Annotated in this window: 55 protein-coding genes (1 of these 55 only partly in view); 27 read left to right on the top strand and 28 right to left on the bottom strand. The window is 59.5% G+C overall.

What is annotated here, in order from left to right:
• The 3 genes from ISP19_RS01005 to dbpA form a co-directional block, all read left to right on the top strand.
• Positions 1-715, top strand: the end of a protein-coding gene (locus tag ISP19_RS01005) for a sugar porter family MFS transporter (RefSeq protein WP_204678660.1). It extends 749 nt beyond the left edge of the window; 715 of the gene's 1464 nt are visible here — the last part of the coding sequence; its start codon lies off the left edge, out of view; its stop codon occupies positions 713-715.
• Positions 716-749: 34 nt separating this feature from the next.
• Positions 750-2240 (top strand): APC family permease, encoded by a 1491-nt coding sequence (locus tag ISP19_RS01000; RefSeq protein ID WP_204678658.1) that lies wholly within the window; start codon positions 750-752, stop codon positions 2238-2240.
• 84 nt (positions 2241-2324) lie between these two features.
• A complete protein-coding gene (dbpA, locus tag ISP19_RS00995; RefSeq protein WP_204678656.1) occupies positions 2325-3704 on the top strand; it encodes an ATP-dependent RNA helicase DbpA in 1380 nt (459 codons plus the stop codon).
• A 137-nt stretch (positions 3705-3841) separates the two neighbouring features.
• On the opposite strand, the gene ISP19_RS00990 is transcribed toward dbpA, so the two are convergent.
• Both ISP19_RS00990 and ISP19_RS21535 read right to left on the bottom strand, forming a co-directional pair.
• The gene (locus ISP19_RS00990) at positions 3842-4600 is read right to left on the bottom strand and encodes a sulfite exporter TauE/SafE family protein (protein ID WP_204678654.1); all 759 of its coding nucleotides are present in this window, start codon (positions 4598-4600) and stop codon (positions 3842-3844) included.
• Positions 4601-4789: 189 nt separating this feature from the next.
• Positions 4790-5098, bottom strand: coding sequence for a DUF3761 domain-containing protein (locus ISP19_RS21535; RefSeq protein ID WP_204678652.1), 309 nt, complete (start codon positions 5096-5098; stop codon positions 4790-4792).
• Between the two features lie 412 nt (positions 5099-5510).
• On the opposite strand from ISP19_RS21535, the gene ISP19_RS00980 reads away from it, so the two are divergent.
• Positions 5511-6053, top strand: a complete 543-nt coding sequence (locus ISP19_RS00980; RefSeq protein ID WP_204678650.1) for a cytochrome P460 family protein — start codon at positions 5511-5513, stop codon at positions 6051-6053.
• A gap of 43 nt (positions 6054-6096) precedes the next feature.
• On the opposite strand, the gene ISP19_RS00975 is transcribed toward ISP19_RS00980, so the two are convergent.
• On the bottom strand, positions 6097-6306 hold the full coding sequence (locus tag ISP19_RS00975) for a DUF7661 family protein (protein ID WP_204678648.1): 210 nt from the start codon (positions 6304-6306) through the stop codon (positions 6097-6099).
• Positions 6307-6359: 53 nt separating this feature from the next.
• Here ISP19_RS00975 and ISP19_RS00970 point away from each other — a divergent pair, with 53 nt between their 5' ends.
• Positions 6360-7184, top strand: a complete 825-nt coding sequence (locus tag ISP19_RS00970; RefSeq protein WP_204678646.1) for a TylF/MycF/NovP-related O-methyltransferase — start codon at positions 6360-6362, stop codon at positions 7182-7184.
• A 190-nt stretch (positions 7185-7374) separates the two neighbouring features.
• Here ISP19_RS00970 and ISP19_RS00965 read toward each other — a convergent pair whose 3' ends face one another.
• Entirely contained in the window at positions 7375-7791 is a 417-nt protein-coding gene (locus ISP19_RS00965; RefSeq protein ID WP_204678644.1) for a hypothetical protein, read from the bottom strand.
• A 97-nt stretch (positions 7792-7888) separates the two neighbouring features.
• On the opposite strand from ISP19_RS00965, the gene ISP19_RS00960 reads away from it, so the two are divergent.
• Positions 7889-8914: an aldo/keto reductase gene (locus tag ISP19_RS00960; RefSeq protein ID WP_204678643.1), complete on the top strand. Its 1026-nt coding sequence runs from the start codon at positions 7889-7891 to the stop codon at positions 8912-8914.
• Positions 8915-9027: 113 nt separating this feature from the next.
• Here the strand turns inward: ISP19_RS00960 and ISP19_RS00955 are convergent, their stop codons facing one another.
• Complete coding sequence (locus ISP19_RS00955; protein WP_204678641.1) at positions 9028-9447, bottom strand: hypothetical protein; 420 nt, start codon at positions 9445-9447, stop codon at positions 9028-9030.
• A gap of 432 nt (positions 9448-9879) precedes the next feature.
• On the opposite strand from ISP19_RS00955, the gene ISP19_RS00950 reads away from it, so the two are divergent.
• On the top strand, positions 9880-12804 hold the full coding sequence (locus ISP19_RS00950) for a bifunctional diguanylate cyclase/phosphodiesterase (RefSeq protein WP_204678639.1): 2925 nt from the start codon (positions 9880-9882) through the stop codon (positions 12802-12804).
• A gap of 90 nt (positions 12805-12894) precedes the next feature.
• Here ISP19_RS00950 and ISP19_RS00945 read toward each other — a convergent pair whose 3' ends face one another.
• Positions 12895-13134: a hypothetical protein gene (locus ISP19_RS00945; RefSeq protein WP_204678632.1), complete on the bottom strand. Its 240-nt coding sequence runs from the start codon at positions 13132-13134 to the stop codon at positions 12895-12897.
• A 320-nt stretch (positions 13135-13454) separates the two neighbouring features.
• Positions 13455-14018, bottom strand: a complete 564-nt coding sequence (locus tag ISP19_RS00940; protein ID WP_204678625.1) for a hypothetical protein — start codon at positions 14016-14018, stop codon at positions 13455-13457.
• A gap of 367 nt (positions 14019-14385) precedes the next feature.
• Here ISP19_RS00940 and ISP19_RS00935 point away from each other — a divergent pair, with 367 nt between their 5' ends.
• Positions 14386-14850 carry a GNAT family N-acetyltransferase gene (locus ISP19_RS00935; RefSeq protein WP_204678623.1) on the top strand — a complete coding sequence of 155 codons (465 nt, stop codon included), beginning with the start codon at positions 14386-14388 and terminating at the stop codon, positions 14848-14850.
• A gap of 384 nt (positions 14851-15234) precedes the next feature.
• Positions 15235-16434: an FUSC family protein gene (locus ISP19_RS00930; RefSeq protein ID WP_204678621.1), complete on the top strand. Its 1200-nt coding sequence runs from the start codon at positions 15235-15237 to the stop codon at positions 16432-16434.
• A 70-nt stretch (positions 16435-16504) separates the two neighbouring features.
• Here the strand turns inward: ISP19_RS00930 and ISP19_RS00925 are convergent, their stop codons facing one another.
• The gene (locus tag ISP19_RS00925) at positions 16505-18187 is read right to left on the bottom strand and encodes a PQQ-dependent sugar dehydrogenase (protein ID WP_239556321.1); all 1683 of its coding nucleotides are present in this window, start codon (positions 18185-18187) and stop codon (positions 16505-16507) included.
• Positions 18188-18397: 210 nt separating this feature from the next.
• Positions 18398-18748, bottom strand: coding sequence for a helix-turn-helix transcriptional regulator (locus ISP19_RS00920; protein ID WP_204678619.1), 351 nt, complete (start codon positions 18746-18748; stop codon positions 18398-18400).
• Between the two features lie 186 nt (positions 18749-18934).
• Here ISP19_RS00920 and ISP19_RS00915 point away from each other — a divergent pair, with 186 nt between their 5' ends.
• On the top strand, positions 18935-19225 hold the full coding sequence (locus ISP19_RS00915; protein ID WP_204678617.1) for an XAC0095 family protein: 291 nt from the start codon (positions 18935-18937) through the stop codon (positions 19223-19225).
• Here the strand turns inward: ISP19_RS00915 and ISP19_RS00910 are convergent.
• The 6 genes from ISP19_RS00910 to ISP19_RS00885 all read right to left on the bottom strand — a co-directional run bounded on the left by ISP19_RS00910 (position 19222) and on the right by ISP19_RS00885 (position 24557).
• Positions 19222-20064, bottom strand: coding sequence for a class I SAM-dependent methyltransferase (locus tag ISP19_RS00910; protein WP_204678615.1), 843 nt, complete (start codon positions 20062-20064; stop codon positions 19222-19224). The genes ISP19_RS00915 and ISP19_RS00910 overlap by 4 nt on opposite strands.
• Before the next feature lie 124 nt (positions 20065-20188).
• Entirely contained in the window at positions 20189-21121 is a 933-nt protein-coding gene (locus tag ISP19_RS00905) for a Dyp-type peroxidase (RefSeq protein WP_204678613.1), read from the bottom strand.
• A gap of 86 nt (positions 21122-21207) precedes the next feature.
• Complete coding sequence (locus ISP19_RS00900) at positions 21208-21756, bottom strand: GNAT family N-acetyltransferase (protein WP_204678611.1); 549 nt, start codon at positions 21754-21756, stop codon at positions 21208-21210.
• A gap of 46 nt (positions 21757-21802) precedes the next feature.
• The gene (locus tag ISP19_RS00895) at positions 21803-23632 is read right to left on the bottom strand and encodes an alpha-L-fucosidase (RefSeq protein WP_239556316.1); all 1830 of its coding nucleotides are present in this window, start codon (positions 23630-23632) and stop codon (positions 21803-21805) included.
• Positions 23633-23806: 174 nt separating this feature from the next.
• Positions 23807-24184 carry a hypothetical protein gene (locus tag ISP19_RS00890; RefSeq protein ID WP_204678609.1) on the bottom strand — a complete coding sequence of 126 codons (378 nt, stop codon included), beginning with the start codon at positions 24182-24184 and terminating at the stop codon, positions 23807-23809.
• Positions 24185-24350: 166 nt separating this feature from the next.
• Positions 24351-24557, bottom strand: coding sequence for a hypothetical protein (locus tag ISP19_RS00885; RefSeq protein WP_204678607.1), 207 nt, complete (start codon positions 24555-24557; stop codon positions 24351-24353).
• Between the two features lie 629 nt (positions 24558-25186).
• On the opposite strand from ISP19_RS00885, the gene ISP19_RS00880 reads away from it, so the two are divergent.
• Positions 25187-26308, top strand: a complete 1122-nt coding sequence (locus ISP19_RS00880; RefSeq protein ID WP_204678605.1) for an HD-GYP domain-containing protein — start codon at positions 25187-25189, stop codon at positions 26306-26308.
• A 130-nt stretch (positions 26309-26438) separates the two neighbouring features.
• Complete coding sequence (locus tag ISP19_RS00875) at positions 26439-26624, top strand: hypothetical protein (RefSeq protein ID WP_204678603.1); 186 nt, start codon at positions 26439-26441, stop codon at positions 26622-26624.
• Positions 26625-26735: 111 nt separating this feature from the next.
• On the opposite strand, the gene ISP19_RS00870 is transcribed toward ISP19_RS00875, so the two are convergent.
• Genes ISP19_RS00870 through ISP19_RS00860 form a run of 3 tightly spaced genes read right to left on the bottom strand, consistent with a single transcriptional unit; the run spans position 26736 to position 30944 of the window.
• Entirely contained in the window at positions 26736-28235 is a 1500-nt protein-coding gene (locus ISP19_RS00870) for an efflux transporter outer membrane subunit (RefSeq protein WP_204678601.1), read from the bottom strand.
• A gap of 11 nt (positions 28236-28246) precedes the next feature.
• Complete coding sequence (locus tag ISP19_RS00865) at positions 28247-29827, bottom strand: MDR family MFS transporter (protein ID WP_204678599.1); 1581 nt, start codon at positions 29825-29827, stop codon at positions 28247-28249.
• On the bottom strand, positions 29820-30944 hold the full coding sequence (locus ISP19_RS00860) for an HlyD family secretion protein (RefSeq protein ID WP_204678597.1): 1125 nt from the start codon (positions 30942-30944) through the stop codon (positions 29820-29822). Before ISP19_RS00860 ends, ISP19_RS00865 begins: the two co-directional genes overlap by 8 nt.
• A 97-nt stretch (positions 30945-31041) precedes the next feature.
• On the opposite strand from ISP19_RS00860, the gene ISP19_RS00855 reads away from it, so the two are divergent.
• Positions 31042-31734, top strand: a complete 693-nt coding sequence (locus ISP19_RS00855) for a CerR family C-terminal domain-containing protein (RefSeq protein WP_204678595.1) — start codon at positions 31042-31044, stop codon at positions 31732-31734.
• A 355-nt stretch (positions 31735-32089) separates the two neighbouring features.
• Positions 32090-32398, top strand: a complete 309-nt coding sequence (locus ISP19_RS00850) for a hypothetical protein (protein ID WP_204678593.1) — start codon at positions 32090-32092, stop codon at positions 32396-32398.
• Positions 32399-32661: 263 nt separating this feature from the next.
• On the opposite strand, the gene ISP19_RS00845 is transcribed toward ISP19_RS00850, so the two are convergent.
• Positions 32662-33138 carry a GNAT family N-acetyltransferase gene (locus ISP19_RS00845; RefSeq protein ID WP_204678591.1) on the bottom strand — a complete coding sequence of 159 codons (477 nt, stop codon included), beginning with the start codon at positions 33136-33138 and terminating at the stop codon, positions 32662-32664.
• A 130-nt stretch (positions 33139-33268) separates the two neighbouring features.
• Between ISP19_RS00845 and ISP19_RS21185 the strand changes: the two genes are divergently transcribed.
• The 7 genes from ISP19_RS21185 (at position 33269) to ISP19_RS00810 (ending at position 41908) form a co-directional block, all read left to right on the top strand.
• The gene (locus ISP19_RS21185; RefSeq protein ID WP_204678582.1) at positions 33269-33712 is read left to right on the top strand and encodes a MarR family winged helix-turn-helix transcriptional regulator; all 444 of its coding nucleotides are present in this window, start codon (positions 33269-33271) and stop codon (positions 33710-33712) included.
• Positions 33713-33747: 35 nt separating this feature from the next.
• Positions 33748-34074, top strand: coding sequence for a hypothetical protein (locus ISP19_RS00835; RefSeq protein ID WP_204678574.1), 327 nt, complete (start codon positions 33748-33750; stop codon positions 34072-34074).
• 7 nt (positions 34075-34081) lie between these two features.
• Complete coding sequence (locus ISP19_RS00830) at positions 34082-35518, top strand: DHA2 family efflux MFS transporter permease subunit (protein WP_204678572.1); 1437 nt, start codon at positions 34082-34084, stop codon at positions 35516-35518.
• A 112-nt stretch (positions 35519-35630) separates the two neighbouring features.
• Complete coding sequence (locus tag ISP19_RS00825; protein WP_204678562.1) at positions 35631-36752, top strand: hypothetical protein; 1122 nt, start codon at positions 35631-35633, stop codon at positions 36750-36752.
• Positions 36753-37208: 456 nt separating this feature from the next.
• On the top strand, positions 37209-39839 hold the full coding sequence (locus ISP19_RS00820; protein ID WP_204678560.1) for a response regulator: 2631 nt from the start codon (positions 37209-37211) through the stop codon (positions 39837-39839).
• 14 nt (positions 39840-39853) lie between these two features.
• Entirely contained in the window at positions 39854-40246 is a 393-nt protein-coding gene (locus tag ISP19_RS00815; RefSeq protein ID WP_204678558.1) for a response regulator, read from the top strand.
• Positions 40247-40255: 9 nt separating this feature from the next.
• Complete coding sequence (locus tag ISP19_RS00810) at positions 40256-41908, top strand: diguanylate cyclase (protein ID WP_204678557.1); 1653 nt, start codon at positions 40256-40258, stop codon at positions 41906-41908.
• A 540-nt stretch (positions 41909-42448) separates the two neighbouring features.
• On the opposite strand, the gene ISP19_RS00805 is transcribed toward ISP19_RS00810, so the two are convergent.
• The 6 genes from ISP19_RS00805 to ISP19_RS00780 form a co-directional block, all read right to left on the bottom strand.
• A complete protein-coding gene (locus ISP19_RS00805; protein WP_204678547.1) occupies positions 42449-44452 on the bottom strand; it encodes a CocE/NonD family hydrolase in 2004 nt (667 codons plus the stop codon).
• A 260-nt stretch (positions 44453-44712) separates the two neighbouring features.
• Entirely contained in the window at positions 44713-45258 is a 546-nt protein-coding gene (locus tag ISP19_RS00800) for a hypothetical protein (RefSeq protein ID WP_204678538.1), read from the bottom strand.
• A 162-nt stretch (positions 45259-45420) separates the two neighbouring features.
• Positions 45421-45798: a hypothetical protein gene (locus ISP19_RS00795; RefSeq protein WP_204678536.1), complete on the bottom strand. Its 378-nt coding sequence runs from the start codon at positions 45796-45798 to the stop codon at positions 45421-45423.
• 83 nt (positions 45799-45881) lie between these two features.
• Complete coding sequence (locus ISP19_RS00790) at positions 45882-46616, bottom strand: hypothetical protein (protein ID WP_204678534.1); 735 nt, start codon at positions 46614-46616, stop codon at positions 45882-45884.
• Between the two features lie 75 nt (positions 46617-46691).
• Positions 46692-46988: a hypothetical protein gene (locus ISP19_RS00785; protein ID WP_204678532.1), complete on the bottom strand. Its 297-nt coding sequence runs from the start codon at positions 46986-46988 to the stop codon at positions 46692-46694.
• 235 nt (positions 46989-47223) lie between these two features.
• Positions 47224-47727: a DUF4440 domain-containing protein gene (locus ISP19_RS00780; RefSeq protein ID WP_204678530.1), complete on the bottom strand. Its 504-nt coding sequence runs from the start codon at positions 47725-47727 to the stop codon at positions 47224-47226.
• Positions 47728-47940: 213 nt separating this feature from the next.
• On the opposite strand from ISP19_RS00780, the gene ISP19_RS00775 reads away from it, so the two are divergent.
• Positions 47941-48237 (top strand): hypothetical protein, encoded by a 297-nt coding sequence (locus ISP19_RS00775; protein WP_204678528.1) that lies wholly within the window; start codon positions 47941-47943, stop codon positions 48235-48237.
• Positions 48238-48273: 36 nt separating this feature from the next.
• Here the strand turns inward: ISP19_RS00775 and ISP19_RS00770 are convergent, their stop codons facing one another.
• Both ISP19_RS00770 and ISP19_RS00765 read right to left on the bottom strand, forming a co-directional pair.
• Positions 48274-48972, bottom strand: a complete 699-nt coding sequence (locus tag ISP19_RS00770; RefSeq protein ID WP_204678526.1) for a YoaK family protein — start codon at positions 48970-48972, stop codon at positions 48274-48276.
• 125 nt (positions 48973-49097) lie between these two features.
• Positions 49098-50450: an aminotransferase-like domain-containing protein gene (locus tag ISP19_RS00765; RefSeq protein WP_204678524.1), complete on the bottom strand. Its 1353-nt coding sequence runs from the start codon at positions 50448-50450 to the stop codon at positions 49098-49100.
• Here ISP19_RS00765 and cyoA point away from each other — a divergent pair.
• From cyoA to ISP19_RS00740, 5 genes are all read left to right on the top strand, one after another.
• Positions 50449-51564, top strand: coding sequence for a ubiquinol oxidase subunit II (gene cyoA / locus ISP19_RS00760; protein WP_338082360.1), 1116 nt, complete (start codon positions 50449-50451; stop codon positions 51562-51564). The two genes, ISP19_RS00765 and cyoA, sit on opposite strands and share 2 nt — an antisense overlap.
• 5 nt (positions 51565-51569) lie before the next feature.
• The gene (cyoB, locus tag ISP19_RS00755; protein WP_204678520.1) at positions 51570-53585 is read left to right on the top strand and encodes a cytochrome o ubiquinol oxidase subunit I; all 2016 of its coding nucleotides are present in this window, start codon (positions 51570-51572) and stop codon (positions 53583-53585) included.
• Between the two features lie 2 nt (positions 53586-53587).
• Entirely contained in the window at positions 53588-54205 is a 618-nt protein-coding gene (gene cyoC, locus ISP19_RS00750; RefSeq protein WP_204678518.1) for a cytochrome o ubiquinol oxidase subunit III, read from the top strand.
• Entirely contained in the window at positions 54202-54588 is a 387-nt protein-coding gene (cyoD, locus tag ISP19_RS00745; protein ID WP_204678516.1) for a cytochrome o ubiquinol oxidase subunit IV, read from the top strand. The genes cyoC and cyoD overlap by 4 nt, the downstream gene beginning before the upstream one ends.
• A gap of 221 nt (positions 54589-54809) precedes the next feature.
• The gene (locus ISP19_RS00740) at positions 54810-55655 is read left to right on the top strand and encodes a DUF2306 domain-containing protein (RefSeq protein WP_204678514.1); all 846 of its coding nucleotides are present in this window, start codon (positions 54810-54812) and stop codon (positions 55653-55655) included.
• A gap of 174 nt (positions 55656-55829) precedes the next feature.
• Here the strand turns inward: ISP19_RS00740 and ISP19_RS00735 are convergent, their stop codons facing one another.
• Positions 55830-56762: an MBL fold metallo-hydrolase gene (locus ISP19_RS00735; protein WP_204678512.1), complete on the bottom strand. Its 933-nt coding sequence runs from the start codon at positions 56760-56762 to the stop codon at positions 55830-55832.
• Between the last annotated feature and the right edge of the window lie 409 nt (positions 56763-57171).

Below are 57171 nucleotides of genomic sequence, written 5' to 3'. Positions count from 1 at the left end.
CCGTTCGGTCGGACTCGGCATGTTGCTGCAGCTGATGCAGCAGTTCACCGGCATGAACGTGGTGATGTACTACGCACCGCGCATCTTCCAGAACATGGGCTACGACACGCACGCGCAATTGTGGTTCACCGCCATCGTAGGGCTGACCAACGTGCTCGCCACCTTTATCGCGATTGGACTGGTCGACAAGCTCGGCCGCAAGCCCATCCTCTACATCGGCTTTGCCGTGATGGCGATCGGGCTGGGCGTGGTCGGCAGCATGATGCGTGCTGGCATTGCTTCGCACGCCGAGCAGATGTTTACCGTAGCGATGCTGCTGATCTTCATTGTCGGCTTTGCGATGTCGGCCGGTCCGCTGATCTGGACGCTGTGCTCGGAAGTGCAACCGCTGAAAGGACGCGATTTCGGCATCGGCTGCTCGACCGTAACGAACTGGGTTGCCAACATGATCGTCGGCGCCACCTTCCTCAGTCTGCTCAACAGCGTCGGCAACGCAGCCACGTTCTGGCTCTACGCGGTGCTCAACCTGCTGTTCATTGCGCTCACCCTCTGGCTGGTGCCGGAAACCAAGGGCGCGACGCTCGAGCAGATCGAGCGTAATCTGATGGCGGGCCTTCCCTTGCGCCGGATTGGCGATCATCCTGCGCAGGCGCACACCCATGGCTCCCGTGAACTCGGCGCGCGGAACATTCGCCAGGAAGATGCCGTGTCCTGATCGCGCAATCACCTCGCCCAGGGAAGCGTAGACGATGGCAACGACATCCACCGCAGAACACTCCACGACCTTGCGTCGCGTGCTCGGCACGTGGGACCTGGTGCTCTTCAACATCGCTGCGATCGTCGCGTTGCGCTGGCTGTCGGTGGCAGCCCAGGTCGGCCCTTCCAGCATGGTGCTGTGGCTGCTCGGCCTGCTCGGCTTCTTTCTTCCGCTGGCTTTGGCGGTACTCGACCTGAGTTCGCGCGTGCCTGGCGAAGGGGGTCTTTATCTCTGGTCCAAAACGGCCTTCGGTGGCGTGCACGGGTTTATCACCGGGTGGACATACTGGGTTTCCAATCTGACCTACTTCCCGTCCATGCTGCTCTTCAGCGCGGGGATCTTTTTGCATGTCGGTGGTCCGCACTGGCTGTCGCACGCAAGTGATGGCCGCTACAACCTGAGCTATTCCCTGCTGGTGTTGTGGGCGGCGACCTTACTCAGCATTCTCGGCCTGCAGCGAGCGAAGTGGCTGCAGAACATCGGCGGCGCCGCCACCTGGTCGGCGGGTGCACTGATCCTGATCGCCGGTGCGGTCGCCCTGTACCGCTTCGGCCCGGCCACACGCATCACCACCGCCAACGTGATGCCTGATTTCAGCAAGCTCGCCACGTTTTCCACCTTTGCAACGATCGCACTGGCTTTCCAGGGACTGGAGCTGGGACCGATCCTCGGCGGAGAGATCCGTGATCCGAAGCGGCAGATTCCACGCGCGACACTGATTTCATGCGTGGTGATTGCGGCGATCTACATCGCCGGTACCGCGTCGCTGCTGATCGCCTTGCCCGCCTCGACGATCGACGTCATCGGTGGTATTCCACAGGCGCTGGCGGCCATCGGCGACCGCATCGGTTTGCCCGCCTTCGGCCCCTTGACCGCTGCGCTGGTGACGCTGGGTTCCATCGGTACCGTGGCCGCGTGGGTCACGGGCACGGCGCGCCTTCCCTTCGTCGTGGGCGTGGACCGCTACCTGCCCGCGGCGCTGGGGCGATTGCATCCGCGCTACGGCACGCCGCATGTCGCACTGATGATCCAGGGCGTGCTGACGTCCTTGATGCTGATGGCCGCGCTATCCGGTTCGACCATCCATGAGGCCTATATCATCCTCATCGACATGACGGTGATCATGTCGCTGCTGCCACTGCTCTACATCATGCTGGCATTCCCCGTGCTGCGCCGTCGCGGCGCGGGCCCCGGCGAAGGCGCCAAGCGGTCGCAGATCGGCATGATCGGATGCTGGATCACCGGACTCACCGGCTTCGCAGTCACGCTGCTGGCCATCGTCACCTCCATGATTCCACCCGAGGGTGACAACCATCCAGGATTATTCCTGCTGAAGGTGGTAGGTGGCTCTGCATTGCTTATCGGCATCGGGCTCACGCTCTACCGTTTCCAGTCATCTGCGCACTCGGAAACCTTTCAAACCGAACGCCGCAAGCATCCCCTCCCTGACGGTCAAGGGTCTTCGACGAAAGGATCTTCCTGACCGCGGAAACACGCATGAGGGGGTTGAGGATATGCCTCATCCATCCCACATCGCGCGCGCGAGGCCCGCATGCGATCATACGGCATGACTGCCTTCAACACGCTTGACTTAAAACCCCCTTTGCTCGCGAGCCTCGAAACGCTCGGCTATAGCGAGATGACGCCCATCCAGGCGCAAAGCCTTCCAGCCATGCTGGAGGGACGCGACGTGATCGCCCAGGCGCAGACCGGCAGCGGCAAGACCGCAGCATTCGGGCTGAGCCTGCTGCAATCGCTGAGCGTGGAAACGATCCGCCTGCAGGTACTGGTGCTTTGCCCGACGCGCGAGCTGGCCGATCAGGTAAGCAAAGCCATCCGCAAGCTCGCCGCGAACATCCCCAACGTCAAGCTGCTGACCTTGTGCGGCGGCATGCCCTTGGGGCCGCAATTGGCCTCGCTGACGCATGATCCGCACATCGTCGTCGGCACACCCGGCCGCGTGCAGGAGCATTTGAAGCGTGGCAGCCTGCATGGCGGCGGCATCAAGGTGCTGGTGCTGGACGAGGCCGACCGCATGCTGGACATGGGTTTCAGCGAGGCCATCGATGACATCGTCGGGCGCATCGCCAAGCATCATCAAACACTGCTGTTTTCGGCGACCTATCCGGACGATATCCGCGAAGTGAGCAAGCGCGTGCAGCGCAACCCGGTCGAGATCATCGTGGAAGCGCCGGCCGATACAAAGCCCGCGATCGAACAGCAGTTCATCGAGGTTGATCCGGCCCACAAACTCGACGCGCTGGCCCAACTCCTTACCGGCGAGCGCGGCCAGCACGCGCTGGTGTTCTGCAATATGCGACGCGACGTGGACGCCGTAGCGGACGAATTGGATCGCCGTGGCTTTTCCGCGCTGGCCTTGCATGGCGACATGGAACAACGCGATCGCGATGAAGTGCTGGTGCAGTTTGCAAACCGCAGTTGCGCCGTACTGGTGGCGACCGACGTGGCAGCACGCGGGCTAGACATCACCGCCCTGCCGCTGGTGATCAGCTACGACATCGCCCACGATCCCGATACACATGTCCATCGCGTCGGCCGCACCGGACGCGCCGGGCAAACCGGGCTTGCGATCGCGCTATGCACCCCGCGCGAAAAGCCGAAAGCCGGGAACATCGAAGAGGCGCTGGGCAGACCGCTGCCCTGGCACCCGCTGAAACTTTCGCCGCCGCGTGGCAAAACACTGAATCTGGCGCCGATGAAAACGCTGGTGATCGACGCCGGTCGCCAGGACAAGCTGCGACCCGGAGACATTCTCGGTGCATTGACCGGCGATGCCGGCCTCAAGGCGGACGACGTCGGCAAGATCGACGTCTTCGCTACACGTGCCTACGTCGCAGTCAGCCGGGCGCTGGCGAACAAAGCACTGGAACGCCTGCGTGCCGGCAAGATCAAAGGGCGTAATTTTCGAGTCCGCCCCCTGCACTAACGCAGATGCCACCCAACCAACAAAACAAACGCCCGGCAGAAAATGCCGGGCTTTTTTTTGTATTGGCGAGAGTTCATCTATTGCACTCGGCCGACATGCTTGCCCGGCCAAAATCAAGTCAACCCGGCAAAGGACCACTAACTGGTCACAAACAGGCCTATTGTCAGCGCAACACCAATACAGACGATGGCGATGCGCAGCACATTCTCGTTGATTCGGTGCAATAAATGCGCACCAATCTGGCCGCCAAAGATTGCAGGGACCGCCACACATGCGATCTGCAACCACGGAAGAACACGTGCCTCAACCAGGAAGATCAATACCGCCGAGGCATTCATCACGGCCGCCAACACGTTCTTGGTCGCGCCGGCCGTGCGCACGCCAAGACCCGCCGCGGTAAGAGCCGCCAGCATAAGAATGCCGATGCCGCCGCCAAAGTAACCGCCATAAATGGCGATGCAGAACTGCATAAACACGGCAACACGTCGGTCTAGAGATGGGTTCGTGCCGTTATCAGCTGGTTTCCTAAAAAAGCTGCCCCAGGCAAATACAACCGTCGCGAACAGCACCAGAAACGGCACAAGCCGGGTAAATACGCTAACCGGCGTCACAAGCAGCAAAACGGCCCCTAATGCACCACCGATCAGGCTGATCCAAAACAGCATGCGGAACGATAGGCCTTCTGCACCGGCAACATTTTTTCGGCCGGCCAGCCCAGTAGTCACCTGGCCGGGGAACAACGCGATGGTGGAAGCAATATTCGCCGCGCGGGGGTCAAGGCCAGCGACCAGCAGTGCAGGGAAAGTAAGGAAGGATCCCCCACCGGCCAGCGCGTTTTGCACTCCCGCAGCGAACGACGCAAGCACCAGTATCATCCAGGACCATGTCAGGTGCATAGGAGCCATCTACTCAGGGCACATCAGTGCCACATGTTGCACGCGATCTTGATGGGTCGCAAGGAGGCTCTAATGTCTATCGATAAACAATTCCACATTACGGCGGCGCATCGCGTTATAGCGATAAGAGTCGGACCATAGGTTGACAACTGGTCGCAGCCATACATCCCTTTTGGCTAAAGGATCAGCTTATTTGAGCCACTCCGACACACCGCCGTGATGCGAGCAGGTGCCGCTATGGTGCAGACTAAAACTGTAACTTCCATCCCGGCATCGCGCAGAAGCACCAGATGGAGCGGCTCCGGAGACGGTATGGGCCGGACTGTGCACCACCACGCCATCTCGATTCACGTAACTCCCCTGTTCGATTAACTGGGTTGAGCCATTAGTGACGCTCTGCGTCCCTTGTGGCGAGCCTCCAGGTTGGGCCTGCTGGCCTGCAGCCGTAGCGCCAACCCCTAGCGCCAACAATAAAAATAGGCAAATCCACGTCCGCATAATTCCCCCGATGTCATTCGTATCGAGGAAACTTGAAGCAAGAGATTTGCCATCCTTCCTATCCCGGCAATCTGATTGACGACGCCACCCTATATCCCCTTTCCCATGAAGTCTTAGCTATCCCGTCATGGACTCGAACGCGCTGCCCATGCCTGTGATACGTCGATAATGTGCTGAAACGCAGCCGCACGCTTATGCAATATCCGGCGCAACCGCCACGTGATACCTACATAGCCGCTATATAATCGAAAGCTTAAACAACCTCACATACTTGATCGCCGCTGCTAGCAAATGACTAACGCGCATTTCACCGACTTCATGTCATAACCCAATACTCAAGCATCGCTGCCGCCTCGCTGCGAACCATTCGTCGTTCGATCGATCGTCTCGAACCAGAGAAGAGGGGCCGGATATGAAACGCAAGAGCGTCACGATTATCGTCACGGCTGCCGCATCATTTGCCGTCCTCGGAAGCATCGGGGGCATCGCGCTTGCGCAACAGGACAGATACAGCTTGACCGTCCCGAACGGACTCGCCTTCTCCGAGTTCAAAGGCTACGACGCCTGGCAAGATGTCGCGGTCAGTGAAACAAAGACCAGCGTGAAGGCGATTCTGGCAAACGATACGATGATCCAGGCTTACAAGGATGGCATTCCTGGCAATGGCAAGCCGTTTCCCGAAGGCTCCAAGATTGTAAAGATCGAATGGATCAAGAAGGTAAATACGAAGTCTCCGTACTTTGTTGAAGTACCCGACACCCTGAAGTCGGTCTCATTTATCGAGAAGGACTCGAAGCGCTTCCCCAACACGCACGGATGGGCTTACGCCCAATTCACCTATAACACCGCATCAAAGACGTTCAAGCCGTCGGTGACCGGTGCCGAGTGTGGATATAAGTGCCATACGACGGTGGCCTCGCAGGATTACATCTTCACCGCGTATCCGCCGAGGTAAGCGGCTGATTCGATAATCGGAACGGCTCGTTGGCGACAGACACTCAGGGCACCACATCGACACGGTCATCCGGGCCGGAAAGTTCATGGAAGACATCATCAAGAAATTGTGGAATCTCAGCTTCCTCCAGGTCTGAAGGAATGACGAAGTCATTGCTCAGCACCCGCTTCCCATCGGCGATGCGATAGATAACCCAGGCGCCTCCTTCACGCTTGATGTCTAAAAGGAATCGGCCGTAGACGTTAAATCGCATCGCTCCCCCTAAAGTCCTCAATCAAAACAGAGCCGGCCTATGTCGTGGTGGCTATGGCCATCGGCGGCGCTAAGAACAACTTAACATTTCAAACACGTGCCACCGCATGCTTCTCAGTATGCTTCGACCGCTGTGGGCCAAGCGAGCATACGGTCTTGCAAATGCGAGGCCACCTGAAAGTGAGCTTCTTCGCAACGGGAGGCAAAGCGATGAATCCACGGATCGCGAAAATTCTTAAAGAAACCCAATTCAACTCACCATTGCGGAGGTATTTCTTTCCGCGATACGCATACAACTTCACCCCACCGCAGCTTGGCTTCCTTTGTCAGTGCATCGAAGACACCAGGGATGTGGATGGAGCCATTGCCGAAGTTGGATGCTTCGATGGATCGGCCACGGTTTTCCTCAATAAATACATGGACGCGAAAGGCATCGAGAAAGATTATTTCGCGATCGATACGTTCGCCGGTTTCGTTGCCGAGGACGTCCGGGTCGAGGTGGATGACCGCGGCAAAAACAGAAGCATGTACAACGGCTTTCAATCCAACAAGCAAAAATGGTTTGATGGAACCATGGCGCAGAATGGCATCACGCGAGTCAGATCCATCCAGGCCGACGTCAATGAGTATGACCTGACCTCCCTCAAAAAACTTTCATTTTGCCTGCTGGATGTCGACCTGTATCGGCCCATCAAGAAAAGCCTGCATGAGCTGTACGAAATACTCTCTCCAGGTGGAATCATCGTGATCGATGATTGCGACCCTTCCAATGCATTCTGGGACGGCGCCGACCAAGCGTACAAAGAGTTCATGGACGAAAAAAATGAATCGCGACGCATTGTGCATAACAAGCTGGGAGTTATTCGAAAGATTCATTAGCGATATTCGAAACCCCTTGCTTACTGGACGCTCCTTTAAAGGTGACACGATATTTTTCAATGCTTTTGAGCCAGGTGGTGTCTGGGTTCGCATTCTTGTTCCGCATCAAACGGAATATCCGCTTTTGATGGCGGACTTGATCAGCCAAACCCATCCACTGCGTGACTTGCTTTCACATCACCATCACAGATTACCGCAGTTCGAAAACTGTGAACTTCTGCGCGAAAAAATGTCCGTTCCTTTTCGTCATCATCACATTTGATATGCGAAAAAAAGCGCGGTCGGTGACATGCCTTCTGGGGTTCCCCTGCTCCGGGAGTCTGCCGATCCAAGCCGCCGCAATGGCGGCTTTCTTTTTTGCCGGAACGGCAACACTTTGGTTCGCGCCCACGACCCATCCGGCGGACAGGCACATCTTTGCCGCATCGACAAATACGGCCGGGACGGGCATCGGTTGTTTTTCGGCGATAACGGCTACGGACTCCAGGGGCCGTTGGTCGCCAATTACCTGGCCAGCATCAAGCCTGCATCGGGCAAGCAGTAACCGGCCCTTGCACGGATAGCGAGGCCATCCGGCACGCTGCCTGGATGGCTTCATTTTTTGCATGATCCTCCAAAACCACCATAGGCTTACTTGAATTCAACTCTCACGCCGCTATGAGTGTTTGGTTATTGGCGCTCCCCATCATCGAGAGGATATTGCAATGGAATATCGGCGTTTAGGCGCATCGGGCTTCAAGGTGCCGGTGCTGAGTTTTGGTACGGGTACCTTTGGCGGCAAGGGTGACTTTTTCAAAGAATGGGGCAGCACCGATGTGGCCGAAGCGCGCCGCCTCGTGGATATCTGCCTTGAGGCCGGCCTCACCATGTTCGATAGCGCGGACATCTATTCGTCCGGTGCGGCCGAATCGGTACTGGGCGAAGCGATCAAGGGTCGTCGCGATCAGGTGCTGATTTCGACCAAGGCCACCTTCCGCTTCGACGATGCGCCCAACAACGTGGGTTCATCGCGCTACCACCTGATCAATACCGTCGACGCATCGCTGAAGCGTCTGGGCACCGATTACATCGACCTGTTCCAGTTGCATGGTTTTGATGCGATGACACCGGTGGAGGAAACGCTTTCCACGCTGGATGACCTGGTGCGCGCGGGCAAGATCCGTTACCTGGGCGTATCGAATTTCTCCGGCTGGCATCTGATGAAATCGCTCGCCGTCGCCGATCGCTATGGCTATTCGCGCTACGTCGCCAACCAGGCGTATTACTCGCTGATCGGCCGCGATTACGAATGGGAATTGATGCCATTGGGCCTGGACCAGGGCCTCGGCGCGGTGGTGTGGAGCCCGCTGGGCTGGGGCCGCCTGACCGGCAAGATCCGCCGCGGCCAGCCGCTGCCCGCCGTCAGCCGCTTGCACAAGACGGCCGACATGGGACCGCAGGTGGATGACGAATACCTGTATCGCGTGATCGATGCGCTGGATGACATCGCCAGGGAAACCGGCAAGTCGATCCCGCAGATTGCGCTGAACTGGCTGCTGCAGCGTCCTACCGTTGCAACGGTGGTGATCGGTGCGCGCAACGAGGAACAGCTGCGGCAGAACCTGGGCGCGGTGGGCTGGAACCTCACGCCTGAGCAAGTGGCGAAGCTCGATGCGGCCAGTGATGTGACGCCGGTGTATCCGTACTGGCACCAGCGTGGTTTTGCGGAGCGTAATCCGCCGCCGGTTTGATGTGGCTTGCGGCCTGGGCCTGATCACTCTTCCCATCCAAAAGGGAGGGGCTTTTCGCGAGTGTGGCCCCTCACCCCAACCCTCTCCCCGAAGGGGAGAGGGAGCACTGCGGGCTAGAAACCGTGGCTATACATCGAGCCCCTGGTTATATCACTGGACTGCAACGACCCCATATTGCCCGGCACGTTTTCATCGACGGTCTTGTCGGCCTCCCAGGCATGCAGAAAGTGGCCGCTCTTGTCGAAAACCAACAGGGAAGAGACGTTTTTCTCGATCGTCCTGGGGATGTTGGAGCCGACGGAAGGCACCCTGTCATCCGGCACCTTGATCCTGCTTATGTACTGCAATTGCTCAGTGCCGTCCGGTTCCTTGCTGTCCTGAAACGGCGCCCCGAAGGTCGCTTTGACCTCGGCGATGGTCGTAACGCCCGGCTTCAAGGTGGACAGGGCTTCCTGATCGACCCGTTTGCTACCCGTTGTAGCGCAACCTGCAAAAACCACCACGGCAAGCGCCGTTGCCAAACCCTTTTTCATTGTTGTTCCCTCCTGTAGTCCCTACATAAGGCCCGCCCGAGCAGGCCATCTCCTCCGCGCATCATCACTACTCGCAGCATTCCGGGCACATGCCTGAAGTCATGCTGCAAGGCGCAATGCCTTTTCGATGGTTATGCAAAAGCGCACGGGAACCAAGTGCCATTGGCCCTGAAAAAGAATCGAATTGGCCGCTTACGGCACCCCTGCCATGCCGGCCAAGCCTCACCTCTTCAACCCGGCGCAATTCACGCTATGCTGATGCCGCAATACAGGGGCGGCGTTTACGCCATTCACATCAAAAGGCTTAAGGCCCGGCGGGCAGCGACCGATACATCAGTAATGTGTCGACGGATTCAGCCTCATTCGCGCCTTTTCACATTTTCTACACAACAGGTACTCGTTGATAGGTGGCATTCCGATAGTTAGGTGGCCATGAGCCGGACTCTTCCTATCCAAGCAAGACCCGCCAGTGAGCCGGAACATGCGGCTTGGCTCGGCCGCCTTATCGAAGCCACCACCCCCGAAGAAGTGGGGGCGCTTATCGAAGCGCTGGCTCGAGAGGAGGCCGGTTGTGCCCGTGCACAAGTGCTGTGGCTGAATCCCTATGGCAGCCACCAGCATGCCACCGGTTCCAGGCCGCCCTATATCGAAGAGGAACTGGCCGGGGATGCGCTGCGTACGGGTGAAGGCCTCCATTCGCCGGATGGCCGGCAATTTGCCCTGCCCTTGCTCACCCAGGAGCAGGTGGTCCTGCTGCTTGAGCTCAACGGCGAAGCCACCGCCAGGAACATGCTGGCGAACATAGGCCCATGTCTGCGGCTGGGCATACGGCAGCTCTATCACGCGATGAAGCTTGCCGACCTCTACGATTCGCATACCCAGCTGGAGCACTCCGAAAACCTGCAACGCGCGTTGTTCGCAATCTCCGATCTGTCCGGTTCGAATCTCGACATGCCCGACATGCTGCGCGAGATCCATCGCATCGTCAGCGGGCTGATGTACGCCGAGAACTTTTTCATCGTGCGCTACAACCCCGAACGCGACACCATGCGTTTTCTGTATTACGCGGACATCAAGGACGAAAACCAGCCCAGTTCATCCGAAATCCCGCTTGAGGAACGCCGCTACACGCTCACTTGGTATCTGCTCACCCAGGGCAAGCCGATCATGGGCAATGACGAGCAGCTCACCCAGCAGGTCAACGGTCCGCTGGTCCTGTCCGGTCCGGCCAGCGACGACTGGCTGGGCGTACCCATGCAGCACAACGGCAAAGTGCATGGCGCACTGGTGGTGCAAAGCTACGCTACCGGCCTGGTTTATTCGCGGGACGATTCCACCCTGCTCGAATTTGTCGGCAACCACATCCTTACCGCGCTGGAACGCAAGGAAAGCAAGGACGAACTCGAGCGGCGCGTGCGCCAGCGCACCGAGGAACTGGCCGAAGTCAATCGCGGCCTGCGTCAGGAAGTGTACGAGCGGCAACGCGCCGAACACCTGCAGGAGGCCCTGTTCCAGGTCGCCCAGCTCGCCACCGCCGACATTGACGAAAACACCTTCTATGAGCGCGTGCATACCGTCGTCGGCCGCTTGCTGGACGCCAAGAATTTCTTCATCGCCCTGCTTAGTGACGATCGCACCAAGCTGGATTTTCCCTATTACATGGACACCGGCGTACGCCACACCCTGAGCCGCCCGCTTGGACGCGGCTTGAGCGAATACGTACTGCGGCTGGGTGAGGCCTGGTCGGGTACTCGCGACGACATCCTGGTGCTGACAGAACGCGGCGAAGTCGTGCCGCACAGCATTGGCGACCCCTGCGCCTGCTGGCTGGGCGTACCGCTCAAGGTGGACGAGGCCACCATCGGCGTGGTCGTCGTGCAGAGCTACGACATCAATGCCAGCTACGGTGCTGCCGAAAAGGAACTGCTAGGTTTCGTGGCCTTGCAGATCGCCAACAGCATCTATCGGCGACGCTCCGCCGCAGCCCTGCACATGGCCAATCTCCGGCTGGAGCACCGGGTGGAAGAACGCACGCGTGAACTGCGCGCCGAAATCGCCCGCCGCGAACAAATGCAGCAACAGCTGCATCACCAGGTGATGCACGACCCGCTTACCGGCCTGCCCAATCGTGGTTATTTACGCGAGCGCCTGGACACCGTGCTCAGCACGATCCAGCAAGAGCCAAATCGCCGTTGTGCCCTGCTGTATCTGGATATCGATCGCTTCAAGGTCATCAACGACAGCCTTGGCCATCTGGCGGGCGATGAATTTCTGAAAGCCATCGCCATGCGATTGCTGACTCACGTGCGCGAGCCGGACATGGTGGCGCGCCTGTCCGGCGACGAGTTCGCCATCCTGCTTGAAGATATCGAAGTCACCACCACCGCGACGACCATCGCCAGCCGCGTACTGCAAGCCGTGAGCGCGCCGCTGCGTATTTCCGGCAAGGAACTGGAGCCCTCGATCAGCGTGGGTATCGCTTGCGGCGATCCCAGCTATCTGGACGCCGACGAACTGATCCGCGATGCGGATCTGGCGCTGTATCAGGCCAAGCAACTCGGCCGCAAACGCTTCGCCGTGTTCGATGAGGCGCTGGCCAAGGACATGGTCGATGTGCTGACGATGGAAAGCGAACTGCGCAAGGCACTGCGCCAGAATGAGTTCGAGCCCCACTTCCAGCCCATCTTCCGGCTTGGAGACAGCACGATCGTCGGCTATGAAGCACTGATCCGCTGGAACCATCCGCAACGCGGCTTGCTGAAGCCTTCGGATTTCGTGCGGATTGCCGAAGACAGCGGCCTGATCGAGGCGATCGACTGGCGCATGTTCGAATTGAGCTGTCGCCTGCTGGCGGAAAAAGGTCCGGCCGAGCCGTTCATTACCTTCAACGTTTCGGCGCTGCATTTGCGCCACGTCGATTTCGACACCCGCATCCTGAAAATGCTTGAACGCACCGGCCTGCAACCCTCCCGGCTGGTCACCGAGGTCACCGAGGGGGCCTTGCTGGATAACCCGGAAAGCGTGCGCGCCACGCTTGAGCGGCTACGCATCTCCGGCGTCGGCGCTGCGCTCGATGACTTCGGCACCGGCTACTCATCGCTCAGCTACCTGCATTCGCTGCCTTTGCGCATGCTGAAAATCGACCGTGCCTTTGTGCACGAACTCGACAAAGACGGCAGCACCAACAGCACCACCGTCGTCGCCGCCATCTTGGCGTTGGCGCATGCGCTGAACATCCAGGTAATCGCCGAAGGCATCGAAACCCAGGAGCAGTTCGACACCCTGCTTCGCATGGGATGCGAGATGGGACAAGGCTATCTGCTCGGGCGCCCCTGCCCGGTCGATCATTGGCTATAAGAGAAGCGCCAGCCCTTGGACACGGGGCCGTTCATCGATAACTCCTTTACTGCTTGCGGGCGCTGTTTTCGCAAGTAATGGCCGATGCTTTTACGGCCCCTTCGGATGCATCGCGGCGTGGTGATTCTTTTCCTTCACTTCACGCAGTAACTCCAGCACATGAGCCCGCTGTTCCTGCCGCTTCTTGTCCTGCGCTGCCAGCAGCTCCTGCCGCCGGGTCATGTGCACCGGCACCTGTTGGCGACCTGGGCGCATGACGCGCATCAAATAGTCGGACCAGGTGCTCAGATGCCATGGTGAGCGAGCATGTGGTGTGGCTTGAATATTCATGGATGGCCTCGACCGCATCGCAGGTTGGGGGCAGCTGCCTTTTTGCTGCCTGGACAATTAATGTGCGCTCCGGGTTGTTAGCCGACCGTAACGAAAGCGACTGTAGAGTAGTTAAAAGCTGCCGGTTTGATGGAACGGCATCGGCTGAATGGCGCAAACCCGTTGCCCCGGCAAAGGTGGATAGCCAAATGGCTGCTACCGAATGAGACAACAGGGCGCGACCACGGATACATTTACCTGCCGACAGCGCCCAGCCCCGGCACCGAAGGCAAACCGCCGTCCGGATGCTTCACACTCCACTCACATCAACACCTGCCGCATCAATCCCAGATACCCAACTGATGCGGGCTGGCATCAGGCGATTGCACCCGCACCAATCCGTAATAGGTGCCCCATTCGGCACTGTTGTAGTAAACCGTGGTGCCATCGGGTAACAACCAGTTCGCCGTCAGCGAGTAGAACCCATTAGGTTGCGTGTTGATTTGCACCGGTGGCTGCTGCGGCTTTCCGAATGCTTCTTTCAACCAATGGGTGTCATCTCCGCCGCCAGCCGTGCCATGTGTCTTGGCCGACACGCTCACCACCACGCCGTCCTTCAAGCCCACCACCACATCCGTGCCGCTCATGTAGCTGGGGCGATCTTCCAGCGGCACATTGACGATGACCTCTCCATGCGCCGGCAAGGCGCCGGAAGGTGTTACGCCTTCCGGCCACTTGAAGCATTGCTCGTGGTCATCGGAAAGATAAGCATCCTGCCGTTTAAGGCACTCGGGCATATTCAAAGGCTGATGCAAGGTAATGCCGAATACTTCGGCGGCTGAGCCGCGCGAACTCCAGCCGAGCACGACGACGGCAACCATCAGGCAGCAGTGGTAACGGCGCATGACATGACTCCTTCGCCTCGCGGCACGTACACGCTAACAAGCCGATACCCGCTCCGGCAGGGCCGAAAGTACTAGGCAGACAAAGCTGCTATCGCACTTCCGCAAGCGATGAAATCAACATCGCAAGTTCTGCGCAATGACCATCTCTTTCGCAAAATGGTGCGTGCTGCATGCCGATCCAGCGCAGCAGCCCGGCGTTGGCGTGACGCCTGACGTTGGCTTCCATCCACGCTACGCTATCCAGGCATTTCACCCTGCCCCGGATACCTTTGCATGATGTATCCCGCCTATCCCCGGAAGGACCGCCGCCAGGCGCTGAAAGGCCCCAGCGCGTTATTCCTGAGCAACCTGGTGCTATGGAGCCCCCATGCGCATTATCCCCGGTGACCTGCATGATCCACGCGTCATCGAGCTGCTGAATATCCACGCGACCAGCGCCCGCGCACAAACCGCACGCGGAAGTGCGCACGCCCTGGATATCTCCGGCCTGCAAACCCCGGATATCAGCTTCTGGGCAGCATGGCAGGAAGAGCAGTTGCTGGCGGTCGGCGCCCTGCGGCAACTCAGCGCAGAAGACGGCGAAGTGAAATCGATGCATACGGCGCAGTTCGCACGCCGTCTTGGCGCCGGTAGCGCGATGTTGCGCCATATCATCGACGTGGCCCGCGCGCGCGGATTTTCCAGGCTCAATCTCGAAACCGGTGCCTGGGATTACTTCATACCGGCCCGTGCGTTCTACCAACGCCACGGCTTTATCGCCTGCCCGCCATTTGGCGACTATGCGGCCGACTCGAACAGCGTATTCATGTCACTGGATCTGCGCGCATCCTGAGCCGGCCCGCTTCGGCCTATCATCAGCAAACCCCTAAGGATGCTCTGATCAATTCTGCGCAGGCGGCATGATGTCCAGAAGGCTCGCAGGCTGTGTTGCGCGGCGCCGGGAAGACTGGCTGTCTTGCCAAGACGCGCGGCACAGCCTGCGAGCCTTCTGGACATCACCCCGTCATTATTTAAATTCAATACGTTGGGGCCGGCTCTGTCCGCCCACATGCCTTCCTCGCTCCTCAAAGCCGAGTACATCCATGTACTCTCTCCGCGTACGGCCCGTCGTCTCGACAGACAGCCGGTCTGCCCTCGCCGACGGTCCTGCGGCCTGCGAACGGACAGAGCCGGTGACGCCTACGCAGAATTGATCAGAGCATCCTTAGGCCCGGCCATGACATCCAACGCGGCGGTAAGTGCACGCATAACCCGCTTCTTTCGCCAGAGCGCCAGCGGCCTGGGCGATGAACTGTCGCAGTTGCGGCCGACGGGGCCACGCGCACTGCTCTGTGCCCAGACCGTCTGCGCGGTAGTACTGGCGGTGTGGCTGGCCGACCTGTTCAACCTGAAGGACCGCTGGTGGGTCGCGATCAGCGCTTATGTGGTGGTTCGCGGCAGCCTGCATGTTTCCTGGTGGCGTGCCATTGACCGTATCGCCGGAACGTTGGCCGGCGCCGGCTTGAGTGCGCTATCGATAAGCCTGCTGCCACAATCCCAGCTGTTGTTTGCGCTGTTGCTGGCGCTGTTTGCAGGATTGGGCCTGTATCGCGCGATCGGTTCGCCACGCAGCTACGCGTGGATTCTCGGCACGGTGACAGCGCTGCTGGTGCTGAGCGAAGCGCATCAGCTGACCGGATTGAAAATCTATGAACTGGCCTTGCTCCGGGTGTGTGATGTCGCCACCGGCATCAGCGCATCGATGCTGATTCTCACCACGACGCACTTCGCCCACCGTGCGTGGCGCCATTTGCAAGCACACGATGACGAAGACGAATCAAGCGCCGCATCCCTTGTGCTTACGCCACCCGCCCAGACCGCCACCGCACTCGACCGGCACGACTGGAAGATGCGCAGGCTCCGCGCCCTGCAGGCCTTGCAAGGCGCGATCACCATCGGCGTGCTGGGCTTGTTTGCCTACCACCGCGATCTGCCTTCCTTTCCGCAGACACTGATCTCGGTTACGGCAGTGCTGCTGGTTCCGCTTCCGGCGCTGCTGCGCAAAAAGGGTGAGGACGATCTGGTCAGCCTGCGCATGGCCAATCGTGCGCTGGGCTGCATGACTGCTGCTTTGTTCGCACTGATGCTGCTGCCGATCATCGGCAATATGCCGTGGCTGTGCATGCTTACCTTGGCTGCGGGCGTGTGGCTGGCCGCGCATGTGCAAGCGGGTTCATCCGCCACCAGTTATCTGGGCACCCAGTTCGGCATCGGCTTCATCATGACTTTCGTGCAGGACCAGCGTTGGTCCACCGATGCATCGCCGCCAGCCGTGCGCTTGCTGGGGATTCTTATCGGCCTATCGGCGCTTACGCTGGTGATGTTTGTGACGCATCGGATCAGGCTGTGGATGATCGATAGATCGAGCGATGCTTAGATGCCTCAGCCCCGGCTCGCTCTTCCCTTTGGGAAGAGCGAGCACGCGTTGCAGGCACTAACTCGACCCCTTACTGTTTCGCTCCAACGTAATCAACGCGCCAGATCGAATTGGACCCATCGTCTGTCACCAACAGTGAACCATCCGGCGCTGCCGTAACGCTGACCGGCCGTCCCCACACGCGTCCATCCGGCAATACGAAACCGGTCAGGAAATCCTCGTATTCACCGGTCGCCTTGCTGGTGTGATGCCGCGGAATACGGATCACTTCATACCCCACACGCGTGGACCGATTCCACGAGCCGTGCTCGGCCGCGAACAGATCGCCCTTGTATTCAGCGGGGAAGTTATTGGCTTCGTAGAACGTGATCTGCAACGACGCATTATGTGGCTGCAAGATCACATCGGGCGTAATCACCTTGTCCTTCAACTCCGGATGCTTGCCCGCATGACGGGGATCCTGGTGCGAGCCCATATACCACCACGGCCAGCCATAGAAACCACCCTCGCGTACCGAGGTGATGTAATCGGGGACCAGGTTATCGCCCAGGCCATCGCGCTCATTCACCGTGGTCCAGAGCTGCCCATTGCCGGGATCGATGGCAATGCCGGAGGGATTGCGGATGCCCCAGGCGTAGATGCGCATGTGCGATCCATCCGGATCGAAAGCCAGGATATCCGCGCGATCCTTTTCGGCTGGCGTGGTGTCCGGATCGTCCACATTGGAGCCGGAGCCTACCGCGACATACATGGTCTTGTTGTCGCGCGAGAAAGCCACGTCACGCGTCCAGTGCCCTTCGCCGTGCGGCAAATCCACGATGTGCTGGGCTTCGCCACGCGCATGCAGGTCGCCGTTACGGTACGGGAAGCGGACAACGGCATCGGTATCGCCCACGTACACCCATTGTGGATTCGGCCCGAGCGGATAAAACGCGATGCCGTAAGGCCGGTTCAGGCCGGTGGCAAACACGGTGGTTTGTTGTGGCTTGCCATCGGCCGTCATGCCGCGAAAGATGCGAATCTGCCCATTGCCGCTTTCGGCCAGAAAAATATCGCCATTCGGTGCCACACGAATGACCCGCGGTGTATCCAGCCCATGGGCATACAAGTTGACCTTGAAACCCTTCGGCGCCAGCGGCAACACGCCGGCCGGACGTGGCGCCATGGTCGGCGCATTACCGGCAGACTGGGTCGCGTACGGCGCCGGCAGATCACTCAGCGTAATCTTGCGCACATTGCCGGGTGATTCGTAGCGGAAATCGGTAAACGGCGGCTGCGGTGGCGGTGTTGTGATCGCCGATCCAGCGCTGGTGTTTTGCAACGTGGGCGCCGCCTTTACGGTCGGCAAGGCCTTCAGATAAGCGACGATCTGCCAGCGTTGTTGTTCCGGCAACGCGGCCCACGACGGCATGCCGTTGTTGACTGCCCCCTTGGTGATAAACCAGAACAACGCGCCGTCACTCGCTTGCTGGGTGGCGCCATGTGCCAAGGCGGGAATATTGCCCGTGCCCTGGCCGGTGCCGCCGTGGCAGCTGGCGCAATTCTTTGCGTAGAGCTGCCCGCCTGCGCTGATCGCTGCGGGCTGGCCGCCATAAGGATTCGCAACGGCAGCTGCCGCACTCGGTACGTCATGAAATGCGGTGGTATCGGCTGCGCCACACACAGGACTCGCCAGCCAACCGAGAAAACCACTCAAGAGCACCAGACCGAGTGGACGGGACGACAAAAACAGCACGACAGAATGCTTAGCCATGACCCTTCTCTGATTACCGCGACGAAAGATGAGATGCCGTTTCCCCGTCATCGATCCCTGAAACAGGAGCAAGCATAGCGCCGTTGGATTGTCGGCCCGTGAAGATGGCAGGACGATGCCCAATGCTGCGGGAAAATTGCCTGATCGCCTGAATTGCCGGGCAATCGGATGAAAGGCTCAATCGCGCGGCGATCGAAAATAATTTCGCACTTATTTCGCTTTCGACGCGCCCTTGCCCGTTTTCAGCTTGGCGGTCTTCTTGCTCGCGCCCCGCTTGCGCGTGGAAAGCCTTGGCGGCCGTTCCTTGCTGGCCGACGACTTCAGGCGTTTCTCGTAGTTCACGGCAAAATCGGAAAAGGCCACGTCATAAACGGCGCAAAACTCGCGGACCTGCACCACGTCCACACCCCGGCGCCCCACTTCCACCGCCGACACATAGGTCTGTGGCCGGCCCAACGCGTCAGCAACCTCCGCTTGCGTCATGTCAGCCGCGCGACGCATATCAAAAAGCAGGTTCACCAGCTCCCTGTGCTCTGCTGAATGGATACCCTTCCGCTTCATAACCGTCCCTTGTTAGGCCGGCGACGACGTTATTACTCGTCCAACGGTTACGCGAAAATCAGCTTTTTACCTATTTTACGACTAAAGGAAAAACAACAAACTGTTGGCAGGCGACCGGCACGACAAGCCCGCGCCGGCAACCCCGAAAGCGGTCAAAAACACCCTTTACATCAAGGAGATATGATCATGGACAAGCGATCCAAGACACCCGTTGGCAAACTTCCTCGCGAGCGCTATACGCTGTCAGAAGACGCCTACGAAACCCTGTGCCTCGTGCGCGACGAACTTCGTCTATTCGCCTCCGTCGCCGCCCGGCGAAGCAAAGGCAATCCGGATGTCATCATCGGCCGCAACCGGCTCGCCTATTGTTTTGATTATCTGGCCCAACGCGTGGAGGGTGCCGTGAGCCGGATAGGAGATACCCTGGCGAAGAAGACTCCAGATCGAAGCGCCGAGGGAAAGGTGCGCAAGGACTAGCGCCGTATCGCCAACACACCATCCAGCGCCGGCTGTGCCTTGAAGCCGGCTTTCTCCAAGCGCTTTGCCACTTCACGCGGCACGTCGCGGTCGCTGGTCAGCTTGTTGGGGCTGCCGGTGTAGTGAAACAGGCGTCCACCGCGGCGAAGCACACGCGCAAGTTGATCATAGAACACTTGCGAATAAAGCTCGCCCGCGATGCCAAAGCGCGGCGGATCGTGCAGCAGCGCATCGACGGAAGCGTCGGCAATCTGCATGACCGCCTGCGACACATCCGCATGGGTGAGTTGCAGGCGGCCGCCGTTGCTGGGCACATCCGGATCCGGTGACCACGGATTGAGGGTGCGCAGCCACAACACGCCGGGGTTCTTCTCAAACGAGTGAATGCGCGCCACGCCAGCCTCCAGACAACAAGCGGCGAAATAGCCCAGACCGCCGCAGGTATCCAGCAACACCTTGCCGCGCGGCTCGACCAGGGCGACCTTGCGGCGCGCATCCTCGAGCGGGGAATCTTTCGCCGTAGGCAACATTTTGATGCCGTCGATTTCGAAGGTGGGCGCGCCCCATTCGGTGGGCACCAGCTTGATCAGCGAGCCGGAAAAACGCGACACCGGCGCAAACTCGTCACCATCCCAATAATAGATCGTGCGGTCTTTCAGCTTGTGCGGATACGGGTAAAGCTGGCCCTGCCAAAGCCAGGCGTCTTTCTGCAACGGCGCACTGCCACTTGATCGTCCCAAATCGAGCGAACCGTTCCACTCGCTTGCACCAGCATCGCGCGCAGCCAACAACATCTCCGCGGTTGGGCGCGTAAGCAGAGGACCGGAATAATGCGACACGACAACAATCTCCTGGTGTGGATGACGAATCCCAGAAACGACATAGTCCGCCCTGGATCGAGGGCGAACCACCGCAGCCGGCTATCGTAACGCGCCAGCTTCCGGCGCGCGGCAAAGCCGCGCCTCAACTCGCCACGACATTTTCCAGGAACGTTGCCGAAGGTACAAAAAACAAAGTGCCGGTAACGGCCTTGCTGTAATCGAGCAGACGGTCGTAATTACCCGGCGGCCGGCCAACGAACATGTTGTGCAGCATCTGTTCGATTCTGTGCGGAGATCGCGCATAGCCGATGAAGTAAGTACCAAACTCCCCTTTGCCCGCATCGCCGAACGGCATGTTGTCGCGCACGATCTCCAGCTGCTTGCCATCCTCGACGATGGTCGTCAGGGCATTGTGGGCATAAGCAGGTTTGACGGCATCGTCCAGTTCGATATCCGAGAGCTTGGCCCGGCCGACGATCTTTTCCTGTTGCTCGGTAGGAACGGCATTCCAGGCACGCAAGTCATGCAGATATTTTTGTACGATCACATAGCTTCCACCGGCAAAGCCGGGATCTTCGTCGGCAATGATCGCCGCATCGATCGCGGCCTGATCCACCGGATTTTCCGTACCATCGACAAAACCGATCAGATCGCGGTCATCGAAGTAGTGAAACCCGTGCACTTCATCCGTCGTGGCAACCGCATCGCCGAGCCGCGACATGATCTGCGTGGCCAGTTCAAAACATAAATCCATGCGCTTGGCGCGAATATGGAAAAGGATATCCCCCGCCGTCGACACCGCGTGATGCTGGCCCTGGATCTCGCGAAACGGATGCAGATCCTTCGGCCGCGGCTCACCGAACAGCCGATCCCAGGCCTCCGAGCCAAAACCCATCACGCATGACAGAAGTCCCTCGATGTCGTGAAAACCCACCGCGCGAAGCAGACCCGCCAGATCGCCACAAAGCGCCCGCACCGTCTGGCGATGCTGCGGCTCCGGCTTCAAGGTCACGACGAGGAAAATGGCCGAACGGGTTAATTTCGCCACAACTGGCTGCGAAATGGTGGAAGACACACTCCTCTCCTCGTGCGCTGTTTCCGGGAGTTTAGTCGCGGCCTTGGAGATTTCCAAACGGCATTGGTAACCAGGCTTGCCGCACACTAACGCAACTGCTTAACCATGATAGAAATCATTTCTCCAGCCGATTCCCTGGTGTGCAGGATTTCATAGCCAAGCTTCCGGTAGTACGCCTCGTGGTCATGCGTACACAGATGCAGCACTGAAAAGTCCATATCCAAGGCAATCTGCTCGACATGGCTGACCAGCATGGCGGCGATCCCGCGTGACCGGTATTGCGCCTTTACGTACACGCCCATCAACCAAGGTGTCAGATCCAGATCAGGTAACAGAGCGTCCGTGGCCTTGATCCCGGCGGAGCCGATCAACGTCCCCGCATCGAGGGCGATAAAAATCCTGGGCATGTGCGATGCGCGGCACATCTGGGTCATGCGCGCCATGCGCTGGTCCAGATCCTCTTCCGGCTGTAAATAGCCCCAAGCATCGAAGTGAAGTTTGACCAGTTCCGGCACATAGTCGAGGCGATCTTTCAGATTGACTATTTCCATGAGAACGAGCAGCTCCAAGGGTGCCGATGTCTGTATGGCCTGGACTTTCTTGACTAACTCCGCGACTTCACTTTGCGCCGCCAATACCCACTCCCGCACAGGAGAGTGGGTTCCCACATGCTAGCCGCATTCAGGGCCGTGGCGACAATGCCACCGACTGCACCGCAACCGGAAGCACACTGCCCTTCACGAATGGGGCATGCGGGGTAAGTTCCACTTGCATGGCATAAGGGTGGGCAGTGCGATCTCGATGCACAAGCACCGTTTGGCTGGCAGCCTGCGGCGTGCCCGCTGCAACACCCTCCAGATTCAAGGGATAGCGCTGTCCGTCGACCCACAGATCCATCTGCGCCGATTTAGGTGAAGGCATGTAGCTGATCGTCAGCGCGTAATCCTTTGCTTTTGCGTCGAGCTGCCAGCTCAACTTGTACAAGGTATCCGGGGCTTCATAGCCTTCACCGTTGTAGTTGAGATAGTGCTCGGCTTGCGCAGATTGCAAATGAAAACTGCCATCCGCCGCTGCAGCCAGCGATGGCGGTCGAACATGCAGCGGTCCTTCGAGCGGCAGTACGACGACGGGCATGAACGTATCGACGTTGGCGCCACCGGCACCCGTCATCGGCCAGTGAGCCAGATGATCCAGGGAAACAAGGACGTCCGCGCCATCGCGTTGAATGGTCACCTTGTCCGCTGGCGCGCCAAGCCGATAGGCGGAACCTAACGCAGTATCGGCAAGCCCGGGCAAACGCAGCTGATGATCCGGCGGCAGCTTGGCAACAAACAGGTAGATCGCTTTGGGTCCCACCGTCGCATAGCCGAAATCCAGTGCGCGGAACGGCTGCTTGCGCGTGCCATAAATCGCCTCACCGTTACGCTTCAGCCATGTGCCCATGCCGCGCAGCACCTGCGCTTCGTAGGGCACGACCGAGCCGTCGCCTTCCGGACCGATATTGAGAATGTAGTTGCCGCCCTGACTGACGACACGCACCAGCTGCGTGATTTTTTCGCGGATCTTGCCCGGAAGATCGGTGCGCTGCTCCCATGAGCGGTATCCCCAGGTATCCGGAAACATGGACGCCGGCGCTTGCCAGGGCAGTTCCATCGCCACGTCGGGTTCGGCGTTATCGCCCATCACCGCGAAGTCGCCGTAATAGTTCCACACGCGTCCGGAGATCATGGTTTGCGGCTGCAAGGCGTGCACGGTTTGCGCGAAGTCTGCGCTTTGCGCGGGCGTCGGCTTGCCCATGTCGAACCAGATTTCGGAGATGGGGCCGTAGTGGCTCATCAGTTCCTTGAGCTGGGCCACATTGAAGGCTTCCTGGGCGGATGTAATCGGATTGCTGTTGCCATCGATATAGGTGTTTCCACCCGGGTGATGCCAGTCGATGGTCGAATAATAGACACCGAATTTCAGACCCGCGCGTGCGCACGCATCGGCCAGCTGCTTGACGACGTCCTTGTGATAGGGCGTGCCATCGACGGTGTTGTAGGTCGTCTGCGCCGTCTGGAACAGATTGAAGCCGTCGTGATGCTTGGCGGTGATCACGATGAACTTCATGCCGGCTGCCTTGGCCAGCGCCACGATGGCATCCGCATCGAAATGCACGGGATCGAAACGCGACGCCAGCGCTTCATACGCCGTGGGCGGTATCGGCCCATTCGCGAGGATCTGCTCGCTATAGCCGTTGTCGATGCGCCGCCCGTCCCACATGCCGCCTGCGATGGAATACAGGCCGAAGTGGATGAACATCCCGAACTTGCGATCCTGCCAGGCCTTGATGGTTTGCGCGCTCGGCCCGGGACCTGGCGGCAACTGGGGCTGATCAAGCGGACGCTGCGTTTCAACCGTGGCTGCCGCTGCCTGCGCTGGCGACGATCCGGCCAGCAGACTTGGCGACCACCACACCATGCTCGCAGCCAGCCAGAACATGGCCCGCCTTCCCCCGACAACCTTCACCATGCGCCACTCACCCTTGGATAACGGAGCGGCCGACTTTACACATTTGGCTGTTTTATGGGGTCAGGGGTGGCAGGCACGAGGTCCACGCGTTTACCGCTTGCCGGTTCGAAGTGGCGCGCCATGGTGAGGGACGCAACCGCATGGAGGCCTGACCCTGGCCTGTTCGTCAACGCATCAAAAAGATGCCGCAGTTTGTGACTTTGTGACCCTGGGCGCCTCGGGCCGGCGGTCGCAGACCGACACATTCAGTACCGCGCAGATCGTGCCCAGCAAAACCAGCGCCAGACTGGAAGGCAGCTCGGAAAGGACCAGCGCCACCTTGGCGGCCCCATACCAGGAGTGCGGATTGTTCAAAAAAGTGCACCAGCCCGGGCAGAATTCGCGTAGCCAGAACATGACGGTGGGCTGTTTCGTCCAATAACCGTCGTGCAGCCACTTCAACCCCTGAAAGCCGAACCAAAGCATCGCCGCCATGTTCAGCGTTACGGCACTCAGCCAAAGGAAAAGCGCCAGCGCGCTTCGGCCTACATCATCAATGCGTGCGAATGTCATATCCCGCCCCAAGCTTTAGATCCGCTGCACAGGGCATGCATATCCCATGCCTTTCGGTTGAACGCGAGGGCTTGTAGCAGACGCCTTGCTGCGGCGCATGAAAAGGATGTGGCGTCAGGCCGATCAGCCCGGCACGGCCTGACGCCATCACGATCACAGCCGTATGTCAGTCCTGATTGCAGCGCCTGATCGCTTCGGCGCGCGCCCGAGCATACTCATCCTGGGTCATGGCGCCCGAGTTCAGCGCCGTCTGCAAATCGGTGAGCTGTTTGCCGCACGTTTCATTGTTCTGGGCAATTGCCCGTGAGCCGCCGCAGCCAGTGAGCGAGATACAACAAGTGATCATCATCGTTGCCAGCAAGAGCTTGGTCATGTCGTGGCTCCCTTTCAGCCTATGAAGAAGAGATGGTGCCGGTGATTTACCAAGGATCCTGGATATCGATGGTATTGCGCCGATACGAATCGACGCTGACTGAGCACGCCATCCACACCATCGTTCACGTCACGACGACATGATTCTGTACAGAGAACGTACAGCGGCTCTTCATGTATTTGCGGTGGATCGCATGCATCACGTTATCGGTGCGTGTTGATTTGCAGCACAGCATCAGCGATTACTTCAGGAACTACAGCGAAAAAAAAGCGCGGCGGCCGCTTCCAAAAAATCATCGCTGGTTTTCCACACCATGCTGTCTATTTCTGACGGAGCGCGCTTTTAGGCGCACCGACAAAGCAACTGGGCGACAACGAAGCGGACACGACGAATACCCGGCTTTGTCATGCAGGTGCATTTACACTCCGCCGCTTGCGCATCGTCCATCCCGTATCACCATCACCGGCGACGTTTTGTCGGCGGCCCCTGGGCTGCCGACCCTCAAGTTATTACTAGGCCAGCCGATAATCTTGCGAAGAGCCAAGCGACCAGGTGAACCCTGGCCAAGGCTTTGAAATGCGGCATGCCAACGCCGATCACATGTTGCTGGCGCTAGGGGGCTGCCATCCATGCGACCGATCCAATCGGGCGAAATAGAGATCGGCCAACCGCTGCCCTACGATGCCTACGATGAGCGCGGCAAGCTTATGCTGCGTGCCGGCCATGTGCTCACCACCGCCTCGTCGGTGGAACGGCTGGTCCGCGTGGCCTACTTCAATGATGGCGTTGCCGCTAACGCTCGCACAGGCGTGGTCGACGACAGCCCTGCGTCAGGTCGCCCGCTGGCTTCGATCCTTTCAGCAAGGCACCGCCTGCATGCGTTGCTGAGCGATGCGCGATATAGGGATTTCTCCGGCGAGATAAAGCGCATCAGCGAGCTGCTGCAACACGCCTGCGTTGCCAATGCGGACCTGTCGCTCGCCTCCATCGTCCTGCAACGGGAAGGCGCTTACGCCACGCGCCACATGGTCAATACCGCCATCGCCTGCGAGCTGGTCGGCACCGCGCTGGAAGTGGGCGCTACGGAACGAAGTTCGATCATGGCCGCGGCGCTGACCATGAACATCGGCATGCTTGAGCTGCAACAGGAACTACTCTCCGTGGACGGCCCCTTGAGCAACACGCAGCATGCCGAGGTCCGCCAGCACTGCGAACGCGGCGTCACGATACTGAAGGAGCGCGGCGTCACTGACACGCTCTGGCTGCAAGCAGTGCTGGACCATCATGAACGGTCCGATGGCAGTGGCTATCCCGGGGGCAAGCGCGGCGAGGCGATTGGCCTGCCGGCACGCCTGCTGGCCTCGGCAGACGTGTATTGCGCCCGCGTGGTCGGCCGCGGTTACCGGCCACCCTTGCAGGCCAACGTCGCGTTGCGCTGGCTTTATCTCAATGAAGGCGCGCGGCTGGACGAAAAAATTGCCACCAGCTTTATCAAGACCCTGGGCATCTACCCGCCCGGCACCGGCGTGCGGCTTCGCAATGGCAGCATCGCGGTGGTCACGCATCGCGGCACCGACAGCCTTACGCCACAGGTGTCCTCCCTCACCACCCACGACGGCTTTCGCGTCACCACGCCCATCCGCCGCCGCAGCGATGTCGGCGCACATGCGATCAGCGAAGTGGTCGATCTGGACGAACTCGACATGAGCGTGAGCATGGAAGCGCTGTGGGGAACGGACGCGGTGATCTGAGCCACCCTGGCACGAAACATGCTCCGGAAATCATGCTCAAGTAAACCGGCCGGCAGCCGATAAGGCTGGTGACCGAGCCGTATACCGGCATCCGGCCGTCCATGCCGGCCCATCCATGGGGGAATCAGCCATGATCGAATCGGTAGTCGAAGAACTGAAGTTGCACAACCAGACCTGCTCACAATGCCGCGCGGGCGAACCTTGCCTGGTCGCCGAACATATCCAGGACAGCTGGCCCAAGCGCGTGGCCTCCGAGGCCGCCGCGAGCCTGCTGGAAATCACCAAAGCGGCTGAAGAGCAGCAAGCCGCTGCGTAACCGCGCAGCATGCATCGGGACTTTGGCCGTCATTTCCGTGCCAGCGGGAATGACGGCCCAAAAGGTGATGCGAACAACGCTCCAGTGCATCGCACGGAGTGCTTGACCGCGTTACTGCTGTGAAACCCAGCCCAGCCCCAGGCTCTTTTGCAGGGACACAAAGTCCTTCAGCAGATCCGCCCTGCCCTGCACCAGATTCTGTTGCGCGGTGAATTGCACGCGCTGCGTATCCAGCAGATCGATCAGTGACGATGCGCCGGCCTGGTAGCGTTGACGCATCAAGGTCGACGAACGGTCAGCCGACGCTTCGATCTGCTGCAGACGCTCGACGCTGTCACGCTGATGGCCGTAGCGCGAGAGCGCATTGTTGGCGTCCTGCAAGGCAGCCAGCACGGCCTGCGTGTAGTTGGCGGCCGCCTCATCGCGACCGGCCTGCGCCTGACGGATAGCGCCGCGGGTACGCCCGAAATCCAGCAGGTCCCATTGCAGGTAAGGCGCACCCAGCCAGGTGAAAGCGCTTTTGCCGGTCAAGTGCCCAGGGTTGGCCGCGCTGGAGCCAATAAAGCCCAGCATGGTCACCTTGGGAAACAGATCCGCCGTGTGTTGGCCGATCTGCGCATTGCTGGCCGCCAGACGGCGTTCGGCTGCACGGATATCCGGACGCTGTTGCAGCAGCGCGGCCGGATCATTCACCGGCACGGACGCAGGCAAACCTGGCAAAGGCGCTGTGGTTGAAAGCATTTGATCCAGCGCACCGGGCGCCTGTCCCGTCAACACGGCAAGTTGATCGAGCGATTCGGTGATTTGCTCGTCCAACGGAATCAGCGTGGCCTTGGTAGTTTCCACCTGCGTGGTTTGCCGTTCGACATCCGTATCGGTCACGACGCCACGCGCGCGCTGCTGCCGGATCAGCGACAGCGTCTTCTGCTCGAGTTCGGCGGACTGGTTGGCCAAGGCCAGACGCTGTTGCTGACTGCGCAAATCGATATAGGCCTGCGCCACTTCGGTCGCGAGCGAGACCTGGGTGTCGGCAAGATCCGCATCGACCGCCTGCGCTTGCGCGGAGGCGGCTTCGATGGCGCGGCGCGTTCCGCCGAACAGATCGATTTCCCAGGAAGCATCGAAACCGGCGCTATACAACTGCAAGGGGCCGCGCCCTTCCGACGTGCTCGACGGCTGCGTGGCCTGCCCCGTCGATGTGCTGGTCGACTGCTGCTGGATCAGACCCGACAGGTCCGGCTCGCGCGTGCGGAAAGCCGCAGCATCGGCCGACACGGTCGGCATCTCTGCCGCACGCTGCTGTTGCAACTGTGCACGTGATTCGCGCAGACGCGCTTGCGCGGCATGCAGATCCGGATTGTTCGCCAGCGCCGCCGCAATCAAGGCATTCAATTGCGGATCGCCAAGCTCCTCCCACCAACGGCTGGGCGCGTGGGTCGTGGTCACGCCGCTGACCGGCGCACGCACAAACGCGCCGGCATGTACCGCGCCGTTGGCCACCTCCGGCGCTCCGCGATAATCGGGGCCGACCGTGCACCCGGGCAACGCCGCAACCGCAGTGAGCAAGGCAAACAGCGACAGGTTTGGATAACGCAACAAGCGGGTGGTCATCACAGGCATCCTCAATGGCCACCGCTGGCCGGCGCGTGGTAACTCGGGGTCTTCAACAGCAAGGCGAGCGGTATGCAGCACAACAGGGCAATCCCTAGCAGGTAAAAAACTTCCGAGAAGGTCATGACCATCGCCTGCTGCTGGATCTGTGCGGCCAATTGACCTAGCGCGCGCATCCGCGAATACGCCATATCGCCTGTACGTGCGAACCAGCTGGCCGCATTGGCGGCGATACGATCCTGGCCCAGCACTGAATTCGCGCTCAGCGATTCGCGGATCGCCGCCACGTGGAAGGTATTGCGACGATCGATCACCGTGCCGATGATCGCCAGGCCGATCGAACCGCCGAGGTTGCGGGCCATGTTGTAGATACCGGCCGCGTCGCCGGATTCCTCGCGTGACACCGCTGCCATCGACGCCTGGTTCAACGGCATCATCGCCAGCATCTGTCCCGCACCACGAATCAGCTGCGACCAGAAGAAGTCATAACCGACGCTCTGCGCCGTCAAGTGAATATCCAGCATGCAACTGAACACGAAACACGCCAGGCCGGTAATGACCAGGATGCGAAAATCCACCCTGCCGAGCATGCGCGGCAAGATCGGCATCATCAGGAACGCCGGCACGCCCGACACCAGCATCACCCAGCCGGATTGCTCCGCGTTATAACCGGCGATCAGTCCAAGGAACTGCGGGATCAGGTAGATCACGCCATACAACGCCGCGCCCACCACCAGCACGATGAAAATGACGCTGGCATAACGCGGATTGCTCAGCAGGCTCAGGCGCATCACCGGCTTCTTCGCAGTGAACTGCGAGATGGCGATCAGCACCATGCCAAACAGCGAAAGCACGCTGAGCCAGACAATCATGTTGGATTCGAACCAACGCTCGCGCTGCCCTTCTTCCAGCACCACCGTCAGCGAGCTCAGTCCCACCGACAAACCGATAATGCCCAGCCAGTCGGCATTGCGCCATGCTTCCAGGTGCGGTGGTGCCGACGGTAAACCCGCCAGCAACAACGTAATCAAGCCGATACACACCGGCAGATTGATAAAGAAGCACCAGCTCCAGCTGATGTTTTCCGTCAGCCAGCCACCCAGCACCGGACCCATCAGCGGGCCGAGCAACACGATCAAACCGAACGCCGTCATGCCGATCGGCAACTGCCACAGCGGCAGCCGCGTGCGGATGATGGTCTGCGCGGTCGGAATCATCGCGCCGCCCGTCAGCCCCTGCCCGATGCGGCCGATCACCATCGCCATCAGCGTGTGCGACAGTCCGCACATCATCGAAAACAGGATGAACAACACCGCGCAGCCGAGCAGGAAATTGCGCAGGCCGAACACCCGCGTCAGCCACGCCGCGAGTGGAATGATCACGATTTCCGACATCAGGTAGCCGGTCGAGATCCAGGTGCCTTCCGTGCCCGTCGCGCCGATTTCACCCTGGATCTGCGGCAACGCGGAATTGGTGATCGAGATGTCGAGCGTCGCCATCAACGCGCCCAGCGAACCCGCCGCCACGGCGATCCAGTCCGCAACGGTGGCGCGCTCCGGATGATGCGCCGGCATGGCGGCCGTCTCAGCCATGGTTATCGTTCGCCGAGGTGTTGCCCGCCGCGCGCGTATCCACGTCCACCGTCACCGACAGACCCGGCAGCAGCAGCTTGCGGGTTTGTTCGTCCGTATCGATACGGATCCGCACCGGCACGCGCTGCACGATCTTGGTGAAGTTGCCGGTTGCGTTCTCCGGCGGCAGCAAGGCGAACTCCGAACCGGTGCCCGGCGCGAAACTGTCGACCACGCCGTGCAGATCCGCATCCGGCAAAGCATCCACATGCAAGGTCGCCGGCTGGCCGGCGCGCATGCGGCCGATCTGGGTTTCCTTGAAGTTGGCGGTGAGATACACGCTGTGCACCGGCACCACCGTCATCAGGCGCGTGCCCGGCTGCGCATACTGGCCCACGCGAACCGTGCGATCGCCGACGCGACCGTTCAGCGAACTGCGGATCAACGTATCCTGCAAATCGAGCTGCGACTGCTTGGCCGAAGCCTGTGCGGCCTCCAGTTGCGCATGCGCCTGGGCAATCTGTGCATCCAGATCGGCGATTTTGGCCTGTGCCTGATCGAGTGCCGCCTGGTCGGCAGTCAGCGTGGCCTTGGCCTGATCGCGGTTGGTGATCAGGATCGACAGCTGATCGCCACTCTCCGCGCCGGTCGTCGCCAGCGGACTGTAACGGCTCACTTCGTCCTGCGTATGCCAGGCATTGATCTGCGCGGCCTGCAACTGTGCCCTGGCCTGTTCGATCGCCCCCTTCTGTTGCTGGATATCGGCCTGCGCGCGCTGGATATCCGCCTTGCGCGCATCGATTGTCGCCGTGGCCTGATCCAGCGCGGCCTGATACTGGCGGCTGTCGAGCCGTACCAGCGGATCGCCCGCCTTCACCTCCGCGTTGTCACCCACGTAGACATCGGTGACATAGCCGTTGACCTTGGGCGCCACGGTCACGCTGTCCGCCTGCAGGTAGGCATCGTCGGTGCTCTGGATAAAGCGGCCCACGATCCACCAATAAGCCAGGGCGGCCACGGCCACCAGCCCCAGCACGATGCCGACGGGCAGCAAAAACCCCGGCACCTTGCGGCGTTCCGGTGGTGTGGCAGAAGCAGTCGCCGCATCGGCCGATGCGGTTCCGGTAGGAGCAGGCATGCCATTAACCCTGAAATTATTCCAAGTGGAATATTTATTCCGATTGGAATAATTTTGTCAAATGCTATCTTGGTGGGGTACGCATGGAGACTCACGCATGACTGAAACCAAGCGCCCGCGCCGTCCGGCGGCCGGCGGATATGCCCGCGGCGACGAAACACGCCAGCGCATCATCGACGCCGCCATTCAACGATTTGGCGAGCATGGCTTCGACCGCGCCTCCACGCGCGATATCGCCACCGCGGCCGGTGTCAACGCGCCGGCGCTGCAGTACTACTTCGAAAACAAGGAAGGGCTTTACAAAGCCTGCGCCGAATACCTCACCAACGACCTCAAGACCCGCTACGCGCCGGCCATGCGCAAGGCCAGCGCTGATTTGAAGAACGGCGCCGGGGCCGAAAGCCTGATCGACACCTACCTCAGCTTCCAGAGCCTCACGCTGGACATGGTGCTGACGCCGGCGCACGTTTCCCGATCGCGCTTCATTGGCCGTGAGCTGGCCGGCGAAGCCCCCAACATCGCTTCCACCTTGCTGCATCGGCAGATGAAGCAGCCGATCAACAAACTGCTGCTTGCGCTGCTCGCCAGCATCATGGGCACCAGCCCCAACGACTCGATCACACGGATCCGGCTGCTCACGCTGAAAGGCCAGGTGCTGGCCTTCTATTACCCGCCGGGCGCGTGCCTGGAGATGTTGAAGTGGAAGGAAATCGACGACGCCAAAGCTGAGCTGATCAAGTCAGCGGTGCTGGAGCAGACGCGCATCCTGCTGGAGCACTGGCGGGCTTGATCCCAGGCACTTCATCAAGACACGACAGCGCCGCATAAGCGCTTAGGGCCTGTTCGCACTATTTGCGTGGCCCGCGCCGGGAGCTGTTTGCGCGTCAGCCAAGGAAGAGCGAGGGAGTGTACGTCGGTACACGACTGAGCGATGACGCCGGATGGTGGGCAAACAGACCCGGCCCTTCGGGTTGCCGTGGAGTAGCCGCCATGCGGCAGCGCGCGGCTTGACTTGGCAGCCAGCCAAGCCGGTGCCACGCACTACCACCTGACGGCTACTCCACGGCAACGCGGGCTACGCAAATAGTGCGAACAGGCCCTAAAATCGCCAGCTTTGCCTCCCCCATCCCCCCAAGGAACAGCTTATGCAGCGTCACCACGAGATCGAATTTGCGCAGTTCATCGAATCCATCTTCCTCAACGGCTCGGCAAACGTGCGCTGGGATCGCATCAGCATGTGGTTCGGCGTTGATCAGATCGGCAATCCCGAATGGCAGCAGATCCACGCCAAATGGCTGGACGTGTGCAAAACCTATGGCTATGCCGACGATATCGCGCCCATCTTCTGCTACACCAACCCGAACGCGCTGCTGATCGTGCGCGAAGGCTTTGCCGATGAGGACGTCATCGAGATTACGGCCGAAGGCGCGGAAGAAGTCGAAGAAGCCGAGTAATGCACTGAGGCATGGTGATCGGAGTGCCGGTCAGCGCACTCCGATCGTGCAGTGAGTCATCGAAGCCCGAATCCCTCATTAAAAAAAGACTTCCCTGTCCGGGGTTCCATCAGCAAAAGAATAGTCCCGGTAAACCGCCAGCAGACGAGCATGGAGTCTTGGCGGCTCCAGCAATACTCCCTAGCTAAGACGGAATCGGCAGGCGAATCCCTACCTCGATGCTCAGCCGGTGCAAAAAATTCACCGGCGACCCCACCCATCTGTCATTCCGCAAGATCCAACGACAGGAACCTGGTACCCGGCAGCGGGTTGTACACATACGGATCGGTGGATTTGAAACCCATCGACTCGTACAACCGCTGCGCTGACGCCATCGAGGCGAGGGTATCCAGGCAAATGCGCGCATAACCGGCGCGGCGTGCTTCGTCGCAAAGACGCTCCACCAGCCTTCGGCCTAACGATTCACCACGCGCCTGTGGACGCACGTACAAACGTTTCATCTCGCACAACTCGCCATCGATACGCCGCATGGCGATGCAACCCACCGCTTCGTCACCGTGCCATGCCAGCAACAGACGACCGCCGGGAGCGGCATATTTGCCCGGCAGCTCGGCCACCTCGGCATCGAAACCCTGAAAGCCCAGATCGACGCCCAGACCATCGGCGTATTCCTGAAAAAGTGCGCGCACCTCGCCTGTGTCGCGCGGAAATTCCGCGTGGCGAATATCTGCCGTAGCCATACGGGAACTCGTGCTGTGGTGGGGTGTGTTTTTTCTAGCACATCACCAACGGGCGCTTCACCGGCCGATTGGCATAGCACTTTTGACAGTTTAACTTGCAAGTTAAACTTCTAATCTATAGGATGCCCACGTGAACAAAGCCCCCGCATCCCTTCCCGCCCTGGAAACTGCCGTCAGTGACCTGACCGTAGCGATCGGCCAGCTGCTACGCCGCGTGCGTTCGGAAGCCAACCCCACCGAACTCGGTCTCTCGCAATTAAGCGTGTTGGCGCGCCTGGATCAACTCGGCGCGATGACTACCGCGGATCTGGCACGCGCCGAATCCATGAAGCCGCAATCGATGGGCACCATCCTGGCCGGCCTGGAACAGGAAGGACTGGTGCAGCGGCAACCCCACCCCACCGACGGGCGACAGATTCTTTTTGCACTGACCGTCGCCGGCATCGACATGCGGAAAAAGCGTGGCATCGCCAAGCGCGAATGGCTGACGGCCGAGATGGCGAAGCTGGATTCCAACGAACTGCAAACCCTGATCGCGGCGATTCCGCTGATCAAGCGCCTCAGCAAACCGTAACGTACGCACCCACATCCATCCAAAGGGGAAACACCATGGTGGCTTGGCTTCAGGATGTTTCGTATTTCTTCGGCGGCGCTTTTCTGGCCAACGCCGTTCCGCATGTCGTCAGCGGTCTGATGGGACGCGCTTTCCAGACGCCCTTCGCGCATCCGCCCGGTGAGGGGCTGTCGTCGTCATCGCTCAACGTGATCTGGGGTTTCATCAATCTGGTGGCCGCGTATCTGCTGATCCTGCGCGTCGGCAACTTCGATCTGCGCAGCGCGGAATCGGCGATCGCGCTGGGGCTGGGCGCCTTGTTGCTGAGCCTGCCGCTGTCAAAACGATTTGGCCGCTTCAACGGCGGCAATCTTCAGGGCTAAGCCGGGCATGCATGTCAAAGCCAAGTCCGATGGGTTAGATGCCGCCAACCAGCTCGATCCCTTGATCTGGAAAATCACGGCGGTAGCGGTGCTTGGCGCGTTTCTCGCTCAGTTGGACGCAACCATCGCCAACGTCTCGCTTTCCAATCTCGCCACGGATTTGCACACCGGCCTGTCGACCATTCAATGGGTCACCAGTGGTTACTTGCTGGCGTTGACACTGGCACTGCCGATGAGCGGCTGGCTGGTGGACCGCATGGGCGCCAAAGCGGTTTATCTATGGTGCTTTGTCGCGTTCACGCTTTCGTCCGCCTTGTGCGGGCTGGCATGGTCGGCGCATTCCCTGATTGCATTTCGCGTCATCCAGGGCATCAGCGGCGGATTGCTGGCGCCGATGGCGCAAATGATGATGGCGCGCGCCGCAGGCAGGCACATGGCGCGTATCGTCGGTTATTCGGCCGTGCCGGTGCTGTTGGCGCCGATTCTGGGACCGGTCGCAGCCGGTCTGATTCTGCAATACGGTTCGTGGCGCTGGTTGTTCCTGGTCAATCTTCCATTCGGCGTATTGGCGTTGGTTCTGGCCGCCGTGTTTCTGCCTGACGATCGCGAACACACCCGGCCGCGGCAATTGGACTGGATCGGACTAGCTTTGCTATCGCCCAGTCTGGTGATCTTTCTTTACGGCGCCGACCGTATCGGCGATCACCTGGGACAGCTGGCTGTGCTGGTTTCCGCGATGTTGCTTACGCTGTTTTTATGGAACGCCAAGCGCAAGGGCGATCATGCGCTGGTCGATCTTCAGCTGTTCCAAGGCAAGGTATTTCCCGCCGCTGCCGTTACCCAGTTCCTGTCCAACGGCGCGCTATTCGCCGGGCAAATGCTGATTCCCATCTACCTGATCCAGGCCTGCGGCCGTTCGCCGAGTGAAATGGGCTGGCTATTGGCGCCGCTGGGCCTGGGCATGCTGTGCACCTATCCGTCCATGGGCGCGCTGACCCGGCGATTCGGCATTCGCCATATTGCTGCGGGCGGTGCATCGTTGGCACTGCTCGGCACCCTGCCCTTTCTTTATCTGGCGGATCATTCGCTCAATCTGATCGTGCTGTCCATTGCACTATTTATTCGCGGCGCCGGCCAAAGCGCGGTGGGTATCCCGTCGATATCCGCCGCTTATGCGTCCGTCAGCAAGAAAGAACTGCCGATGGCGAGTACTTCTCTCAATATCGTGCAGCGCCTGGGCGGCCCGACCTTCACCACGCTTTGCGCCACGTTTCTTGGCTGGAGCCTGGCTACCCAACAAACACATCAGCTATCGCTTACGCCCTACGCCTGGACCTTCGTGCTGCTGTGCGTATTGCACGCAGCCACCGCCACCGCCGCGCTGCGGCTGCCCCGTTCCATGGATGAAGTGCTTGCGCAACGCTCCACAGCAGCTAACGCGTAGTGCCGACCAGCAAAAAACATATCGCTATGATCTAATGAGCGCCGTGAAGCGAGAAGCACCAGGCTATCTCGCTCCCGTAGCTCATTGAGTATTCGCCACAGGCGCTATGTTCATGCCGTACGAGCAACCCACAGTCCAGTCGGCTGTCGTGATTGCCATGCATCTTGTCGATATCGCCGACGCCATCGACCTGGCCAACGTTGAAACGCTGTGGGCGGAGCAAAGCCGTCCCGCCAGCGTGCGCAGCAAACTCAGCAGTACACCACCCAAGGCGGTGGCCTTCGGTGTGCCGCCCGTGCGACTTACGTTGGATATGCTGGAGCTGTCCTTGCTCGGGCAGACCTACCGCGCCTATGTCACCGTGCGCCTGTATGACTTCGGCGCGGCGGCGTTTTCCGTGCTGGTGCCTGTGACGTCCTGCAACTGGGCCACTTACAGCCAATTGGTCAACGCGGTTGATGCGCTGTTGGGCCCCAGTGCAGACAGCCCCATCTGGACGGAACTGCTGGAACACGTGCGCGGGGTATTACGGCCCGCATTGACACGACCAAGCCCTGCCTCGCTGCATGAGGACTACCTACTCGGCATCGTGCACGCCTTCGACGAACCCGTGCCCGTAAGCACGATGCACGAACGTATCGATCTCGTTCCCTTGCTATCCGGCGAACAGCGGTCGTTATCCGAACAAGCGCGCCGGGATTTGTTGCAACAGCGCTTCTCCTACTACGCCGACGATCTGGTGGTGCTCACCTGGGATCGCGCCTTTATCTACGAACCGCGCAGCGATTCCGACGTAGTGGATATTCTGGAAGTCGCCAACGCCCAGTTGCTGGAAATGCGCTTCTACGACGAAGTACTCGACGCCGAGCTACCGCGCATGTACGACATGGTGGAAGCTGCTCACCACGCCGGCAATCCACTCGCGGCGCGCCACTTCGCCGATCTGGCGCGCAAGCTCTATACGCTGGTGGCGGAAGTCACCGAAATCACCGAAAAAGTCGATAACGCCCTGCAGGTAACCGAAGACGTCTACCTTGCGCGCGTTTACACATCAGCCCTGGACCTGTTCCGCGTGCGCCACGTCAGTGCGGCAGTGGATCGCAAACTCTCGATCATCCGCGACACTTATGCGGCGCTTTATGAAGAAGCCTCCGGCAAGCGCGCCGAGCTGCTTGAAATGGCTATTATCGTGCTGATCGTGGTGGAGATCGTTATCGCGGTCTTGCGGATCTAGATGGCGGGTAGCCGCCCGGCTCTGAGGCATCCACACTCTTTTCGCTCGTCATTTCACCCGTCGTTCCGGCGAAGGCCGCAGTCGGCTTGGATGGCCTCCTAACTTTGCTGGTGTTGCGCAAAATATGGGTATGCCTCCAGGGCGGACCGCGCTGGGAAAACTCGATAGTGTCCGTACCCTGGACCCGCAGGCACTCCGGATATTCGGAAAGTTTTCCGCGAGATATCGCAACTAATACCCCAAAACGATGAATACCCTTCACGCGAATTACACCTGAACCATGCAAGAAAAGCGCACCGCAGGGGGCGCCATTAGAACGGGTCAACCTCACACGAGGCAGCACATTGAGGCGGCGACAAGTTCGCCGGCGGTGCGTTAGGCCTGGGTTTCCAGGCGACGGAATCATTGCAGACGAGCAGTCAGGCTGACGGTTTTCCTTCCACCGAGGAGGGCAAATTGAACGCAGTAACGCACTATCTGTCCGCCGCAAGCAATGCCATCACGCGATTCGTCTTCGAACATATCGTGCTGGTATTGATCGTGCTGGTAGTCACCGCTACCGGAGTGACGTTCTGGTACATGAGCCATCTGCAGGAAAGGCTGGTCGCAACCCTGGCCGAGCAGGGGGCGCAGCTTCAGGCCCGCACGATGTCGGAAATGCGCGCGCTCTACACCTCCGATGTAGTGGAACGCGTGCGCGGCCACGGCATCGAAGTGACGCCCGATTATTTCAACAAAGACGCCGCCATTCCCCTGCCCGCCACGTTTACGATCGAGCTTGGCCAGCAACTCGGCCAGAACGGCACAGGCTTGAAGGTCCGCCTTTACAGCGACTATCCCTTCCCGTGGCGCAAGAACGGCGGCCCCCACGATGATTTCGAACGCGAGGCGCTCAGTTCACTGCGAAAGAATCCAGACAAGCCACTGGGTCGCTTTGACATGTATCAAGGCCAGTACGTGTTTCGATACGCCGTGGCCGACCGCATGTTGCCGCAGTGCATCGGTTGCCACAATTCCCGCCCGGACAGCCCAAAGAAAGATTGGAAGGTGGGCGACGTGCGCGGCGTACTCGAAGTCATTCGCCCCGTTACTTCGCTTGCCACCGCGTCGCGCCAATCGCTGCAGCAAGCGTTCGGCTCACTGTCGCTGGTGGCTGTTTCAGGCCTCGCCGCCATCGGCCTGGTGCTTGGCAAACAACGCCGCTATGCCCGCGGGCTTGCCGAAGAAATCAACGAACGACAGCGAGTTCAAGCCGATCTGATTGAGAGCACGGCGCGCTTTTCGGCCATGAACGAAGCGTCTCCACTGGGCACCTTCGTCACGGACGCGAATGGATTGTGCCTGCACGTCAATCAGATGTACCAGGAGATAACCGGCTATTCCGACGAGGAAATACATGGCAAGCCGTGGAATTTCGGCATTCACCCTGGCGATCAGGAGCACGTGCTGTCCGCGTGGAACGAGATGCTGAAAAGCAACGGCAACCTTACCGTCGACTGTCATTTGCTTCGTCACGACGGTTCGACCACGTGGGTAACTTGCAAAGCCGCTGCCATGCGCAACGGCGAACAGCTTCTGGGTTACGTAGGCACGCTGGAGGACATCAGCGAACGCAAGCAAGTGGAACGCATGAAGAACGAATTCATTTCTACCGTAAGCCACGAATTGCGAACGCCGCTAACGTCCATCATGGGCTCTCTCGGCCTGCTTGCGGGAGGCGTCGGCGGCGCACTTTCTGGCCAGACGAAGACGCTGGTCGACATGGCCAGCAAGAACAGCGAGCGGCTGGTACGGCTCATCAACGACATTCTCGACATTGAGAAGATCGAAGCAGGACACATGCAGTTCGACCTCAGGCCGCACGAGTTGCAGCCGCTGGTCGAGCAGGCCATGGCCGTCAATCGGGCGTATGCGGAGCAGCTTGGCGTCACGTTCAGGCTAACGGCCTCCATGCCCGGCACCTGGGTCCTGGTCGATGCAGATCGCCTGATGCAGGTCATGACCAACCTGATGGGCAACGCCGCGAAGTTCTCCCCCAAGGGCGCCAGCGTGGATCTGCAGATCACACGTCACGGTGACCTGATCCGCGTAGCAGTGAGCGACAGGGGGCCTGGCATTCCCGAATCGTTCCGGCACAAGGTATTCGAAAAGTTCTCCCAGGCCGACTCCTCCGACACTCGCCCGAAGGGTGGCACCGGCCTTGGATTGTCTATTTCGAAAGCCATCATGGAAGCCATGGGCGGCAGTATCGGATTCGACACCGAGGAAGGAACCGGCACAACCTTCCATTTTGATTTGCCTGAGTGGACCGAGACCATTCCGGCCTCCCTTCCCGAGCTTCCCACGCTGGTGTCGCACCGTCAAAAAGTCCTCGTCTGCGAAGACGATCACGACGTATCCACCTTGCTCTGCATGATGCTCGAGCAAGCTGGCTATGAGGCGATCACCGCCTATGACGGCGCCACGGTCCGACAATTGCTGGCCGAAGAAAAATTTGCAGCCATGACGCTGGACATCCAGATGCCTGGCCTCGACGGCAGGGCGTTTCTGCACGAGATGCGAAGCAACCCTGCGCTGGAGGATCTTTGTGTCGTGGTAGTGTCCGGCCATCTACGCAGCTCCCCCCGCGCCTACGAGGGAGACGGCCTTGGCGTGGTCGACTGGATTTCCAAACCGATCGACCAAGGGCGCTTGCTCCATGCCGTTCGTGCCGGCATCACCGGCAAAGCCGATGGGAAGAGCCGCGTGCTGCATGTCGAAGACGATTCTGACCTTCGTCAGATTGTCGCGTCGCTCTGCACAGATATCGCCGACTTCTCCAGCGCGGCCACATTCCAGGAAGCCACCGTATTGCTGTCGACCGCTCAGTACGATCTGGTGGTGCTCGACCTCACACTGCCGGACCGTTCCGGCTGGGATCTGATTCCCTTCATCGAGCAGTTGGTACCCCGGCCACCGGTGCTGGTTTTCTCCGCGAGCGAGTTGTCCATTGCCGAATCCGGCCGGGTCGCGGCGGCTCTCGTGAAATCGCACGTAACAAATCCCGAATTGCTGGACGCCATCCAGTCCCTTACCCGCAAGATCTAGAGGGGAGACAAGACGTGACCGTCAAATCCCTGCAGCGCATCCTCTACGTGGAGGACGAGCCCGATATACAAGCCGTAGCCCGCCTCGCACTCGAGACCGTTGGTGGCTTCACCCTTTGCACGTGTGACTCGGGGAAAGCCGCGCTCGACGCCGTCCAGTCGTTCAATCCCGACATGATCCTGCTGGATGTGATGATGCCAGGCATGGATGGTCCTTCCACGCTCAGCGCGTTGCGCGAATTGCCTGCGCTGAAGGAAACCCCGATCGTGTTCATGACTGCCAAAGTGCAGGCAGCCGAGATAGCACGCTACCGGCAGCAAGGAGCGCTTGACGTCATTGCCAAACCGTTCGATCCGATGACCTTATCCAACACGGTGCGTGACATCTGGAACAAACACGTTAGTTGAGATGCCGCCATGACAAACCCGCCAAACATTGCGGAACAGCTGTGCCTGCTTCGGGAGAACTATGCGCAGCAGCTACCCGCAAAACTTGCCCAGTTGGAGGGCGCGTTCCGTCGGCACGACAACGTGGTCGAGCTGCCGCAACTGCGCCACCTCGCGCACAGTCTCGCCGGATCCGGCGCCACATTCGGCTACCCCGCTCTCTCGATTGCCGCGCGACAACTTGAAACGATCGTGGATGGCGCCCTGAACGATGGGCGCCCCCTCAGCCTGGAAGAAAGCGACTCCATCGCCCGGCTGATCGAGGCCCTTGACCGAGGAGCACGAACTCCCATAGCGCCCTCGTCTGTTCCCGCGCTACCTCCAAGCACCGTGCCGGAGGCAGAAAGAAAGCTTATCTATCTGGTCGAAGATGACGCGTCGCTGGCAACCGATCTCATGCTGCAGCTCGGTCACTTTGGCTACACCGTCAAAATCTTTGAGACGCCAAAACAGCTTCTTGAAACGCCGGTCGATCCGTTGCTGGCCGTGGTGTTGATGGACATCGTGTTCCCGCAAGGCGATCTGGCCGGCCCCGAGGCCATCATCCAGCTATCGATAGCCAAACAGCTGCGCACGCCCGTTATCTTCTTCTCGTTCCGCAACGATCTCACGGCGAGGCTGGCCGCCGCCCGCGCCGGGGGCGCCGCATACCTGGTGAAACCGATAGACGTCGGCACACTGATCGGCAGGCTCGATGATCTGATCAGTGACCTGCCGCCGGAGCCCTATCGAGTATTGATCGTCGACGACAACGGCCCGTTGGCCACCCATCACGCCTTCACCTTGCAGTCGGCCGGCATCAGTACCGATATCGTGACGGATCCCATGACCATCCTTGCGCATCTGGACGATTTCAAGCCGGATCTCGTGCTGATGGACATGTATATGCCCAAATGCACCGGTTCGGAACTCGCGGCCGTGATCCGTCAATTGGACAACTACGTCCTAGTACCGATCGTGTATCTGTCGACGGAGAGCGATACCGACCGCCGCTTGATTGCCATGCAATTGGGCGCCGACGACTTCCTTACCAAGCCCATCATGCCGGAACATCTGATCTCCGCCGTCTCTACTCGGCTGCGGCGCTACCGCGTACTGCGCTCCCACATCGAGCAAGACAGCCTTACCGGCCTGCTCAACCATGCCGCGACCAAGGATCGCCTCACCACGGAAACGGCAAGAGCGACGCGGCAGCAGCGCGTCTTCTGCCTTGCCGCGCTCGACCTGGATAACTTCAAGAACGTCAACGACACCTACGGCCATTTGATCGGCGACAGCGTGCTGAAGAACCTCGCCGAACTCCTCAAGCGACGCCTGCGGCGAACCGATATCGTTGGCCGCATCGGTGGCGAGGAGTTCGTCGTGATCCTGCCGGATACCAACGCAAAACAGGCCTTTGGCCTATTGAACGAGCTGCGCGAAGCCTTCTCCCTGGTGCACCAGCGCGCCAGCCGCGGCCTCACATTCACCACGACCTTCAGTTGTGGCATTGCGCAATACCAACTAGGCGCCAGTGCGAACGACGTCCACCTACATGCGGATGAAGCGCTCTATCGAGCCAAACAGGCAGGCCGCAACCAAGTGACACTGGCAGACGACGACGAGCGGCAAGACAGTTATTGAAAGGGCTTGATTACCTGCGCTCCAATATGCGGCGCTTTATGAAGAAGCTTCCGGCAACCACGCCGAGCTGCTGGAAATGGTCATCATGGTGGAGATCGTTATCGCGGTGTTGCGGATCTAGCGCGCCTCAGGCCTTACCGCTTTGCTCCCTCTCCCCTTCGGGGAGAGGGTTGGGGTGAGGGGCCGGGCTTGCCTCGAACTTCATGGCAACAGCGTCAAGTCTTCTTCATTCACTCACGCTGCGTATCTACTTCATCGCGAGATTGACCCCTCACCTCGGCCCTCTCCCCGGAGGGGAGAGGAAGAAAAGCCTTGACGCTGTGATTCTTTCACTCATGCCGTAACAACTCCCTCTCCCCTTCGGGGAGAGGGTTGGGGTGAGGGGTTGCGCTTGCGGGGAAATTCAGAGCCTCGCTGATATTTCATTTGGTGATTCACCGCGAGGTTGGTCCCTCACCTCAATCCTCTCCTCGCTCCTCATAGCCGAGCACATCCATGTGCTCTCCCCGCGTACCCCAGAGGGGAGAGAAAGAAAAGCATCTACTTGCGAGCTCCCCCATCAACCACCGCCTCAGCATTAGGCACGACCGTAAGCGTGATCTCCGACGGATGCTGGCTATCGTGATGAATCACATTATGCGCAATCACACCCTCAACCTCATCGTAGTTATTGCCGCCAGTATTGAGATTGCGGTCAAAGCGCGGAAAGTTGCTGCTTGAAATATCCACCCGCAACTTGTGACCAGGACGGAAGTAGTAGCTGGTATCAATCGGCTGGAAGGTCACCTTGTACACCTGCCCCGGCGACATCCACGCCAGCGGCTTGTCGTAGCCATTGCGGTAGCGCATGCGCTGGATGTTCTCGGTGACATTGAAGGCGCGACCATCGGGGTACACGTCGCTGACCTTGAAGGTAAAGTCGGTGTCCTTCGCACTGGAGGACACATACAAAGTCACCGTGATCGGTCCGCTGACCTCCATACCTTGCTTGAAGGGTTCGGAGTCGTAGACCAGGATGTCGTTGCGGGCTTCCTGCGGACGCTGGTCGTAGGAACCGAACTTCACCGCGCTACCCATGCAGCAACCACCACCGCCGAACGTGGGCACCGGGTTGGCCGGATCGTAGACAAACTGATCGGGGTGGTCCGTCTCGGGTGCTGCGGCAACGAGCTTGCCGTTACCGTAAAGCGTATTGGCCTGCCCGTCGCTGTTGAAATAGAGACTTTGCGTGACAGCTCCGGCCGGCGGCCAGGTATCGGCGCTCTTCCAGCGATTGGCGCCCATCACGTAGTACATGACCTTGGGCTGCTTATCCAGCATCGGGCTGTCTTCACCCTTGAGATAATGATCGAACCAGCCGTAGACCAGATCGTCGTAGTCGAAGCGCGCATCACCCACATCAAGATCGCCGATCATCGTGTGCTCGGTCGCACGCGTATACGCGCAATGCAACACCGGCGCGATCACCGCGTATTGCTGATCAGCAATGGCCTTCGGTGCCGTGCGGCGAACTTCGTTATAGGCGGCCAGATTGGGCGACACCGACACGTCGAACCAGCTCATGAACCACAGCCCCGGCTTGCTGATCTTCATGTTCTCGTGCCAGAGGCCGCCCTTGTACCAGGCCGGATCGTTGGGCGCGCGGGCGATCATGTCGCCGCCGGTAGCAACCGGCATGTGCGTTTCGAAGATACCCGGCGGACCGCCGACAGCCTTGATGATGTCCTGCTCCGGCAGATGCCAGAACGCCTTGTCCCAATCGACCGGCGGCATCTGCGTCGCCAGGTCGAAGAAATGCGAGGCGTTGATCAGCTCCGCCTGCGTAGTGTCGCCCGGAAACATCGGTCGCACCTGATTCTGGATGCCGTAGTCGTAGATCCAGGAAATAAACAGCATCTGCACCGCGCCACCGCGATACCAGTTGCCTTGCTCATAGTAGGGACCGACGTGACCGACACCGGCGCCGAAACCCTGCACATTGAACGTAGTCAGCGAAGGATCGCTCTGCGCCACCACCGCCAACTGCCATTCCGCCGTCGACGAACAGCCGGTCGTGCCGACCTTGCCGTTCGACCAGGGCTGCGAAGACATCCACTTCAGCTCGTCGCTGCCATCGCTCAGCGGCATGCCGAGAATGTCGTAATTACCCTGCGAGAAGAAATGCCCGCGCTCCTGCATCTCGACCAGGGCGTAACCACGCTTTACCGCCTCAAGCTCGCGCGTCATATCGCGCGGCGCGCCGAGTTTCACATCCCAGAAATTAAAGTTGTACGGCGTGCGCACAAAGATGATCGGCACCTTGTCCGCGCCCTTGGGACGGTAGATATCCGCCGCCATCAGCTTGCCGTCGCGCATCTTCACCATCACCTTGCGGTCGATGATCGCAACCTGTTCAAGCTCTTTCTCGATCGCATTGCGCTTGGCGATCAACTCCGCCTGAGGATCGGGTTTCTGTTGTGCGGCGGCCGGGTTGGCCACCAGCAGCGACAGTCCGAACAAAGCCAACGCACCGGCGAAGGCAGAAGCCAGCTGGGTGAGGCGCATGCTTGTATCCCCTAGGGTTTGTTCCCCGAGTGTCAGGCAGGCGACAGTCTGGGGGAAGCATGACTAAGGGCATATGCCTGGTTTGCTTCTCAAGGGCTTAACGAGTCAGGCTCGCTGGGCTTTTCTGTTTGTTGGTGGCCCGCTCTTGGTGTCTAGTTTGAGCGGCGACCTCAACCGGTCGATGCAACACACCAGTCACTACGCATGCAGCAGGAATGTTGCGTCGACCGGTTGAGGCTGCAGTCGGAAGCGAACATTCGTCACATGTGATGCTCCACTGATCGTCGATCAACGGATGCCTTCTTTGACTTGGAATTTGGTTTGTTGTCGATATGCATGCCTCGTGACTTGCGAATCGCCCAAATTGGCCAATAGAGAGCACCGATCAGTTGTCCTGCGGCGAAGATCACTAAGACAACGTTGAGCCATATCGGCATGTCTTGCGATGTTTTGTACCTCGGCCACCATCCTAATCGACTAAGCAGAAACATGATCAACAAAGGCGCAAACATCAGGAGCGGAAGCACGATGAAGGTTTTTGTATATGTCATCAATATTTCGGGCCAATGGAGAGAAGTTTTCCCAAGAATTTCAAAACGATTCTGCTGAGAAGCCACCACCCCGACCAGAGTGGAGCGAATTTGCGTACTTTCACGGGCAAAATTCGTGTGGACAATCAGCTCATAGCGTCCCAAAGGAATGATCGGGATATAGAACGCAGTTAGCCACTTGGTAGCCGTCGAGGGCTGGTTAGCGAGATGCTTCCAACCATAAAACATGGTTCCGAAACCATTGAGCGTCGACATGTCTTACCCCTGATAATTGTCGTCGAGTACTTTGGGCCAACAGAACGTTTTGTATGCGTGATGTAACAGCGCACAATCCGCTTTTGGTTGCGGACGTCTTCGCCAAAATGTCGTCCAGCGCGCCCCAACGTGTGCGCCTTTACGCCGCCGCAACAAAGCACATCACTTTTCGTTTTTGGCGGCCTCATCCAGATAATGGATTCCTGTCGCCGACAAATTATAAATGCGTGTTTCGAGGTAACTCGAATTCGTCTCTTCGATGTCGATGACACCATCTGCGCCGGAGAGGCACGCTTGACGCTGGAGTTCGCCATGGGCAGAGGCGAAATCTGATGGCACGAAAAACGTTTTTTCCAAATGGACGTTCAACCGCGAAATGGCCATGTAAGGCCTCGCTGGTGGTTGGTTTTTGAAGATGTCGACCCGGCAATCGGCGGGCCGCGGTGGATAGTACCCATTGAGCGGCCGATAGTTGCCAATCGTTGACGCGCAACCAGACAGAATGGATGCAAGAAGAATCGCGCACGTCACTCTTTTCATGACTCCTTGCATCCTTGTTCCCGGTTCATCGATCTCCAGACTCCGACACGAACGTCCTCTAAGGCCGCGCCCAAGCAGACCGATTAATCGTTGCTTTTGACACTCACGGCATGCATCGCGTGGCATTGGTCGTCATAACAGTCGATCAATACACTATAGCTGCCGCAAGGCGCGACAAAGGTCGAATCACCCTGCGCTTGAATCGCCCCGCATCCCAATTGATTGGCAACGTTTTGGGCTTGTGCCGTGACCGCCGTGTTGGCGAGGGGAGCTGGCGAGGAGGCTGTAGCTGGCGGTGTAGCTACCGCAGCCGTTTCGACCGGCGGTTGCGGCCTTGCGGATGAGGCAACATCGGCTGCAGGCACGGGCTTGGGTGTGGCCTCGGGTGTGTCGGGAACAACCACTGTCGTCGCGGGGGCCTGGGTGCCGTTTTCATGGGGGCCTACGCTCTTATCCATCTCGGCAATGATCTCGGTATCCCAGTTCTTTTGGCCGACGATACCAAGCAGGGATTTTGCCGTACTGACTTCGACGGCCGTCTTGCTACTTCCCATCGGAGACAGCCAGACACCGGCTGACTCACCACCCGAACCCACGACCAGCCCTACTTTGTGCGGCCGCGAGCCGCCCACGTAATCCGTATCGGACTTCTCGATTTCGAAGCCATTCGCCAGCAACGCATCAACAGCTGCCTTCTGCACCACCGCCTCGCTCTTGTCGTAGATGATGCTTGGAGCGTTACTAGGCCTCGTTGGGGTTGCGGAACACCCAGCCAGGGCCACTAAACCCACCACGATCAGGCATTTCATACTTTTCATCACAAATCACCCCTGTTGATCAGATGAAACAACCTGCGGCATCAATGTCTTCAGTGCTTTCGAGATATACCCGCCTCAGCAAACTGGCCAAGTTGCCTGCAAATCCAGCGACGCGCGATGTATCCGGCGCCGTGTTTGACGCGCGGCGTATCCGCGATCAATCGCGCTCCATTGCCGATAAGAAAAAATGCCGAGCCCTGGGATGGCCCAGGCCAGCCAGGCGGCGCCCAGCCATGGCGTGATGCCGATGGCGGCCGGTCTGAGCTTGGAGAACAGGCTGATCAAACCTAGGACAAAGGTCAAAACCCCGACCGGGCGCACCGCAAGATCATGCGGTGGTAGCGACGCCTTCATGCGCTTCTTCGGTTCCATCCCATTCCCCTGTATCGCCTTCGCTCTTCAGACGACGGCACCAAACTACCCGAACCTGTTCGCTATATACAAGCGACAGGAAGCGGGTCCGATTCGGCTTTTGTTCTGGTCATTGCGAGGTGCGCTTCGGGTTGCGGATTCGGCCGGTCGATGCAACACACTTAAAGATCAAAAAATGGACCGGATGTAGTTAAACGCCCTTAACTACATCCGGTCCATTTTCACGCAGACAGTCTCAATCGATTGCCTTGTGCCCATAACTAAAGATCCGGGTTATTTCCCACCCCTCGGAAGAATGGTGCCAAACAATCAAGAATTTGCCCTCACCGAAGCATTTGCCCGATTTAATCTCGCAGAACGTATGGTGCCCCTCTTCGATGGCTCCATAGCCTTCGATAGGAAAAACCTGCAAGCTTCCCGCCGTAAGCGCGCGCCGAAAATTGCCACACACATTCTCGCGAGTTTTCTCGATATAGTCTTTTCTCGTCCAGGTGACACCACCTTTGTCGTGGTAAAACTCAACGTTTGGATTCAAATAACTTGCATGCTTTTTTAGCTGATCGGGTGAGCCGCAATTATTGAAGGCACCAAAGAATTGAGCATCCAAATTTGAGATGGTGCTAAACAAGGACTCGCGACTCGTTGAATCCTCCGAGCTGGAAGTCGCAGGTGTCGCAGCTCCCGCATTGGATGCGGCAAAGGCAAAGAAAAAGCTCGCCAATAAGACATTCCTATTCATTTCCATCTCCATTGTCTGAGGAAGATCGAAAGCCCCCGCCCTGGGTTGCGACTTCAGCAGGTCGACGCCCCTATGGCAACAGTACCCGATGCCGGGAGAGGGGCATGCACATAACGCCCCTATTTAGCCCACACCCCGCCAAACATGGATAATAGCGGCCGATTCAAGGGCTACCCGGCCATTAACGGAACATGATCTGGGAAGGGCTTTGAGATGACCTACAAGCAACCTCCGCTCAATCGCGGCGTCGACCCTATGAGGATGAACTGGCTGTGGCGACTGACCTGTGAGGTCGGCTACGTCACCGTCAAGGACGCCGTCGCCGCGCTGGAACAAGCCGGCATTCAAGTGAGTCACGAACGCGCGCTTGGTTGGCTTAAAGGCGACGGTGAGGAAGGCTACTATCCGCTCACGATCGCAGAGCTGGAACAAAACCTGCGCGCGCTCCGATCTGTTCGGCTGGATCTATTTCATAAAGGGCTGAACGATAGCCCGAACAAACGGCCATAAGAATGCCCTGCCCATTCTGCATAAGGATCGCCGCGCTTATTGCACTGAAAAAGGATTCACCGGCGCACGAGAACGCAGGATGGCCTGACCAGCCATCATGAAAAGCAGCGCGGCGGTTGCAAATAGCAGCCGGGTGCCAATGGCTTGATAAACCACCACGCCTGCAATGCCGCCAGCCAGAAAAGACAGCACGGTTTGCACATGCAGGCGAAGTTTTGACCGATAGGGTGCAGCCTCGGCCTGGCGTTCGCGCCCGCGAGCGATGTCAAACAACATGCTCAACTCGATGCCAATATCCGTGGACATGCCGGAGATATGCGTGGTGCGCACCCTGGCGTCGGAAATCCGCGTCACGACCGCGTTCTGAATACCCATCAGAAAACTCAGGCCGAGAATAAGCACAGGGCCACGCGCCATCGATGGAATAAGCAGTTCGGCACCACCCAGCAAAACCATGAGGGTGGCTTCGGCGAGAATGCTGATGGCGTAGATGCTGCGGATGTTTCGCCGGCGCCCCGCATTAATCAGCAGCGTCGATACCGAGGCGCCCAGGACAAACGCCAGGACGATGGACAGATAAAAAAGACTGACCCACCAGTCACCCAAGGCAGCGTGATCGGATAACGAGGAAACATTGCCGGTCATGTTGGCGGAGAAGAACCCGACCGCGTGGAACGCAGCGGTGTTCAGTGCGCCGGCAATCGCCGCCAGGATGCAGGCAAGGCGGCGATCCACCTCCTGACTGCGAGCTTCCCCTTGTCGTAGCAACATAAATAAAGGCGCTTGGCGGTTTCGGTAGTGAAAAGGGTGTGGCTATGGCCTGGTGCAAGATATCAAAAATCGTTCATAACGCTCGCGTTTTAAATGATGGGCTGAACGGACATCTCCACCTGGCCACCCCGCGCCAGGATACCCGCCAGCTTCTGCAACCCTTGCGCAAGCCGCGCTTGCTCCCTGGCGGCGCCAAGCGATACACGAATGGTGCGAATGTCTTCGCCATGGGTCGAAAAGGCATCTGACGCGGTAACTGCCAGTCCTTCAGCGCGCGCAGCGCGCGCCAGGGTTTTCGCGGTCCATGGTTCCGGCAAGGTGTACCAGACATGGATACCGGCGTCCGGCCATGCCTGCTCGCGTTGGGCGAGTACGCGTTCGGCCAGCTTCAACCTGATCTGCGCAGTGGTTTTCACACCTTCCAGTACACGCATTGCGGTGCCATCGTGCATCCATTGCGTACTCACTGCCGTCGTCAGCGGTGCAGGCATCAATACGATGGCGCCCATCGCCGCGAGAAAACGTGCGTGGCTGCGTTCATTGGGCGCGGCGACATAAGCCGTGCGCAAGCCGGGCGACAGGCATTTGGAAAGTGTCGCGATGTAATGCACATGCTCAGGCGCGCACTGGGCGATAGGCGGTGGCGGACGATTGGCAAGCCGCCAATAAGGATCGTCTTCGATCAGCGGCACGTTGCATTCGCGCACAACGCGGGCAATGTCGCGCCGCCGCTGCTCGGGCATGGTGTGGGTGGTTGGATTCTGCAACGTGGGATTGAGATAGACCGCCCTGACGTCCTGCTCCCGGCACGCGCGCGTCAATGCATCGGGCAACATGCCATGTTCATCGCATTCCAGCGTAACGATGCGGCGGCCTAGTTGCTGCGCGAGACTGAGGATGCCCGGATACACCAGGGACTCCATTGCCACGCCATCGCCCGGTTGCGTCAACGCGATGATCAAACCGGCCAAGGCAGCCTGTGCACCGGAGCAAACCGTAATGCGCGATGGGTCTACCTTGCCAAGCATCGGTGCCAGCCATAACGCGCCGGCGGCGCGGTCCGCCTTGCCACCACCACTGGCGTGATAGGTCATCAGCAGATTGGCATCGACGCGAGTAAGCACCTGCTCCACGCCGCGCTTGATCAGCTCGCCCAAATCCAGACCCGCCGGCGGCGGTGGAATATTCATGCCCAGGTCGACGATGGGCGCCAATTCCACCTTGGGTGACGAGATGAACGTGCCGTACGCGCCGCGCGCATCAATGAATTGGCGCGTCCGCGCCTCCGCATAGGCGCGTGTCACGGTGGTGAGGTCCAGACCAAGCAAAGCCGCCAGTTGCCGCTGCGGTGGCAGGCGGTCGCCGGGCCTCAGTTTGCCGTCCGCCATCGCCCGCTCGATAAATCCGACGATGCGTAGATAGCGAGGCCCTTGCCCATCCATGGCATCCCGCCACAGCGCCAGCAAGGAATCCTCTTGTATGGATTTTGTCCGCGTCACTTTGCCATCGATGTATGGATTTTGTTGCTGGTTAGTATGCGCGCAACCCCGACAACAATCCATGCATATAGCGCCAAATCAGCACATGCGTGGACTCCCCCCTTCTAACGCAGCCTGCCCTATGCGCCAACATCCTTCACATCATGTACGGATTTCGGGGGATCAATCCCACCGGGTCCGGCTGCCCCCGCTCCGCTGGGCAACCCTGGGGGTAACCTCCCTGCTGGCCGGCTGCCACCTGGTACTGTTTGATCCGCGCGGCGATATCGGCATGCAGGAACGTCACCTGATCGTGCTGGCGCTGGTGATCATGTTGTCAGTGGTGATTCCGGTCATCGCGCTGACCTTGTTCTTCTTCTGGCGCTACCGCGACACCAACAAGAACGCCACGTACGCGCCGAACTGGGCGCACTCCACCGCCATCGAAGTGGTGGTGTGGGGCATTCCTTGTGTGATCGTGCTGTTCCTGTCGGTGTTGATCTGGGGCACCACGCACAAGCTCGACCCATATCGCCCGCTGACGTCGAACACATCACCGGTGAAAGTGCAGGTGGTCGCGCTCAACTGGAAGTGGCTGTTCATCTATCCGGACTACGGCATCGCCACGGTCAATCAACTGGAAATACCCGCGAATACGCCGATCAATTTCCAGCTGACGGCGGATTCGATCATGAACTCATTCTTTATTCCGCGCCTTGGCAGCCAGGTGTACACGATGGCCGGCATGCAGACGCAATTGCATCTGATCGCCGATGAGCCGGGTGTGTATCGCGGCATGTCGTCGGCCTTCAGCGGCCCTGGTTTCTCGGACATGCACTTCCAGGTCAAGGCGACCTCGGATGCGGATTTCCGCGCCTGGGTCGCCAGTGTTCGTCACGGCCAGGGTGACCTCACCCACGACGCCTACCTCGCGCTTGCCCGCCCGAGCAGCAACAACCCTCCCACCGCCTATGCACAAGTGGACAACGGCCTGTTCGAGCAAGTGGTGAATCAATACCCCTCCTCCATGTCCGGTATGCCCGGCATGCACAGCGCCATGAACCGGGCCAAGGAGTAACCGTCATGTTTGGAAAACTCAGCCTCGACGCCATCCCCTTCAACGAGCCCATCATCATGGGCACGCTGCTGGTGGTATCCATTCTCGCCGCAGCCTTGCTCGGCGCGATCACTTACTTCCGCCAGTGGGGCTACCTGTGGCGTGAATGGTTGACCTCGGTCGATCACAAGCGCATCGGCACGATGTACATCATCCTCGCGCTGGTCATGCTGCTGCGCGGCTTCTCCGACGCCATCATGATGCGCGCGCAGCAAGCCATCGCCGCCAGCGGCAACGCCGGCTATTTGCCGCCGCATCACTACGACCAGATCTTCACCGCGCACGGCGTGATCATGATCTTCTTCGTGGCCACGCCGCTGATACTCGGACTGATGAACGTAGTCGTGCCGCTGCAGATCGGTGCGCGCGACGTGGCGTTCCCGTTCCTCAACCAGTTGAGCTTCTGGCTTTCGGTAGTCGGCGCGGTGCTGGTGATGTTGTCCATGTTCGTCGGCGACTTTGCCGCGACCGGCTGGGTCGCCTATCCGCCGCTGTCCGAGCTTGGCTATAGCCCGACGGTCGGGGTCGACTACTACATATGGTCGTTACAGGTATCCGGCTTGGGTACGCTGCTTACCGGCATCAATCTGCTGGTCACCATTCTGCGCATGCGCGCGCCCGGCATGAACCTGATGAAGATGCCGGTGTTCACCTGGACCGCGCTGATCACCAACGTCCTCATCATCGCTGTTTTCCCGGTACTTACCGCCACGCTCGCGCTGCTCACCGCCGACCGCTACCTCGGCATGCACTTCTTCACCAACGAGGCGGGCGGCAACGCGATGATGTACATCAACCTGATCTGGGTATGGGGCCATCCGGAGGTGTACATCCTGATCCTGCCCTGCTTCGGCGCGTTCTCGGAAATCATCGCCACCTTCTCCGGCAAGCCGCTGTTTGGCTACAAGTCGATGGTGTACGCGACCGCGTCGATCGGCATCCTGTCGTTCTTCGTGTGGCTGCACCACTTCTTCACCATGGGTTCGGGCGCCAACGTCAATGCCTTCTTCGGCATCATGACCTCGATCATTTCCATTCCCACGGGCGTGAAGCTGTTCAACTGGCTGTTCACCATGTTTCGCGGGCGCGTCCGCTACCACCAGTCCACCCTCTGGACGATCGGCTTCATGTGCACCTTCGCCATTGGCGGCATGACCGGCGTACTGCTGGCTGTGCCGGGCGCGGACTTCGTGCTGCACAACAGCCTGTTCCTGGTCGCGCACTTCCATAACGTGATCATCGGTGGCGTGGTGTTCGGCTCCCTGGCCGCAATCAGCTTCTGGTTCCCGAAAGTGTTCGGTTTCACGCTGCATGAAGGCTGGGGCAAGGCTTCGTTCTGGTGCTGGCTGATCGGCTTCTATCTCGCCTTCATGCCGCTTTACATCCTGGGCTTCGATGGCATGACCCGCCGCATGAACCATTACGACAACCCTGACTGGCATCCGTGGCTGGTGGTTGCCTTCGTCGGCGCGGTGGTGATTTTCATGGGCATTCTTTCGACCCTCATCATGTTCTTCGTCAGCGTCCGTCAACGGCATGAGAACCGCGACCTCACCGGCGATCCGTGGAATGCGCGCAGCCTGGAGTGGGCCACCTCTTCGCCCGCGCCGTTCTACAACTTCGCGGTGATCCCGACGATCACCTCGCTGGAGCAACACTGGGAAAACAAGGTCACCGGTCACGCCTACGAGAAGCCGGATCACTATGAGCCGATCCACATGCCGCGCAACACCGGCGACGGATTCATCATCGCGGCATTTTCGCTGGGGCTGAGCTTCGCGCTGGTCTGGCACATCTGGGCGTTGGCGCTGGTGTCGCTGGCCGCCATCCTCGTGACCTTCGTCGCCCGTACCTATAACCGCAACACGGACTACTACGTACCTGCCAGTGAAGTGGCGCGTATCGAGAACGAGCGCTTCGCGCGTCTCGCCACCATCACGCAGGTAGTCCCGCCGTCACTCCGTCAGCACGAGGCCGCCTGATCATGAGCAGCACAACTCTTTCCATGACGCCCGATCACGCAACGCATGATCACGCGTCACATGACGCCTCGTCCACGACCAAGCTTGGGTTCTGGGTCTATGTGATGAGCGATTGCCTGATCTTCGCCGTGCTGTTTGCCACATTCGGCGTCCTGGCCGGCAACACGGCGAACGGTCCGGCCGGGCATGACATTTTCAGCCTGCCGTATGTGGCGACCGAAACGATGCTGTTGCTGCTCAGCAGCTTCACGTTTGGCGCCGGCATGCTAAGTGCCCGCTCGGGCCGTCGCGCTCCGGTATTGGGCTGGTTGATCGTGACCCTGCTGCTCGGCGCCACCTTCGTCGGTATGGAGATACATGAATTCGCCGCGCTTATCCACGACGGCACCGGCCCGGACGTCAGCGCATTCCTGTCGGCGTATTTCACCCTGGTCGGCACGCATGGCCTGCACGTCAGCCTCGGCATCCTCTGGCTTGGCGTGATGCTGCACCAGATTTACCACTACGGCCTGGATGAGGTGGTGATGCGCCGGCTCAGCTGCCTCAGCCTGTTCTGGCATTTCCTCGACCTGGTCTGGATCTGCGTATTTACCTTTGTCTATCTGCGGGAGTTTGTATGAGCACTTCCCTCTCCCATCACGCCACAGCGCATGCGCACGCGGATGCCGAAGCACATGGCGACATGAAGTCCTACTTCATCGGCTTCGTGCTTTCCCTGGCACTGACCGCAGCTTCTTTCGGCACCGTGATGTCTCCCATCGTGCCTCACGCATGGCGGCTCGGCAGCATCGTGGCGCTGTGCGTAGCCCAATTGCTGGTGCAGCTGTCGTACTTCCTGCACCTGGGCACCGCCAAGAGTCAGGCGCAAAACACTGCGATCTTCGTTTGCACCGGCTTTCTGATCGCCGTCGTCGTGGCGGGTTCGCTGTGGGTCATGCATAACGCTGACGTCAACATGATGCCGGACTCGATGTCCGTTCAAGCCGCTCTGCATCATGTTTAAAGGGTCGCCCGTGGTGCGGCAGGCAGATCACAGTTAGGGCTGTGCTTCGTCTGCTTGGGGCTTTATGGCCGCGCCACGGGCACATTCATTTCGGCGAGAAGGAACCTGCCGCTCATCCGATCAGTTAAGGGCTGAGACAAGAGTATTTGGGCCACATTGAGCCTTGGCCCCCGGAATCCCGAAGGTTAGAATTTTCGGAACATCGATATCCGGGGGCCGCAATGCCACACGGCAGCGCTACGACCATTGGGACAACGTCTCCGCTGGGCGATCGTGTATCACGCGTGTTTCACTTCAGCAGTCGCGCGCTGGCCACCGTCGTGTGGCTGAGTTGCGGCTTGTTTGGCTTGTATATCCTGATTTTCTACGCCGGCTCGCTGGTCTCCGGCCACGCCGCACGCTGGAACAATGTCTTGCCAGGTCTTTATAGCGATGCGCGGCCGACCTCCATGGCTGGCATCGGCATGCATTTCGCGGCCGGCGGCACCATTCTTGCGCTCGGCTTCGTACAGCTGCTAGGCACTGTTCGTCAACGAATTCCCGCGCTGCATCACTGGTTTGGTCGCATCTACGTCACGGCAGCCCTGTGTGCGGGCGCCGGTGGACTTATTTTCATCGCGGACACCGGCACGCTCGGCGGTCTTGTCATGAACACCGGCTTTGGCCTTTACGGTGTTCTAACCATGCTTGCGGCGGTTCAAACCTATCGCTACGCCCGGCGTCGCCAAATCGATACGCACCGGATGTGGGCCATCCGCCTGTTTGCCCTGGCGATCGGTTCGTGGCTCTATCGGATGGAATATGGCTTGTGGTTTCTGGTGACCCATAAACTGGGGCACACCTCCGACTTCCACGGACCCTTCGACGCTGTGATGGCGTTTTTCTTCTATGTGCCGAACCTGTTGATCGCCGAAGCCTATCTTCGCGGCAGCTCCGAACGGACCGGTACTGCCGGACGCCTCACCATGGCCTCGCTCATGATCATCGCCGCAGGCCTGCTCGGTGTCGCCACCTACTTCTTCGCTACCCAATATTGGTGGCCGATGGTCGCGCGCACCATCGCGTAGGTTGGGTAGGTTGGGTAGGTTGGGTAGGTTGGGTAGGTTGGGTAGGTTGGGTAGGTTGGGTAGGTTGGGTTAGCGCAGCGTAACCCAACGGAATTCCATCGAAGCGACAAACATCGTTGGGTTACGCTGCGCTAACCCAACCTACGGGCGCCTGATGGGATATCCACTTCGATATCAAGGTTGCAAGCGCATACCGTCTTCGGCAAACACGATAGGCCCCTTGTAGTGCGCGCGAATGGATGCCTCGACGTTAGCCTGTTGTTGATCAATCGTGGGCGACAAATGACTCAGCAGAAGTTTTTTCGCTCCGCTATCGGCAGCGACCACGCCAATTGTCTTGGGCGGGGTATGCAAGGTGTAGAGCACGGGCCGGGAACCTGGTGGATCGAGCACGACGCAATTGAAAACCAGTAGCTCCGTGTGTTGCGCAATGCGGCGCAGATTATCGATTCCCTTGGCATCGATATCGCCGCTGAAGGTGATGCTTTGATTATGGTAGTCGATGCGATAGATCACCGCGGGTGCATCACCATGATGACCAGCGATCGCGCTGATATTTAAGCCACCCTCTGAATAAATGACTTTCGGTGTTTTGGAGGCGGTCGCGGACGCATCGATATCCGTAGCATTGATCGTCACCGGCGCGGCGAAGTCGTGCAGATAGCTGTACGCGCCATCGGGGCCGAACAATAGATCGATAAAGTGGCTGGTGGATGGGAACGTCGCCTCGTCTCCCTCGCCACGATGCCCGGTGGGGCCAAAGAGCCGGATATTGACCGGGCCGTCACCCGCAACCGCACGTGCTTTGAACAGCCCGGGCAATTCGCCCGTGTGATCGATATGCAAATGCGTCAGCAGGACGATGTCGAGGTTGGCCAAGGGGAGCTTCGCCTGGCCTAGCCTTACAAAGGTACCGGGCCCTGCATCAACCTCGATGCGCGGCTGGCCATCCACCAAAACGATATATCCCGCCCCCGCCCTCCCGGTGGCCCCGGGGCCACCGGACCCCAGCACCAGCAGCTCCAGAGGCGACGCAACGGGCGCAGCGATGCTGCTGGCCGTGGCGAACAGGAAAAAAAGCACTACATAGAGTGAGAGCTTGAACATGGCGCCTTCCCCAACGTGTATGCACGACGCCGGCTTCTGCAAGCCCGGCGCCATCCGTCGCCGCCGATAGAGAACCATTGGCGAATCCGCTGACCGAAGTGTACGCCGGTCGCTGAATAACGACGCCAACCCTGAGATATCCCCGCATTTTCCGCGCCGTCATTCCCGCGAAAGCGGGATGTTTGAAAAACCCTTTCCGCATACCGCATCCATGCCGAGCGAACGCCCAAAAGGTCAGAAAGAAGGATTCATGAAGTTCCTCGTGGCCACCTTGTCGGTGGTCACGGTGATCAAGCAACTTGATCTGCCGCTCGTGCCATGTTCCAAGCCATCAAGGTGAGCAAGGTGCCCACCGTGTTACGTGCCAAGCCGCAGTAACGCATCCGCATCAACCCATACGATCGCTTCA

It is taken from the genome of Dyella flava (assembly GCF_016904955.1).
GTDB lineage: Bacteria > Pseudomonadota > Gammaproteobacteria > Xanthomonadales > Rhodanobacteraceae > Dyella_B > Dyella_B flava.
This window is presented reverse-complemented; position numbering and strand designations above follow the sequence as displayed.

Bases quoted from the DNA above. Each gene is read 5' to 3' on its own strand.
- ISP19_RS01000 (WP_204678658.1), top strand. From the start codon at position 750: ATGGCAACGACATCCACCGCAGAACACTCCACGACCTTGCGTCGCGTG.
- dbpA (WP_204678656.1), top strand. From the start codon at position 2,325: ATGACTGCCTTCAACACGCTTGACTTAAAACCCCCTTTGCTCGCGAGC.
- ISP19_RS00990 (WP_204678654.1), bottom strand. From the start codon at position 4,600: ATGCACCTGACATGGTCCTGGATGATACTGGTGCTTGCGTCGTTCGCT.
- ISP19_RS21535 (WP_204678652.1), bottom strand. From the start codon at position 5,098: ATGCGGACGTGGATTTGCCTATTTTTATTGTTGGCGCTAGGGGTTGGC.
- ISP19_RS00980 (WP_204678650.1), top strand. From the start codon at position 5,511: ATGAAACGCAAGAGCGTCACGATTATCGTCACGGCTGCCGCATCATTT.
- ISP19_RS00975 (WP_204678648.1), bottom strand. From the start codon at position 6,306: ATGCGATTTAACGTCTACGGCCGATTCCTTTTAGACATCAAGCGTGAA.
- ISP19_RS00970 (WP_204678646.1), top strand. From the start codon at position 6,360: ATGGCCATCGGCGGCGCTAAGAACAACTTAACATTTCAAACACGTGCC.
- ISP19_RS00965 (WP_204678644.1), bottom strand. From the start codon at position 7,791: ATGCAAAAAATGAAGCCATCCAGGCAGCGTGCCGGATGGCCTCGCTAT.
- ISP19_RS00960 (WP_204678643.1), top strand. From the start codon at position 7,889: ATGGAATATCGGCGTTTAGGCGCATCGGGCTTCAAGGTGCCGGTGCTG.
- ISP19_RS00955 (WP_204678641.1), bottom strand. From the start codon at position 9,447: ATGAAAAAGGGTTTGGCAACGGCGCTTGCCGTGGTGGTTTTTGCAGGT.
- ISP19_RS00950 (WP_204678639.1), top strand. From the start codon at position 9,880: ATGAGCCGGACTCTTCCTATCCAAGCAAGACCCGCCAGTGAGCCGGAA.
- ISP19_RS00945 (WP_204678632.1), bottom strand. From the start codon at position 13,134: ATGAATATTCAAGCCACACCACATGCTCGCTCACCATGGCATCTGAGC.
- ISP19_RS00940 (WP_204678625.1), bottom strand. From the start codon at position 14,018: ATGCGCCGTTACCACTGCTGCCTGATGGTTGCCGTCGTCGTGCTCGGC.
- ISP19_RS00935 (WP_204678623.1), top strand. From the start codon at position 14,386: ATGCGCATTATCCCCGGTGACCTGCATGATCCACGCGTCATCGAGCTG.
- ISP19_RS00930 (WP_204678621.1), top strand. From the start codon at position 15,235: ATGACATCCAACGCGGCGGTAAGTGCACGCATAACCCGCTTCTTTCGC.
- ISP19_RS00925 (WP_239556321.1), bottom strand. From the start codon at position 18,187: ATGGCTAAGCATTCTGTCGTGCTGTTTTTGTCGTCCCGTCCACTCGGT.
- ISP19_RS00920 (WP_204678619.1), bottom strand. From the start codon at position 18,748: ATGAAGCGGAAGGGTATCCATTCAGCAGAGCACAGGGAGCTGGTGAAC.
- ISP19_RS00915 (WP_204678617.1), top strand. From the start codon at position 18,935: ATGGACAAGCGATCCAAGACACCCGTTGGCAAACTTCCTCGCGAGCGC.
- ISP19_RS00895 (WP_239556316.1), bottom strand. From the start codon at position 23,632: ATGGTGAAGGTTGTCGGGGGAAGGCGGGCCATGTTCTGGCTGGCTGCG.
- ISP19_RS00890 (WP_204678609.1), bottom strand. From the start codon at position 24,184: ATGACATTCGCACGCATTGATGATGTAGGCCGAAGCGCGCTGGCGCTT.
- ISP19_RS00885 (WP_204678607.1), bottom strand. From the start codon at position 24,557: ATGACCAAGCTCTTGCTGGCAACGATGATGATCACTTGTTGTATCTCG.
- ISP19_RS00880 (WP_204678605.1), top strand. From the start codon at position 25,187: ATGCGACCGATCCAATCGGGCGAAATAGAGATCGGCCAACCGCTGCCC.
- ISP19_RS00875 (WP_204678603.1), top strand. From the start codon at position 26,439: ATGATCGAATCGGTAGTCGAAGAACTGAAGTTGCACAACCAGACCTGC.
- ISP19_RS00870 (WP_204678601.1), bottom strand. From the start codon at position 28,235: ATGACCACCCGCTTGTTGCGTTATCCAAACCTGTCGCTGTTTGCCTTG.
- ISP19_RS00865 (WP_204678599.1), bottom strand. From the start codon at position 29,827: ATGGCTGAGACGGCCGCCATGCCGGCGCATCATCCGGAGCGCGCCACC.
- ISP19_RS00860 (WP_204678597.1), bottom strand. From the start codon at position 30,944: ATGCCTGCTCCTACCGGAACCGCATCGGCCGATGCGGCGACTGCTTCT.
- ISP19_RS00855 (WP_204678595.1), top strand. From the start codon at position 31,042: ATGACTGAAACCAAGCGCCCGCGCCGTCCGGCGGCCGGCGGATATGCC.
- ISP19_RS00850 (WP_204678593.1), top strand. From the start codon at position 32,090: ATGCAGCGTCACCACGAGATCGAATTTGCGCAGTTCATCGAATCCATC.
- ISP19_RS00845 (WP_204678591.1), bottom strand. From the start codon at position 33,138: ATGGCTACGGCAGATATTCGCCACGCGGAATTTCCGCGCGACACAGGC.
- ISP19_RS00835 (WP_204678574.1), top strand. From the start codon at position 33,748: ATGGTGGCTTGGCTTCAGGATGTTTCGTATTTCTTCGGCGGCGCTTTT.
- ISP19_RS00830 (WP_204678572.1), top strand. From the start codon at position 34,082: ATGCATGTCAAAGCCAAGTCCGATGGGTTAGATGCCGCCAACCAGCTC.
- ISP19_RS00825 (WP_204678562.1), top strand. From the start codon at position 35,631: ATGCCGTACGAGCAACCCACAGTCCAGTCGGCTGTCGTGATTGCCATG.
- ISP19_RS00810 (WP_204678557.1), top strand. From the start codon at position 40,256: ATGACAAACCCGCCAAACATTGCGGAACAGCTGTGCCTGCTTCGGGAG.
- ISP19_RS00805 (WP_204678547.1), bottom strand. From the start codon at position 44,452: ATGCGCCTCACCCAGCTGGCTTCTGCCTTCGCCGGTGCGTTGGCTTTG.
- ISP19_RS00800 (WP_204678538.1), bottom strand. From the start codon at position 45,258: ATGTCGACGCTCAATGGTTTCGGAACCATGTTTTATGGTTGGAAGCAT.
- ISP19_RS00795 (WP_204678536.1), bottom strand. From the start codon at position 45,798: ATGAAAAGAGTGACGTGCGCGATTCTTCTTGCATCCATTCTGTCTGGT.
- ISP19_RS00790 (WP_204678534.1), bottom strand. From the start codon at position 46,616: ATGAAAAGTATGAAATGCCTGATCGTGGTGGGTTTAGTGGCCCTGGCT.
- ISP19_RS00785 (WP_204678532.1), bottom strand. From the start codon at position 46,988: ATGGAACCGAAGAAGCGCATGAAGGCGTCGCTACCACCGCATGATCTT.
- ISP19_RS00780 (WP_204678530.1), bottom strand. From the start codon at position 47,727: ATGAATAGGAATGTCTTATTGGCGAGCTTTTTCTTTGCCTTTGCCGCA.
- ISP19_RS00775 (WP_204678528.1), top strand. From the start codon at position 47,941: ATGACCTACAAGCAACCTCCGCTCAATCGCGGCGTCGACCCTATGAGG.
- cyoA (WP_338082360.1), top strand. From the start codon at position 50,449: ATGGCATCCCGCCACAGCGCCAGCAAGGAATCCTCTTGTATGGATTTT.
- ISP19_RS00765 (WP_204678524.1), bottom strand. From the start codon at position 50,450: ATGGATGGGCAAGGGCCTCGCTATCTACGCATCGTCGGATTTATCGAG.
- cyoB (WP_204678520.1), top strand. From the start codon at position 51,570: ATGTTTGGAAAACTCAGCCTCGACGCCATCCCCTTCAACGAGCCCATC.
- cyoC (WP_204678518.1), top strand. From the start codon at position 53,588: ATGAGCAGCACAACTCTTTCCATGACGCCCGATCACGCAACGCATGAT.
- cyoD (WP_204678516.1), top strand. From the start codon at position 54,202: ATGAGCACTTCCCTCTCCCATCACGCCACAGCGCATGCGCACGCGGAT.
- ISP19_RS00740 (WP_204678514.1), top strand. From the start codon at position 54,810: ATGCCACACGGCAGCGCTACGACCATTGGGACAACGTCTCCGCTGGGC.
- ISP19_RS00735 (WP_204678512.1), bottom strand. From the start codon at position 56,762: ATGTTCAAGCTCTCACTCTATGTAGTGCTTTTTTTCCTGTTCGCCACG.